The sequence below is a fragment of the Parasphingomonas zepuensis genome (genome assembly GCF_036663735.1).
Taxonomy (GTDB): Bacteria; Pseudomonadota; Alphaproteobacteria; order Sphingomonadales; family Sphingomonadaceae; genus Sphingomonas.
Map to the genome: position 1 here is coordinate 515,392 of NZ_JAXOJO010000004.1, position 55,567 is coordinate 570,958.

At 65.5% G+C, this 55,567-nt stretch carries 54 protein-coding genes (2 of these 54 running past the window's edge); 25 read left to right on the plus strand and 29 right to left on the minus strand.

The genetic code is table 11. The features are described 5' to 3' along the window. The 4 genes from U1769_RS17565 to dusB form a co-directional block, all read right to left on the minus strand. A protein-coding gene (locus tag U1769_RS17565) for a sensor histidine kinase (protein WP_332718562.1) crosses the window boundary here: on the minus strand, positions 1–878 show its 5' portion. The gene continues 1,309 nt to the left of window position 1, outside the view; only the first 878 of its 2,187 coding nucleotides appear in the window; it begins with the start codon at positions 876–878; the stop codon falls past the left edge of the window. Between the two features lie 82 nt (positions 879–960). After that, positions 961–2,415 (minus strand): nitrogen regulation protein NR(I), encoded by a 1,455-nt coding sequence (gene ntrC, locus U1769_RS17570; protein ID WP_332718564.1) that lies wholly within the window; start codon positions 2,413–2,415, stop codon positions 961–963. A gap of 40 nt (positions 2,416–2,455) precedes the next feature. After that, positions 2,456–3,514 (minus strand): two-component system sensor histidine kinase NtrB, encoded by a 1,059-nt coding sequence (locus tag U1769_RS17575; protein WP_332718567.1) that lies wholly within the window; start codon positions 3,512–3,514, stop codon positions 2,456–2,458. A 4-nt stretch (positions 3,515–3,518) separates the two neighbouring features. Then, the gene (dusB, locus tag U1769_RS17580; protein ID WP_332718570.1) at positions 3,519–4,508 is read right to left on the minus strand and encodes a tRNA dihydrouridine synthase DusB; all 990 of its coding nucleotides are present in this window, start codon (positions 4,506–4,508) and stop codon (positions 3,519–3,521) included. A gap of 113 nt (positions 4,509–4,621) precedes the next feature. On the opposite strand from dusB, the gene U1769_RS17585 reads away from it, so the two are divergent. Both U1769_RS17585 and U1769_RS17590 read left to right on the plus strand, forming a co-directional pair. Beyond that, positions 4,622–5,776, plus strand: a complete 1,155-nt coding sequence (locus U1769_RS17585; RefSeq protein ID WP_332718573.1) for a bifunctional 2-C-methyl-D-erythritol 4-phosphate cytidylyltransferase/2-C-methyl-D-erythritol 2,4-cyclodiphosphate synthase — start codon at positions 4,622–4,624, stop codon at positions 5,774–5,776. Further along, entirely contained in the window at positions 5,773–6,294 is a 522-nt protein-coding gene (locus tag U1769_RS17590) for a CinA family protein (protein WP_332718575.1), read from the plus strand. The genes U1769_RS17585 and U1769_RS17590 overlap by 4 nt, the downstream gene beginning before the upstream one ends. Here the strand turns inward: U1769_RS17590 and U1769_RS17595 are convergent. Both U1769_RS17595 and lipA read right to left on the minus strand, forming a co-directional pair. Beyond that, a complete protein-coding gene (locus U1769_RS17595) occupies positions 6,240–6,713 on the minus strand; it encodes a type II toxin-antitoxin system RatA family toxin (RefSeq protein ID WP_332718578.1) in 474 nt (157 codons plus the stop codon). The two genes, U1769_RS17590 and U1769_RS17595, sit on opposite strands and share 55 nt — an antisense overlap. After that, positions 6,713–7,645, minus strand: a complete 933-nt coding sequence (gene lipA, locus U1769_RS17600) for a lipoyl synthase (protein WP_332718580.1) — start codon at positions 7,643–7,645, stop codon at positions 6,713–6,715. Before lipA ends, U1769_RS17595 begins: the two co-directional genes overlap by 1 nt. 64 nt (positions 7,646–7,709) lie before the next feature. Here lipA and U1769_RS17605 point away from each other — a divergent pair, with 64 nt between their 5' ends. Further along, the gene (locus U1769_RS17605; protein WP_332718582.1) at positions 7,710–8,339 is read left to right on the plus strand and encodes a carbonic anhydrase; all 630 of its coding nucleotides are present in this window, start codon (positions 7,710–7,712) and stop codon (positions 8,337–8,339) included. Between the two features lie 20 nt (positions 8,340–8,359). Here U1769_RS17605 and U1769_RS17610 read toward each other — a convergent pair whose 3' ends face one another. Together U1769_RS17610 and aspS are read right to left on the minus strand one after the other, a co-directional pair. Next, positions 8,360–9,136, minus strand: a complete 777-nt coding sequence (locus U1769_RS17610) for a polyphosphate kinase 2 family protein (RefSeq protein WP_332718584.1) — start codon at positions 9,134–9,136, stop codon at positions 8,360–8,362. Between the two features lie 72 nt (positions 9,137–9,208). Further along, a complete protein-coding gene (gene aspS, locus U1769_RS17615) occupies positions 9,209–11,029 on the minus strand; it encodes an aspartate--tRNA ligase (RefSeq protein ID WP_332718761.1) in 1,821 nt (606 codons plus the stop codon). A gap of 101 nt (positions 11,030–11,130) precedes the next feature. Between aspS and rnd the strand changes: the two genes are divergently transcribed. Beyond that, the gene (gene rnd / locus U1769_RS17620; protein ID WP_332718586.1) at positions 11,131–12,306 is read left to right on the plus strand and encodes a ribonuclease D; all 1,176 of its coding nucleotides are present in this window, start codon (positions 11,131–11,133) and stop codon (positions 12,304–12,306) included. Then, positions 12,303–12,584: an I78 family peptidase inhibitor gene (locus U1769_RS17625; protein ID WP_332718588.1), complete on the plus strand. Its 282-nt coding sequence runs from the start codon at positions 12,303–12,305 to the stop codon at positions 12,582–12,584. The genes rnd and U1769_RS17625 overlap by 4 nt, the downstream gene beginning before the upstream one ends. A 22-nt stretch (positions 12,585–12,606) precedes the next feature. Here the strand turns inward: U1769_RS17625 and U1769_RS17630 are convergent, their stop codons facing one another. Genes U1769_RS17630 through U1769_RS17645 form a run of 4 tightly spaced genes read right to left on the minus strand, consistent with a single transcriptional unit; the run spans position 12,607 to position 18,177 of the window. Further along, complete coding sequence (locus U1769_RS17630) at positions 12,607–14,103, minus strand: Ppx/GppA phosphatase family protein (RefSeq protein ID WP_332718590.1); 1,497 nt, start codon at positions 14,101–14,103, stop codon at positions 12,607–12,609. 5 nt (positions 14,104–14,108) lie between these two features. After that, a complete protein-coding gene (locus U1769_RS17635; protein ID WP_332718592.1) occupies positions 14,109–16,286 on the minus strand; it encodes an RNA degradosome polyphosphate kinase in 2,178 nt (725 codons plus the stop codon). Next, positions 16,283–16,918, minus strand: coding sequence for an HdaA/DnaA family protein (locus U1769_RS17640; RefSeq protein WP_332718594.1), 636 nt, complete (start codon positions 16,916–16,918; stop codon positions 16,283–16,285). The genes U1769_RS17635 and U1769_RS17640 overlap by 4 nt, the downstream gene beginning before the upstream one ends. Next, on the minus strand, positions 16,915–18,177 hold the full coding sequence (locus U1769_RS17645; RefSeq protein ID WP_332718596.1) for a heavy-metal-associated domain-containing protein: 1,263 nt from the start codon (positions 18,175–18,177) through the stop codon (positions 16,915–16,917). Before U1769_RS17645 ends, U1769_RS17640 begins: the two co-directional genes overlap by 4 nt. A gap of 61 nt (positions 18,178–18,238) precedes the next feature. Between U1769_RS17645 and purM the strand changes: the two genes are divergently transcribed. The 4 genes from purM to U1769_RS17665 are packed head-to-tail and all read left to right on the plus strand — an operon-like array spanning position 18,239 to position 20,967. Then, positions 18,239–19,345, plus strand: a complete 1,107-nt coding sequence (gene purM / locus U1769_RS17650) for a phosphoribosylformylglycinamidine cyclo-ligase (RefSeq protein ID WP_332718598.1) — start codon at positions 18,239–18,241, stop codon at positions 19,343–19,345. Beyond that, a complete protein-coding gene (gene purN / locus U1769_RS17655) occupies positions 19,335–19,907 on the plus strand; it encodes a phosphoribosylglycinamide formyltransferase (protein WP_332718600.1) in 573 nt (190 codons plus the stop codon). The genes purM and purN overlap by 11 nt, the downstream gene beginning before the upstream one ends. A gap of 44 nt (positions 19,908–19,951) precedes the next feature. Beyond that, entirely contained in the window at positions 19,952–20,281 is a 330-nt protein-coding gene (locus tag U1769_RS17660; RefSeq protein ID WP_332718602.1) for an MmcQ/YjbR family DNA-binding protein, read from the plus strand. Beyond that, positions 20,278–20,967: a hypothetical protein gene (locus U1769_RS17665; protein WP_332718604.1), complete on the plus strand. Its 690-nt coding sequence runs from the start codon at positions 20,278–20,280 to the stop codon at positions 20,965–20,967. The genes U1769_RS17660 and U1769_RS17665 overlap by 4 nt, the downstream gene beginning before the upstream one ends. A gap of 83 nt (positions 20,968–21,050) precedes the next feature. Here U1769_RS17665 and ndk read toward each other — a convergent pair whose 3' ends face one another. From ndk to U1769_RS17680, 3 genes are all read right to left on the minus strand, one after another. Beyond that, positions 21,051–21,473 carry a nucleoside-diphosphate kinase gene (ndk, locus tag U1769_RS17670; RefSeq protein ID WP_332718605.1) on the minus strand — a complete coding sequence of 141 codons (423 nt, stop codon included), beginning with the start codon at positions 21,471–21,473 and terminating at the stop codon, positions 21,051–21,053. A 90-nt stretch (positions 21,474–21,563) separates the two neighbouring features. Then, a complete protein-coding gene (locus U1769_RS17675; protein ID WP_332718607.1) occupies positions 21,564–22,004 on the minus strand; it encodes a DNA polymerase III subunit chi in 441 nt (146 codons plus the stop codon). Positions 22,005–22,038: 34 nt separating this feature from the next. Then, positions 22,039–23,505, minus strand: a complete 1,467-nt coding sequence (locus U1769_RS17680) for a leucyl aminopeptidase (RefSeq protein WP_332718609.1) — start codon at positions 23,503–23,505, stop codon at positions 22,039–22,041. Between the two features lie 219 nt (positions 23,506–23,724). Here U1769_RS17680 and U1769_RS17685 point away from each other — a divergent pair, with 219 nt between their 5' ends. From U1769_RS17685 to rsmA, 4 genes are all read left to right on the plus strand, one after another. Continuing rightward, complete coding sequence (locus U1769_RS17685; RefSeq protein WP_332718611.1) at positions 23,725–25,962, plus strand: LPS-assembly protein LptD; 2,238 nt, start codon at positions 23,725–23,727, stop codon at positions 25,960–25,962. A 124-nt stretch (positions 25,963–26,086) separates the two neighbouring features. Further along, complete coding sequence (locus U1769_RS17690; protein WP_332718613.1) at positions 26,087–27,463, plus strand: peptidylprolyl isomerase; 1,377 nt, start codon at positions 26,087–26,089, stop codon at positions 27,461–27,463. A gap of 15 nt (positions 27,464–27,478) precedes the next feature. Beyond that, positions 27,479–28,474, plus strand: a complete 996-nt coding sequence (pdxA, locus tag U1769_RS17695) for a 4-hydroxythreonine-4-phosphate dehydrogenase PdxA (RefSeq protein ID WP_332718615.1) — start codon at positions 27,479–27,481, stop codon at positions 28,472–28,474. After that, the gene (rsmA, locus tag U1769_RS17700; RefSeq protein ID WP_332718617.1) at positions 28,471–29,289 is read left to right on the plus strand and encodes a 16S rRNA (adenine(1518)-N(6)/adenine(1519)-N(6))-dimethyltransferase RsmA; all 819 of its coding nucleotides are present in this window, start codon (positions 28,471–28,473) and stop codon (positions 29,287–29,289) included. Before pdxA ends, rsmA begins: the two co-directional genes overlap by 4 nt. 32 nt (positions 29,290–29,321) lie before the next feature. Here rsmA and U1769_RS17705 read toward each other — a convergent pair whose 3' ends face one another. The 3 genes from U1769_RS17705 to U1769_RS17715 form a co-directional block, all read right to left on the minus strand. Beyond that, positions 29,322–29,831 (minus strand): tetratricopeptide repeat protein, encoded by a 510-nt coding sequence (locus U1769_RS17705; RefSeq protein ID WP_332718619.1) that lies wholly within the window; start codon positions 29,829–29,831, stop codon positions 29,322–29,324. 121 nt (positions 29,832–29,952) lie between these two features. After that, positions 29,953–31,128 carry an RsmB/NOP family class I SAM-dependent RNA methyltransferase gene (locus tag U1769_RS17710; protein WP_332718621.1) on the minus strand — a complete coding sequence of 392 codons (1,176 nt, stop codon included), beginning with the start codon at positions 31,126–31,128 and terminating at the stop codon, positions 29,953–29,955. A 68-nt stretch (positions 31,129–31,196) separates the two neighbouring features. Then, a complete protein-coding gene (locus U1769_RS17715) occupies positions 31,197–33,788 on the minus strand; it encodes a M1 family metallopeptidase (protein WP_332718623.1) in 2,592 nt (863 codons plus the stop codon). A 121-nt stretch (positions 33,789–33,909) separates the two neighbouring features. Here U1769_RS17715 and U1769_RS17720 point away from each other — a divergent pair, with 121 nt between their 5' ends. After that, positions 33,910–34,872, plus strand: a complete 963-nt coding sequence (locus U1769_RS17720; protein WP_332718625.1) for an NAD(P)H-dependent flavin oxidoreductase — start codon at positions 33,910–33,912, stop codon at positions 34,870–34,872. Positions 34,873–34,910: 38 nt separating this feature from the next. Here U1769_RS17720 and U1769_RS17725 read toward each other — a convergent pair whose 3' ends face one another. Both U1769_RS17725 and U1769_RS17730 read right to left on the minus strand, forming a co-directional pair. Then, complete coding sequence (locus U1769_RS17725; RefSeq protein WP_332718627.1) at positions 34,911–35,375, minus strand: DUF1465 family protein; 465 nt, start codon at positions 35,373–35,375, stop codon at positions 34,911–34,913. Positions 35,376–35,456: 81 nt separating this feature from the next. Continuing rightward, entirely contained in the window at positions 35,457–35,654 is a 198-nt protein-coding gene (locus U1769_RS17730) for a YdcH family protein (RefSeq protein ID WP_332718629.1), read from the minus strand. 175 nt (positions 35,655–35,829) lie between these two features. On the opposite strand from U1769_RS17730, the gene U1769_RS17735 reads away from it, so the two are divergent. Beyond that, complete coding sequence (locus U1769_RS17735) at positions 35,830–35,985, plus strand: YdcH family protein (RefSeq protein ID WP_332718631.1); 156 nt, start codon at positions 35,830–35,832, stop codon at positions 35,983–35,985. Positions 35,986–36,114: 129 nt separating this feature from the next. Here the strand turns inward: U1769_RS17735 and dksA are convergent, their stop codons facing one another. Together dksA and U1769_RS17745 are read right to left on the minus strand one after the other, a co-directional pair. Further along, complete coding sequence (gene dksA / locus U1769_RS17740) at positions 36,115–36,579, minus strand: RNA polymerase-binding protein DksA (protein WP_332718633.1); 465 nt, start codon at positions 36,577–36,579, stop codon at positions 36,115–36,117. Positions 36,580–36,827: 248 nt separating this feature from the next. Further along, positions 36,828–37,268, minus strand: a complete 441-nt coding sequence (locus tag U1769_RS17745) for a host attachment family protein (protein WP_332718635.1) — start codon at positions 37,266–37,268, stop codon at positions 36,828–36,830. 95 nt (positions 37,269–37,363) lie between these two features. On the opposite strand from U1769_RS17745, the gene serS reads away from it, so the two are divergent. The 5 genes from serS (at position 37,364) to U1769_RS17770 (ending at position 42,269) form a co-directional block, all read left to right on the plus strand. Next, positions 37,364–38,641 carry a serine--tRNA ligase gene (gene serS, locus U1769_RS17750; RefSeq protein WP_332718638.1) on the plus strand — a complete coding sequence of 426 codons (1,278 nt, stop codon included), beginning with the start codon at positions 37,364–37,366 and terminating at the stop codon, positions 38,639–38,641. After that, positions 38,641–39,405: a 5'/3'-nucleotidase SurE gene (gene surE, locus U1769_RS17755; RefSeq protein ID WP_332718640.1), complete on the plus strand. Its 765-nt coding sequence runs from the start codon at positions 38,641–38,643 to the stop codon at positions 39,403–39,405. Before serS ends, surE begins: the two co-directional genes overlap by 1 nt. Before the next feature lie 53 nt (positions 39,406–39,458). Beyond that, the gene (gene tyrS, locus U1769_RS17760) at positions 39,459–40,688 is read left to right on the plus strand and encodes a tyrosine--tRNA ligase (protein WP_332718642.1); all 1,230 of its coding nucleotides are present in this window, start codon (positions 39,459–39,461) and stop codon (positions 40,686–40,688) included. 96 nt (positions 40,689–40,784) lie between these two features. Beyond that, positions 40,785–41,105: a PilZ domain-containing protein gene (locus U1769_RS17765; RefSeq protein WP_332718644.1), complete on the plus strand. Its 321-nt coding sequence runs from the start codon at positions 40,785–40,787 to the stop codon at positions 41,103–41,105. 45 nt (positions 41,106–41,150) lie between these two features. Then, complete coding sequence (locus U1769_RS17770) at positions 41,151–42,269, plus strand: M23 family metallopeptidase (RefSeq protein WP_332718646.1); 1,119 nt, start codon at positions 41,151–41,153, stop codon at positions 42,267–42,269. Here the strand turns inward: U1769_RS17770 and recG are convergent. Continuing rightward, positions 42,252–44,312 carry an ATP-dependent DNA helicase RecG gene (gene recG / locus U1769_RS17775; protein ID WP_332718648.1) on the minus strand — a complete coding sequence of 687 codons (2,061 nt, stop codon included), beginning with the start codon at positions 44,310–44,312 and terminating at the stop codon, positions 42,252–42,254. The two genes, U1769_RS17770 and recG, sit on opposite strands and share 18 nt — an antisense overlap. Before the next feature lie 73 nt (positions 44,313–44,385). Here recG and U1769_RS17780 point away from each other — a divergent pair, with 73 nt between their 5' ends. Together U1769_RS17780 and mfd are read left to right on the plus strand one after the other, a co-directional pair. After that, positions 44,386–44,652 (plus strand): FAD assembly factor SdhE, encoded by a 267-nt coding sequence (locus U1769_RS17780; RefSeq protein WP_332718650.1) that lies wholly within the window; start codon positions 44,386–44,388, stop codon positions 44,650–44,652. A 127-nt stretch (positions 44,653–44,779) separates the two neighbouring features. Further along, the gene (gene mfd / locus U1769_RS17785; protein ID WP_332718652.1) at positions 44,780–48,235 is read left to right on the plus strand and encodes a transcription-repair coupling factor; all 3,456 of its coding nucleotides are present in this window, start codon (positions 44,780–44,782) and stop codon (positions 48,233–48,235) included. 6 nt (positions 48,236–48,241) lie between these two features. On the opposite strand, the gene U1769_RS17790 is transcribed toward mfd, so the two are convergent. The 3 genes from U1769_RS17790 to U1769_RS17800 form a co-directional block, all read right to left on the minus strand. Next, the gene (locus tag U1769_RS17790) at positions 48,242–48,670 is read right to left on the minus strand and encodes a VOC family protein (RefSeq protein WP_332718654.1); all 429 of its coding nucleotides are present in this window, start codon (positions 48,668–48,670) and stop codon (positions 48,242–48,244) included. Between the two features lie 106 nt (positions 48,671–48,776). Further along, positions 48,777–49,112, minus strand: coding sequence for a ferredoxin FdxA (gene fdxA / locus U1769_RS17795; RefSeq protein WP_332718656.1), 336 nt, complete (start codon positions 49,110–49,112; stop codon positions 48,777–48,779). Positions 49,113–49,153: 41 nt separating this feature from the next. After that, positions 49,154–49,930: a ferredoxin--NADP reductase gene (locus tag U1769_RS17800; RefSeq protein ID WP_332718658.1), complete on the minus strand. Its 777-nt coding sequence runs from the start codon at positions 49,928–49,930 to the stop codon at positions 49,154–49,156. A 90-nt stretch (positions 49,931–50,020) separates the two neighbouring features. Between U1769_RS17800 and U1769_RS17805 the strand changes: the two genes are divergently transcribed. After that, complete coding sequence (locus U1769_RS17805) at positions 50,021–50,908, plus strand: LysR substrate-binding domain-containing protein (RefSeq protein WP_332718660.1); 888 nt, start codon at positions 50,021–50,023, stop codon at positions 50,906–50,908. Positions 50,909–51,363: 455 nt separating this feature from the next. Here U1769_RS17805 and U1769_RS17810 read toward each other — a convergent pair whose 3' ends face one another. Continuing rightward, positions 51,364–51,789, minus strand: coding sequence for a UrcA family protein (locus tag U1769_RS17810; RefSeq protein ID WP_332718662.1), 426 nt, complete (start codon positions 51,787–51,789; stop codon positions 51,364–51,366). A gap of 14 nt (positions 51,790–51,803) precedes the next feature. Here U1769_RS17810 and U1769_RS17815 point away from each other — a divergent pair, with 14 nt between their 5' ends. Beyond that, positions 51,804–52,745, plus strand: coding sequence for a LysR substrate-binding domain-containing protein (locus tag U1769_RS17815; protein ID WP_332718664.1), 942 nt, complete (start codon positions 51,804–51,806; stop codon positions 52,743–52,745). A gap of 23 nt (positions 52,746–52,768) precedes the next feature. Here U1769_RS17815 and U1769_RS17820 read toward each other — a convergent pair whose 3' ends face one another. Both U1769_RS17820 and U1769_RS17825 read right to left on the minus strand, forming a co-directional pair. Then, positions 52,769–53,203, minus strand: coding sequence for a YybH family protein (locus U1769_RS17820; RefSeq protein WP_332718666.1), 435 nt, complete (start codon positions 53,201–53,203; stop codon positions 52,769–52,771). Beyond that, entirely contained in the window at positions 53,200–55,182 is a 1,983-nt protein-coding gene (locus tag U1769_RS17825) for an EAL domain-containing protein (protein ID WP_332718668.1), read from the minus strand. Before U1769_RS17825 ends, U1769_RS17820 begins: the two co-directional genes overlap by 4 nt. Positions 55,183–55,382: 200 nt before the next feature. Between U1769_RS17825 and moaA the strand changes: the two genes are divergently transcribed. Beyond that, on the plus strand, positions 55,383–55,567 hold the 5' end (the start) of the coding sequence (moaA, locus tag U1769_RS17830) for a GTP 3',8-cyclase MoaA (protein WP_332718670.1). The gene runs 811 nt beyond the window's last position; only the first 185 of its 996 coding nucleotides appear in the window; the start codon lies at positions 55,383–55,385; its stop codon lies off the right edge, out of view.

Below are 55,567 nucleotides of genomic sequence, written 5' to 3' on the forward strand. Positions count from 1 at the left end.
GCATTGAACTGGAGCTGGAGCGAACGCGATCGGGTCTGAAGCGTGCGATAGTCGCTCAGGATCGTTTCCCCGCGCTTGAGCTGAGTCGCCAGTTCGGGGTCGAATATGCGCGCCGCGTAGAGATAGGTGTCGTCGCCATAATCGAGCTTCACGACCGCCGCGGCGCGATCCTGGCTCTGGATGATGACGCTCGGGGTGCCGCGATTGATCGACGCGACAATCTCCGGCGTGATGACCTTGTCGAGCGGGCGATCGTAGAGATTGACCATCGCCAACACGCGAGTCTGGCCATCCGATCCGACCCGGGCGATCACCGCTTCCGACAGGTTGCGGCGATAGACCTGATATCCGTAATATTGAGAAAAACGCTTGTCATCCAGAGAGTTGGCATGAAGATAATCGGCCAGGTCGCCACCCATGGTGGTGGTTTCATTGCTGACCCGATTCAGTTCGGCCTTGGAATTCTCCTGGGCGAGCGTGGTCGCGTTCTCCAGCATCCCGCGAGCCCGGTCGGAGAACCAGAATTCCACGCCATATTGGAAGAGTAACGACGCGAAAATCACCACCAGCAGGGTCGGTACCGCCGCGATGACCGAGAAAAGCGCGACGAGGCGAACGTGTAATCTGCCCTTTCCGCCGATCGGCGACCGCGCTGCGCGCCGCATCGCGATCCTGCGTCCGAGCAGGACGAGCAGCGCAACGCCCGGCAGCAGGTTGGCGACCAGCAGGAGCGCCACCAGCGACGGCGTGAGGAGCGTGGGCGATCCAGCGCCGCTGGTGATGATGAAATAGCTACCGATCGCGATGGCGATCGCGCCGGCCAGCACCAGCAATTCGACGAACGGCGTTACACTGAAGCGCCAGGTCAGCTGTTTCATTCCGGGAGCTGGAGCCACTTCGGCTGTCATCGTGTCTTCAATACAACGTTTTGTTGCAAGGAAAACACACAAATTACACGGGTCAGCCCGTCTCGGGACCGCCCGACCGTCCTCCGTCCGGTTCTATACCGAGCGTATCGAGCCGTTTGCGCAAGGTATTCCGGTTTATCCCGAGCGCGCGCGCAGCGCGCAACTGGTTCTGGCCGTGGCGCGCGAGCAACGCCTCGATCAACGGGCGCTCGACCTCGCCGATGATGCGGTCGTACAGGCTGCCATCGTCCAGCGCAGCCGGCTCCTCGCGGGCCAGCCGTTCGAGCCGGGCGCGTACCGCCGCCTCGATGCCGGGGTCGCCAGGCAACGGCGCCGGCCCGGACGATGCCGCGCCGAGCATCGCCCGCACCTCGTCCGCGCCGATCCGCTCGTCCCGGCTGAGCACCGCGATGCGGCGCATGATGTTCTCCAGTTCACGGACGTTGCCGGGCCAGTCATAGCTTTCCAGCGACGTGATCGCGGCGGCATCGAGCTGCTTGCGCGGCAGGCCACCTTCAGCGGCGCGATCGAGGAAATGGCGTGCAAGCAGGGCAATATCCTGGCGCCGCGCGCGGAGCGCGGGCAAGCTTACCGGGACCACGTTGAGCCGGTAGAACAGGTCCTCGCGGAACTGGCCGACGGCGACCAGCTGAGCAAGATCCCGGTTGGTCGCCGCCACGATGCGAACATCGGCGCGGATCGTGCGAGCGCCGCCGACGGTGGTGAACTCGCCCGATTGCAGCACGCGGAGCAACCGGGTCTGCGCCTCCATCGGCATGTCGCCGATCTCGTCCAGGAACAAGGTGCCCCGTTCCGCCTGCTCGAACCGCCCTGCCGAGCGCGCTTGCGCTCCGGTGAAAGCGCCACGCTCGTGACCGAACAGTTCCGCCTCGATCAGCTCGCGCGGAATCGCCGCCATGTTGAGCGCGACGAAGGGTGAGCGGCGGCGGGGGCCGAGATCGTGGATGGCCCGTGCGACCAGTTCCTTGCCCGTGCCCGATTCGCCCGAGATCAGCACCGTCAGGTCGTTCGACACGACGCGCGCGATGATCCGGTACACATCCTGCATCGCCGGCGAACGGCCGATCAGCGGCAGGGCCGGATCGACTTCGTCGGCGCGTTCCTCCGGCCCGCCCTTGTTGCGGGCAAGCGCGCCCTGCACTGCACGCGCCAGCACGTCGAGATCGAAGGGTTTGGGCAGATAATCATAAGCCCCGACCTCGGTCGCGCGGACCGCGGTGGTGAGCGTATTGCGGGCCGAGAAGACGATCACCGGCAAGCCGGGATGGTCGGCGGTCAGTCGCTCGACCCGATCAAGGCCGTTGCCGTCGGGCAGGACGACATCGGTGATCAATACATCCGGCAGGCCGGCCGCCAGTTGCACGTCGAGCTCGGCGAGCGTCGCCGCCGTCGTCACGCGGTGCCCCTCGCGCCGAAGCGCCTGGGCAACGACGGTGCGGATCGCCGAGTCGTCGTCAACCACCAGGATCGTGCCCTGGGCCTTCATCGGAGCATCTTCATGTCGGGCTCTTCTTCCTGGCGGGCCATCATGCCGCCCCACGGGGCAGCAGAATACGGAACACCGTCTGGGGCGGCGATCCTTCGCGGGCATATTGCACGATCCCACCCATGTCGCGCACCAGCTTGTCGACGAGCGCCAGGCCAAGCCCCTGCCCTTCGGGTTTGCCGGATACGAAGGGATCGAACAGATGATCGGCGATGTCCTCCGGCGCACCTGGGCCGTTGTCGATCACGCAAATCTCGATCGGCAGCGGCTGGCGCGGGCGACCGGGCGCCGGGCTCACCGCCATGCCGTGGCGATAGGCGGTCGCGAGCGTGATGCGGGCATCGGCCTGGTCCCGCATCGCCTCGGTGGCATTCTTTACCAGGTTGAGCACGACCTGCAGGATCGCATCGCGATCGGTCATCACCGGCGGAAGCGAAGGATCGAACCGCTCGTCGATCGTCACGTGTCGCGCGAAGCCCGCGAGCGCGACCCGGCGCGCATGATCGAGCAGCGGATAGATGTTTTCGGGGCTCAGGCTCAGCGGGCGGGTATCGGTGAAGTCCTGCATCCGATCGATCAGTGCCGCGATCCGATCCACCTCGGTCGTGATCAGCGTGGTCAGCTCATGATTGCCGTCGCCGGCGAGCAACTGCGCCGCGCCGCGGATGCCCGAGAGCGGATTCTTGATCTCATGCGCCAGCATCGCCGCAGCGCCGATCGCCGCTCGCGCTGCTGACGCGCGATCCACCGAATGGCCCATGCGGCGCGAGGTGGCGCCGTGGTGGAGCGTGATCGAGCGCCAGCCGTCATGATCGGGCACCCGGGCCTCGATATAATCCACCAGCACGCGACCGCCCCGGACGATCTCGATCTCGGCGTCGAAAGCCGAAAAACCCTGATTGTCCTTTCGGCTGGGCTCGCCCGGCGGCTGGAATACGCTTTCAAGCGGCTGGCCGCGCATCGCCCGTTCGGACAGGTTAAGCAGCGCCTCGCATTCGGCGTTGGCCGACGCGATCTTCCCTGCCGGGTCGATCACCATCACCGCGACCGGAAGAGCGGAGAAGATAGCGGCGAAGCCTGGCCCCGCCCTGTCGGTCATTGCCTCACGCCGCCGCGCGGCTGCGCCATGGCGCGTAGAATTCGGCCAGCATTGCCTGAACGATTTTGGGATCGGGAATTTGGTTCACCCGGTTGCGGAACTCGGCCGAGCCGTGCAGGCCCTTGGTGTACCAGCCGATATGCTTGCGCGCCATGTTGACGCCGACTTCATTACCGTAATGAGTCAGCATCGCATCATAATGTTCTGTAATCAGGTCATATTGCTGTTCGACCGTCGGGTCGGCTATGCGGCGGCCGGTTGCTAGCCACTCCATCACCTGTGCGAGCAGCCAGGGCCGGCCATAAGCACCGCGACCGATCATCACGCCGTCCGCGCCGGATTGCTCGAGCGCCGCTTCGGCATCTTCGATCGAGCAGATATCGCCGTTGGCAATGACCGGGATCGATACCGCGTCCTTCACCCGCCGGATGAAAGCCCAGTCAGCGGTATCGCGGTACATCTGGTTGCGGGTGCGGCCATGAACGGTGACCATCTTCGCGCCAAGATCCTGGGCGATCTTCGCGAGCTCCGGCGCGTTGAGGCTCGAATGGTCCCATCCCATGCGCATCTTGACCGTAACGGGCACGCTGACCGCGTCCACCGTCGCGCGGATGATCGCGCCGGCATTGTCCAGATCACGCATCAGCGCCGAGCCGGCGTCGCCGCTGGTCACCTTGCGGACCGGGCAGCCCATGTTGATGTCGATGATGGCGGCGCCGCGATCTTCGCTCAGCTTCGCCGCTTCGCCCATCTCATAAGGCGTGCAGCCGACGAGCTGCATCGAGACGGGCTCCTCGACAGGATCCCAGGCCGCCTTCTGCAGCGACTGGCGCGTCTCGCGGATCGCGGCCTGGCTGGCGACCATCTCGGTCACGTTGAGGCCCGAGCCGAAACGGCGCACGACGGTGCGGAACGGCATGTCGGTGACGCCCGTCATCGGCGCCAGAATCACTGGCCGCTCGATCCGGACGGATCCGATCTGGATGGGAGCCATCCGGGGAGGATTTTGGGTCTGAGTCATGTGCCTGAAAAACGGGCAGCCTATAGGCGAGGATGGTGCGGGCGGCAAGGCTGGCGGCGGGCACCGCCTTCCGCTAGGCGAACCCGATGACGCGAGGGAGCACTGCAGCGCTGATCGTAGCCGCCGGACAAGGTGTGCGTAGCGGGGGAAATGTGCCCAAGCAGTTCGCGCTGCTCGCCGGCAAGCCGATGATCGCCCACTCCTACGCCGCGCTGGCGGCCCACCAGAACATCGGGCGCGTGATCGTGGCGATCGGAGATGGCCAGGAAGCATCCCTGGCTGCGGCGCTGGGCGATGTCGCGCATGTCACCGGTGGCGCAACCCGCCGGCTATCGGTGCGCGCGGGGCTCGAGGCGCTGGCCGGCGACGCGCCGGATCATGTATTGATCCACGATGCAGCCCGCCCCTTCCTGAGCGCTGCCGTCATCAATCGGCTGGTTGCCGCGCTGGAAACGCGAGAGGGCGCCGTCCCGGCCCTGCCGGTGGCCGATACCCTGGCGCGGGGCGAGGGCACGCTTGGCGCAATCGTGCCACGCGACGGACTGCAGCGCATCCAGACGCCTCAGGCCTTTCGGTTCGCTGCCGTTTTGGCGGCGCATCGCGGGTGGCAGGGCGAGGAGCCGACCGACGACGCGCAGATGGTGCGCGCGATGGGCGGCACGGTGGCGCTGGTCGAGGGAGACACGATGCTTGAGAAGATCACCTATCCCGCCGACTTCAACGCGGCCGAGGCGCGCCATGCGACAGGCATGCGCGTGCGCAGCGCGACCGGGTTCGACGTCCACCGGCTGGTCGAGGGTGAACTATTATGGCTCGGCGGGGTGCTGATCCCGCACGACAAGGGCCTGTCGGGACATAGCGATGCCGACGTAGCGCTCCACGCAATCACCGACGCGTTGCTCGGCACCATTGCCGAAGGGGATATCGGCACCCATTTCCCGCCTAGCGACCCGCAGTGGCGCGGGGCGGATTCGGCTCAGTTCCTGGAACATGCCGCATCGCTCGTCGCGGCGCGCGGCGGCGTGATAGATTTCATCGACCTTACCCTGATCTGCGAGGCACCGAAGATCGGGCCGCACCGGATGGCGATGCGCGATCGGATCGCCACCTTGTTGCGGGTTTCGCCGGGGCAGATTAGCGTCAAGGCGACCACGACCGAACGCCTCGGCTTTGCCGGACGCGGTGAGGGAATCGCCGCCCAGGCCATCGCCACGATCAGGATTCCGGGACAAATGTCATGACTACCGACACGATCCTTCCGGCTGAACTCGTCGCCGCCGCGCGACGCGTCGTCGAGGCGAATATCGCAGCCGGGCGGCATGTGAGCGTCGCGGAAAGCTGCACCGGCGGCCTCGTTGCTGCAGCCATCACCGAAATCCCCGGCTCGTCCGAAATGTTCGAATCGGGCTTCGTTACCTATTCCAACGGCGCGAAGCTCGACATGCTGCGAGTCAGCCCGGACCTGCTTGAAACCTTTGGCGCGGTCTCGATCGCTACTGCCTGGGCCATGGCGCAATCGGCGCTCGAGTTGAGCGGAGCCGACGTCGCAGTGGCGATCACCGGCGTCGCTGGCCCAGGCGGCGGCACCGAGAAGAAGCCGGTCGGCACAGTCGTCTTCGCGCGGGCGGAAAAAGGCGGCGATCCGGGCCATGTCGTCGCCGACCGCAAGGATTTCGGCGATCTCGGCCGCGGCGGCATTCGCCTTCAGGCGGCGCTATGTGCGCTCGAACTGCTGCTGCCGGCTGCCGGCGAACCATAAAGCTTTGCCGCGCGCTCTTCGAAGGCCCCGATCATCTTGCGCAGCGCCGCGCCGAAAACCTGGCCGGCCAGCATCTCGAACACGCGGTTCTTGAAAGCGAAATCGACGCTGAAATCGATCCGGCAGCCATCGCCTTCCGGATGGAAAACCCAGTCGTTGCGCAGATATTTGAGCGGGCCGTCGAGATAATCGACATGGATGCGGTCGGGCCTGGTCTTGGCGACCTTCGACGTGAAGGTCTCGCGCAGTCCCTTGAAGCCGACGATCAGGTCGGCGACCATCTCGGTGTCGCTGTTCGACCGGATCCGTACAGCGGTCACCCATGGCAGAAACTGCCCATAGCTGCCGACATCGGCAACCAGGTCGAACATCTGTTCCCGTGTGTAGGGCAGCCGGCGCGTTTCGGAGTGGCGCGGCATCAGCCCCTCGCCAGCTTCGCCTCGCGCGCGGCCCGCATCTTCGCGAAATCATCGCCCGCGTGATAGCTCGACCGGGTCAGCGGCGAGGCGGCAACCAGCAGGAATCCCTTCGCCCGGGCGATCGCCGCATAGGCGTCGAACGCCTGGGGCGTGACGAAATCGAGCACTTTCGCATGCCTCGGCGTCGGCTGGAGATACTGGCCCATCGTGAGGAAATCGATGTCGGCGGAGCGCATGTCGTCCATCACCTGATGGACCTCGAGGCGCTCTTCCCCGAGCCCGACCATCACACCGGACTTGGTGAAGATCGACGGATCATGCCGCTTGACCGATTCGAGCAGGCGTAGCGACGCATAATAGCGCGCGCCCGGGCGGATCGTCGGGTAAAGCCGCGGCACCGTTTCGAGATTGTGGTTGTAGACGTCCGGCCCGGCCTCGACGATCGATTCAACCGCGGCCTGCGCCTTGTTGCGGAAATCGGGCGTAAGAATCTCGATCGTCGTCTTCGGCGTCGTGCGGCGGAGTGCCTGGATCACCTTGACGAACTGGCTCGCGCCGCCATCCGGGAGGTCGTCCCGATCGACCGAGGTGATGACGATATGTTCGAGCCCGAGTTCTGCGGCGGCATCGGCCGTGTGCTGCGGTTCGAACGCATCGACCGCGCGGGGCATGCCCGTCTTCACGTTGCAGAAGGCGCAGGCCCTTGTGCAGGTGTCACCCAGGATCATCACCGTCGCGTGCTTCTTGGTCCAGCACTCGCCGATGTTCGGGCAGGCAGCTTCCTCGCACACGGTGTTGAGGTTGAGCCGGCGCATCATCGCCTTGGTTTCGGCGAAACCGATACTTGTGGGAGCCTTGACCCTGATCCAGTCGGGCTTGCGCTGACGTGGAACCAGCGGGCTTTCAGCGGCGAGCGGCGTCATCTCGTTCATGCAGGCCAGATAGCGACTGGGAAGCGCCCTTGCCACCCCCCGCGCGGGGTGCAAATGGGGCGATATGACCGGTTTCTCAGACTTGCTCGATGGCTATCATCGTTTCCGCAACACCGAATGGTCGCGCCAGCGCGAACGATGGGTCGATTTGCGCCAGGGCCAGCGGCCCAGCGTCATGGTGATTGCCTGCTCGGACAGCCGAGTCGATCCAGCCCAGATCTTCGATACGTCGCCGGGCGAAATCTTCGTCGTGCGCAATATTGCCAATCTGGTGCCGCCGTTCGAGTTGGACGGCAGCCGTCACGGCGTCTCCGCGGCGCTAGAGTTCGCGGTGACTCAGCTCGAAGTGACCGAGGTGATGGTGATGGGTCACGGATCGTGCGGCGGCGTCGAGGCGGCCCTGTCGCAGCGCTTCCAAGGCCGCGCGCCCGGAGCAGGCGGGTTCATCGCCCATTGGGTCGATATGCTCGATGAAGCCCGCGAACGAATCGTGGCTGAATATGGCGTCGGGCCGGAGGCGATGCGCGCGCTCGAACTCGAAACCGTGCGCGTCAGCATCCGCAACCTGCGGACCTTCCCCTGCATACCCGAGCGCGAAGCGGCCGGCGCCTTGCGGCTGCGCGGCGCCTATTTCGCGATCGCTGATGGCATCCTGCACGTGATGGACGACAATGGCGATTTCGCCCCGGCCTGATCGACCACGCGGCAACCGGTTTATTTGATGCCCAGCGCCTTGCGCGCGGTCTTTTCCACTTCGGGATCGATCGGTGGCGGGTCCATCGGGATGTTTGCCTCGAGTCGGTCGGCGATGACGGTCAGCGCAGCAATGCGCGCCGCCTTCTTGTTGTTGCCGTCGATCGCGTGCCACGGCGCCCAGCGGGTATCGGTGCGACGGAACATCTCGGCCATCGCATCGAGATAGGCCGCGCGCTTCTCGCGATTGTGATAGTCGGCCAGGCCGGTCTTCCAGCGCTTCCACGGATGCAGCAGGCGCGCCTTCAGGCGTTCGTCCTGTTCCTTCTGCGTGACATGGACGAACAGCTTCACGATGGTCGTGCCCGAATCGGCCTGCTGCGCTTCGAACTCGTTGATCTCGTCATAGCCACGACGCCATTCGGCCTCGGTCGCGAAACCATCGACACGCTCGACCAGCACCCGGCCGTACCAGCTGCGGTCGAACACCGCGATGTTGCCGTTGCCCGGCAGCTTCTTCCAGAAGCGCCACAGGAAATGGTGCGCCAGCTCATCCGCGGTAGGCGCCTTGATCGGCCAGACCTGGAAGTTGCGCGGATCCCATTCAGCGGTGAGGCGCTGGATGATGCCCCCCTTCCCCGCCGCGTCCCAGCCTTCGAGCAGGATCAGCGCGCGGCGCCTGTGCACGATATGCGCGACCTGGATGTGCGCCAGCCGCTCCTGCAGCTTGGCGAGGTCGTCTTCATAGTCGCCCTTGTATTTGGCGCCGGATTCAAAGTCCGAAAGGTTGATAGCCATGCCGCCTCCCTAACCGTTCGTGTCGAACGAAGTCGAGAAGCGAACGGAGGGAACAACCTGTTCCCTCGCGCCCTATTCCGGCCGGACCGCCTCGATCGCCGGCTTGGCCGAAGCCACCTCGATCGTGCGGATGTTGAGTTCGCGCAGCTGCTTCGCGGTGGCGAAGTTGGGCGCGCCCATCATCAGATCCTCGGCCTTCTGGTTCATCGGGAAGAGAACCACCTCGCGGATGTTCGGCTCGCCCGCCAGCAGCATCACCATGCGGTCGATACCCGGGGCCGAGCCACCATGCGGGGGCGCACCGAACTTGAAGGCGTTGATCATGCCGGCGAAGTTCGTATCGACATCGGTCTGGCTGTAACCGGCGATCTCGAACGCCTTGTACATGATCTCCGGCCGATGGTTCCGGATCGCGCCAGATGAGAGTTCGACCCCGTTGCAAACGATATCGTACTGATAAGCAAGAATATCTAGTGGATCCATGGTTTCCAGCGCTTCCATCTCGCCCTGCGGCATCGAGAAGGGGTTGTGGCTGAAATCGACCTTCTTGGCGTCCTCGTCATATTCGAACATCGGGAAATCGACGATCCAGCAGAATTCGAAGCGGCTCTCGTCGATCAGGCCCAGTTCCTGGCCGATGCGGGCGCGGGCCGCGCCGGCGAGCTTGGCCGCGGCGAGTTCCTTGCCGGCGGCAAAGAAGATGCCGTCGTTCGGGCCGAGCCCCATCTCGGCGATCAGCTTCCGGGTCGCTTCCTCGCCGTGATTCTTGGCGATCGGCCCGCCCAGCTCGCCGTCTTTCTGCGTGATGTACCCCAGCCCTGCATGGCCCTCGGCCCGCGCCCAGTCGTTCATGTCGGTGAAGAATTTGCGGCTCTTGTCGGCGGTATTGGGCGCCGGGATCGCGCGCACCACATCGCCGCCCGCGACGATGCCGGCGAACAGGCCGAAGCCCGAGTCGACGAAATGATGCCCGACATCGGAAATCAGGATCGGGTTGCGCAGGTCGGGCTTGTCGCTGCCATATTTCAGCATCGATTCGCGGTACGGGATACGCTGGAACGGCAGCGCGGAGACCGTGCGCCCCTTGCCCTGCCAGTCGGCGAATTCCTCGAACACCCCGTGCAGCACCGGCTCGATCGCCGCGAAGACATCGTCCTGCGTGACGAAGCTCATCTCGAAATCGAGCTGGTAGAATTCGCCCGGGCTGCGATCGGCACGCGCGTCCTCGTCGCGGAAGCACGGCGCGATCTGGAAATAGCGGTCGAAACCGGCGACCATCAGCAGCTGCTTGAACATCTGGGGCGCCTGCGGAAGCGCATAGAATTTGCCGGGATGGACCCGGCTCGGGACGAGATAATCGCGCGCGCCCTCGGGGCTCGATGCAGTCAGGATCGGCGTCTGGAATTCAGTGAAGCCCTGCCCGTTCATCCGCTGGCGCAGCGAGGTGATGACCTTGGAACGCAGCATGATGTTGGCATGGAGCCGCTCGCGCCGCAGATCGAGGAAGCGATAGCGCAGGCGGATATCCTCGGGATATTCGGCCTCGCCGAACACCGGGAGGGGCAGTTCCTGCGCGGACGACTGGACCACGACCGAAGATGGCCGAAGCTCGATCTCGCCGGTCGGCAGCTTCGGGTTGATCGTCTCCGGCGAGCGCGCCGCAGCGATGCCGGTGAAGGTCAGGACGGATTCGGCCCGCGCGTTGTTGACCGTCGGATAGAGATCCGAATCCGTCTCGACCACGACCTGGGTGATTCCGTAATGATCGCGCAGATCGACGAAAAGAACGTTGGCGTGCTCGCGCTTGCGGTGAATCCAGCCGGAAACGCGGACTTCCTGCCCGACATGCTCGGGGCGAAGCGCTGCGCAGGTGTGGGTGCGATAGGCGTGCATGATCGTCTCTTCGTTCAAATCTTCGGCGGTTGCGCGAAGCGCCGCGCTTCCCCGTGATACGCCACTTTGTCAAGGCGGCGTCACATGTCTATGGCGTCCCGATGCATATCCATCCACTGATCACCGACAGCGCCACCCTCGCCAATCTCTGCGCCCGACTCAGCCAGGCTGACTTCGTGTGTGTCGATACCGAGTTCATGCGGGAGAATACCTTCTGGCCGGAACTCTGCCTGATCCAGATCGCCGATGTGAACGAGGCGGCGGCGATCGATCCGATGGCGGCCGGGCTCGACATGACCCCGTTGCTCGATCTGATGGTCGAGAATCAGGATGTGCTGAAGGTGTTCCATGCCGGCGGGCAGGATCTGGAAATCATCTACAACCTGACCGGCAAGACTCCCTTCCCGCTGTTCGACACGCAGATCGCGGCGATGGCGCTGGGGCAAGGCGAGCAGGTCGGCTATTCGAACCTGGTCGATGCCTATCTCGGTATCGTGGTCGACAAGGGCGCGCGCTTCACTGACTGGAGCCGGCGCCCGCTCGATGCACGGCAGATCGAATATGCGATCGGCGACGTCACCCATCTCGCCAGGATCTTCCCCAAGATGCTGGAGCGACTGCGCAAGACCGGGCGTGGCGCGTGGCTCGACCAGGAGATGGAGCGGATCGGCGATCCCGCCAACTACGCCAATGATCCGGAAGAGGCTTGGAAGCGCGTGCGGATTGCCGGCCGCAAGCCCGAGGTGCTCGGGCGGCTGAAAGCACTGGCGCGGTGGCGCGAGTTGGAAGCACGCAGCAAGGATCTTCCGCGCGGCCGCATCGTCAAGGATGAGACACTGGCCGATCTCGCCGGCCATGCACCAAAGCGGCAGGCAGATCTGGCCAAGGTGCGCGGATTGTCGGCGACCTGGGCCGGCAATGATATCGGTGGCCGGCTAATGGCGGCGCTCGAAGCCGCCGTGCCGATGAGCCCGGAGGAAATGCCGGCGCGCGACGATCGCAAGCCTGGCCTCGGCAAGGACGGCGCCCTGGTCGCCGATCTGCTGAAGCTGCTGCTCAAGATCCGCTCCAAGGAAATCGACGTGGCGTCGCGGCTGCTCGCGCGCAGCGAGGATCTGGAGGCGCTGGCCGCCGGGCAGCGCGAGGATCTGTCGATCCTGCAAGGCTGGCGATTCGACCAATTCGGTCGCGACGCGCTCGACCTGGTCGAGGGCCGGCTTGGGTTCACCGTGATCAACGGCCGACTGAAGATGACCCGAACCGAGGATGTAGCATGATGAAGGCGATCCTTTTGCTTGCGGGAGTGGCGGCCTGTGCGCCGGTGCCTCCCGTCCCTGAGCCGGCACAGCTCGCAGCCTGCTCGGTCGACGGTATTACCGATGCGGTGGGCAAGCCCTATTCCGCTGCATTGGGCGATCGAACGCGGGTGCGCTCCGGCGCAAAGACCGTGCGCGTCATCAGGCCGGGCATGGCGGTGACGATGGATTACCGTACCGACCGGCTGAGCATCGACCTCGACGAGAAGGATGTGATCACCCGACTCCACTGCGGATGATCGCGAACGGCGCGGCTCAATGTTACGCGGTAACGATCGGCTTCCTGCCGAGCGCAACCGCCAGCGCGCCGTGGCGCCGTTCCACGGCTTCCCCATACAGCGCGAGATCGTCCGCCGCCACATGGAGCGTGACGACCTCGCCATCGTCGGTCAGGCGCGATCGTCGGAGTGGACCGGCCAGGCCGCCGCTGAGCCGCTGGCCGAGCCGCATGGCGAGGCCCCAGGTGATCGCCTGCTTGAGATCCTCGGCAGGAGCGAGTTCTTCGAGCGGTGACGGGATCGTGGTGCCGCCGCCCAGGCTGGTGAACAATGCCTGCGCCACGACGGCGCGACCGCGCGCATCGATCGCCACCCAATTCCCGTGCAGCGCGATCTCAACGCCGCGTTCGGCGCGAAACTCTGGGTTCGCCCGCCAGCCGACATCAGCGAGCAGGCACGCGGCCAGCCGCAGTCGTGCCTGAGCCGGCGTGTCGCGCAGGAACAACGGCGCGATCCAGCGATCGAGCAAGTCACCATGTTCGGCGAAGCGGCCATGGCGCTGCCCCTCGTCGCGCGCGGCGACGATCAGGGGGTCCTCCGCCCGCACTTCCTTGTCGAGTGTGCCGTAGAGCAGCCCCTCGCGCAGGCCGAACGCCGATACGATCGTAGTGTCGGACCTCAGATGCTTGAGCAACGCCGCGAGCAGGGCAGCCGCGTCGCCCAGCGTCGCGGCGCGCCCTGACGACAGGCCGGGGATCGCACGCAGCCAGCCCTTCGGCACATGGCTGATGGTGCGGCACATGCGCGCGACAGCGGGCAGGCCCATCGCATATTCGTGAATCACCGGCAGCGGATAGCTGTTCAGGTGCATGTCCAGCCGGGCAAGCGCGCGCCAGGAACCGCCGACGAGATAGAGCGGCAGGCCCTCACCCCGGCCGATCCAGTCGGCAGCCTTGAGCGCCTTGAAGAGCTGGCGCTCGAGCGCGCCAGGTCCCTTTGCGCGGATCGCCCCGATACGCAGCACGCCGAGCGGAAAGGAAACGCGGTCGCGCACCTTGCCGCCCGAGATCCGCACGAGCTCGAGGCTGCCACCGCCAAGATCGCCGACGATCCCGTCAGCATCTGGAATAGCCGAAATGACTCCTTCGCCCGCCGCCATCGCCTCCTGCTCGCCCGAGAGCAACTCGACATCTAGCCCTAGCGCGTTCGCCGTATCGAGCAGGGCCTGGCCATTCGAGGCTTCGCGCACCGCCGCGGTCGCGACAGTGCGCAGGCGTGTTACCTCCATCTCCCGCGCGACCGCCGCGAAGCGGGCGAGTGCTTCCGCCGCCACGTCCAGTGCGGGCTTGGCGATCGCCCCGGTCTCGGCAAGGCCGCGGCCAAGGCCAGCCATCACCTTTTCGTTGAACAGGATGGCCGGAAGTCGCTCCGGCCCCTGATAGACCACGAGACGGATCGAATTGGACCCGATATCGATGATGCCGGTACGCGGCTCGGCGGCCGTATCGGCCTTCGGTTTGCGGAAAAGGAGCGTGGCCACGCCCCTTAACGCCTGCGGCTGAGCGAAAGTTTCGGCACGGAGTCGCTGGCCGACAATGCGGCGCCGCGCCCGGACAGCGACGGGTTGGTCATGAAATAACGATGCAGGTTGAACGGCCGGTCGCCCGGCTCGGCCCGCACATAGCTGCCGTCGCCGTGCAATTCCCAGCTCTGTTCGTTGTCGATCAGGTTGGCGACCATCACCTGATCCAGAATCTGGTCGTGCACCGTCGGATTCTCGATCGGGAGCATATATTCGACCCGGCGGTCGAAATTGCGCGGCATCCAGTCTGCGGAGGAAATGAATATCTTCGCGCCGTCATTGGGCAGCGCCTTGCCGTTGCCGAACGCCCAGATGCGGCTGTGCTCCAGGAAGCGGCCGATCACCGATTTGACGCGGATATTCTCGGACAGGCCCGGCACGCCAGGCTTCAGGCAGCAGATGCCCCGAATGATCAGGTCGATCCGCACGCCGGCCGCGCTGGCTTCGTAGAGCTTCTCGATCACTGCCGGATCGACCACCGAATTCATCTTTGCCCAGATCGCGCCGGGCTTGCCGGCCTTGGCAAAGGCGATCTCGGCATCGATCAAGCTCACCAGACGCGGACGCATGTCGCGCGGCGACAGGCTGACCAGCGCCATGTCCTGCGGTTCGACATAGCCGGTGACGTAATTGAACATCTGGGCGGCATCACGCCCGATACGAGGATCGGCCGTGAAGAAGCTGAGATCGGTATATATTTTTGCCGTTACCGGATGATAGTTGCCGGTGCCGAAATGGCAATAGGTGCGGAACTGTCCCGCCTCGCGGCGCACGACCATCGAGACCTTGGCGTGAGTTTTCCACTCCATGAAGCCATAGACGACCTGCACGCCAGCCCGCTCCAGCGCCGAGGCCCAGAGCAGATTCTGCTCCTCGTCGAAGCGGGCCTTCAGCTCGACCACGGCAGTGACGGATTTGCCAGCCTCGGCCGCCGCGATCAGCGCATTGATGACGGCGGGCTGCTTGCCGGCGCGGTACAGCGTCTGCTTGATCGCGACCACGTCCGGATCGGCTGCCGCCTGGCGGAGAAAGGCCAGCACCACGTCGAACGTCTCGTACGGATGGTGGACGACGATGTCCTTGGCGCGGATCGCCGCGAAGCAATCGCCGTTGAATTCGCGGATCCGCTCGGGAAAGCGCGGGCTGTAGGGCGGGAATTTCAGATCGGGCCGATCTTCGTCGACGATCGATTCGAGATCGCCCACGCCGAGAAACGCGCCGCTTTCGGTGACGAAGGCGTCTGCCCCGCCCAACTCCCCGCGCAGGGCCTTGGACAACACTTCCGGCATGCCGCTTTCCAGCTCGAGCCGAATCACCCGGCCGCGCCGGCGGCGCTTGATCGCGTTGGCGAAATAGCGGACCAGATCCTCCGCCTCTTCCTCGATCTCGATGTCGCTGTCGCGCAACACGCGGAACTCGGCGGCGCCGAGCACCTCATATCCGGGAAAGATCAGCGTCGAGAAGCGCTTCACCAGGGATTCGACGGCGACATAGCGCGCCCTGTCGCCCGGCAATCGCACGAAGCGGGCCATCGGCGCCGGCAGCATGACGAGTTCGCGGATCGGCTCGGAATCCGACAAGCGGACCAGATCGAACATCACCGCCAGGCCCTTGTTGGGCATGAACGGGAACGGATGCGCCGGATCGAGCGCCTGCGGCGTCAGGATCGGGAATATCTGCTCCCGGAAATGGTTTTCGAGCCAGGTCACCTCTTCGGCTGTGACCGTGGTGTCGATGGTCTTCGATCCGAGCACTTCGATGCCGGTATCGGCCAGCTCGTTGCGCAGGACGCGCCACACCTTGCGCTGGCTCTCCACCAGCTCGTCAGCCTCGGCCACGATCACCGCCAGCTGCTGGCGCGAGGACATGCCATCGACTGACAGCCGGTCGACATCCTGCAATTGCTGTCCCTTAAGGCCGGCGACGCGGACCATGAAGAATTCGTCGAGGTTGGAGCCCGAGATCGACAGGAATCGCACCCGCTCAAGCAAGGGATGGGCGGGATTGCACGCCTCTTCCAGCACGCGCCGGTTGAAGGCCAGCCACGATAGCTCGCGATTGAAATAACGATCGCTACCTTCGCTCGAGACGAAGGGATCGTCGTCATCGTCCAGACGCACGATATGGGCGGGCCGTGTCATAGGTTCTCGATCGGTAATTCGGGTGCGCGGCCGGCAATCAGCCCCGCTTCAGCCAATGTGGCCCGTGCGAGCGGAATCGACAAGCGCCTGTGGCGTTCGAGCACGGCCTGATCGAGCACATCGATCGTGCGCAGAAGGGCGATATGGCTGCGTTCGACCCGGAGAATCAGCCATTGGATCAGGTCCGGCCGGGCATCGAGGCCGCGGCGCAGGAACAACCGTTCGAACAAGGCCTGCATCAGCGTCTCATCGGGCGGACCGATTCGCGCGATCGGGCTTGCCGTCAGGCGAGAGCGAAGATCGGGCAGCTTGATCGACCATTCAGGCGGCGCGGCGTCGGCTACCACTACCAGCGGGTGGCGCGTCTCCTGCGCCCGGTTCCAGGCATGGAAGATCGCGCTTTCGCTCTGACGTTCGGCGTCGTCGATGATCTCGCCGCCGCTCTTCGCCGCGAAGATGCGCGCGAGCAGGCTGCGCCCAGACTTTCGCGGCCCGGTCAGCACGACCGCCATCACTGGCCAGGTGCTCCAATGTTCGAGCAGCTGGACCGCACGGGCGTTCGAATCGCTGACGAGAAACTCGTCGTCGCGCGGGTCCGGCGGCCAATCGAATGGCAGCGCGATCTGGCTCATCCGTTGGTCGCGTTTTCCGGGGGTGGCGCCGGCGTTGCACCCTGACCCTGCGAAGGGGCTCCGGCGCGGCGGATACGCAGCGTCGTGCCGCTTCCCTGCACCGTCCAGCCGCGGGCTTCGAGCAGCGGGCGGAGTGCCGCCGGATCGCCGTCGAACGCCACCCGCATCACCGAAACGCCGCCCAACGCCAGGCTGGTTGTGATGGCCGAACGCACGCCCGGCACGCCGCGCAACGCGGATTCGGTCGCGGAGACGGACGCCGCGCCGGGCGTATCGACCTGAATGCTGATCGCCGTGCCGGCGGGCACATCGGCCGTATCGACTGCCTCGACCGCACTCTCCCCGGGTTCCTCATCCACGACTTCTGTCGCGGTTGGCAACCGGTAGGAAAGGCCGGGATCGGTATGCAGCACGCCACCGCGCAACGCAGCCTGATAGGCGTCGTCGATGCGTTTCACGCCGGCATCGAGCAGCACCGGCAGCGCATCGCCGTTGCCGACGCGCAGGGTGAAGCGCGCGATGATTCGGTTATCCGGGCCGTGCCGCGCCTCGAATACCCCGATGATCGGGCCGCCCGGCCATTGCCGGGACAGGCGCACCACCGGGATCAGGATGTCGGATGCGCCATATTGATCGAGAATGGTGCGCCACCAGGCGCGGCCAGGCCGGCCGGCCTGGCCGGCGTTGAGCAACAGCGAATCGGGCCCGGAGCCAGCGGGCCGGACATAGTCGATCGCGCTGTTGCCGGTGCGATAGCGGCTCCAGGCCTCCTGCCATGCCGTCTTCTGCTCGAACGCCTGCCCAGCCCCGCCCGACCATTCGATCGGGATGGTGAGCATCGGCGCCGACCGCATCGAGCGCCCCGCCACGCCGAGCAGGGCACCGGCCCGCGCGCGGCTGAACAACACGCCGAGGCGCGCGACATAGCGGTTCGGGCCGATCTGCTCGTTCTCGACCACGATACCCGAAACCATCGAATCGAGCGTGCCGTCGGAAACGAGGCTGCCGTCTCCTCCCAGCCGCTGCGAGAGCATCTGCCAGCCCTTGCGCTGGGCGATTCGCCAGCCACCGGTACGGGCCGCTTCCGCGGTCTTCGCGGTCACGTCGACCTGGACGCCGCTGACCTCGTAGCTGCCGGAGCTGTCGCCCGGCGTGGTGGCGGCATCGCCCCCATCGTCTCCCTGCGCTGCGACGATTCCGCCGGTGACGGCGATCGCCAGGGCGAGCGGAAGCAGGCGGACAAGGCGGCGGGCAATCATTGCGCGCCCTTTTGGCGAAGCAGGCGTGGAAATCCAAGCAGGATATGGCTAGGCGGCGACGATGACCGACGATCCCCGACAAAACAGTCCCTACACTTATGCCGATGCCGGCGTTTCCATCGCGGCTGGCAATGCGCTTGTGCGTGCGATCGGGCCGCTGGCAAAATCGACGCGCCGTCCGGGAGCCGATGCGGATCTCGGCGGCTTTGGCGGTTTCTTCGATCTGAAGGCGGCCGGCTTCAAGGATCCGCTGCTGGTCGCGGCGAATGACGGTGTCGGCACCAAGCTGAAGCTTGCGATCGATCATGACCGGCACGACGGTGTCGGCGTCGATCTGGTCGCGATGTGCGTGAACGATCTGATCGTGCAAGGCGCTGAGCCGCTGTTCTTCCTGGATTATTATGCCAGCGGCAAGCTGGATGCGGCGGTTGCCGAGCGCGTCGTCGCCTCGATCGCGGATGGCTGCAAACAGGCCGGTTGCGCGCTGATCGGCGGCGAAACCGCGGAGATGCCGGGCATGTATGCCGAAGGCGACTACGACCTTGCCGGTTTCTGCGTCGGCGCGGTCGAGCGGGACCGGGTGCTGACCGGTGCCGAGATCGCGCCGGGCGATGTGATCCTCGGCCTCGCTTCGTCGGGCGTGCACTCGAACGGCTTCTCGCTGGTACGGCGGCTGGCGACGGACCGCGGCTGGAAACTCGATCGCCCGGCCCTGTTCGATCAGGACTCGATCCTGATCGATCTGTTGATGGCCCCCACGCGGATTTATGTGAAATCGTTGCTGCCGTTGCTCGCCGAGAAGCGGATCAGAGGCCTCGCACACATCACCGGCGGCGGACTGCTGGAGAATGTGCCCCGCGTGCTTCCCGAGGGCGTGCACGCGCGAATCGACGCCGATGCGTGGCCGCAGCCGCGCCTCATGGCGTTCCTGCAGGGCCAGGGCGCGATCGAACCCGAGGAAATGGCGCGGACGTTCAATTGCGGGATCGGCATGGTCGCGGTGGTGGCTGCGGCCGAGGTTGATGGGGTGAAGTCGGCGCTGGAAGCCGCTGGTGAAACAGTATTTGCAATCGGATCGATCGAGGCTGGGCCGCGGGGCTGCACGGTATTCGGGAACGACGAGGCCTGGAGTGCGCGGGCTGCCTGGTCGGCGACGCATGAGGCGTAGGGCGAAGGTCGGCATTCTGATTTCGGGCCGGGGATCGAACATGATGTCGCTGGCTGAGGCAGCGCGCGACCCCGCTTCCCCGTACGACGTCGCCATCGTGGCCTCCGACAAGCCAGACGCAGCAGGCCTCGCCTGGGCACGCGACGCCGGCCTCCACACTTTCGCCCAGTCCCCAAAGGGCATGCCCAAGGCCGAATATGAGGCGGCAATCGACTCCGCGCTTCGCGATGCCGGCGTCGAGATCATCGCTCTGGCCGGCTATATGCGCCTGCTCTCCGACGATTTCGTCGGGCGGTGGCGCGGTCGGATCATCAACATCCATCCTTCGCTGCTGCCCAAATACAAGGGTCTCGACACCCATCAGCGCGCCATCGATGCACGCGACGCGGTTGCCGGCTGCTCGGTCCATATCGTCACCGAGGAGCTGGACGGCGGCGACGTGCTGGGGCAGGCCGAAGTGCGGATCCTTCCGGATGATACCGCCGACACCCTGTCAGCGCGCGTGCTTGCCGAAGAGCATCGCCTTTATCCGAAGGTTCTGGCAGACTTCGCGACGCGATGAGTCCCGATCCAGAGCCAGTCCTCGCGAAAGTCCGCGACCTCTGCATGGCCCTGCCCTGCGCCGTCGAGAAAATCTCGCACGGTTCCCCCACCTTCTTCATCGAAAAGGGCAAGGTCTTCGCCTACTTCTCGCATAACCATCACGGCGACGATCGCACCGCGGTGCAGGTCAAGACCAGCGGGCGCGAGGAGCAGGCGATGCTTGTCGAGATGGATCCCGAGCTGTATTTCGTGCCGGCTTATACTGGGCCGAGCGGCTGGATCGGCATGCGCCTGGACCGGGGCGCAACCGACTGGGATCATATCGGCGACCGGATCGCGATAAGCTGGGAGCTGGTCGCACCCCGAAAACTGCTGGAGGCTGGCGGACGATGAGCGATGAAACACCCCTTCCTCCACCGACACCATCGCCCGATCCGCTTTCCGCGCCGCCCGACCCGGTCCTCCAGAACGCTGCACAGCAAGCCGTCGATCGGGCGGAGGCAGCGGCGACGCGGCGGCGCTGGGTCACGCTCGCCGAAGTCGTCGGCGTCGCCGGCCTGCTGATCGCCGCGCTGAGCCTGTGGATGAGCTGGTCGGATCGCCGCGCTGACGATCAGGAGAAACGGGCCGAACGGGCGAGCGAGAGCAAGGCCCGCACGCTCGTCCTGTTGACCGCGACACCCGAGCAGGGCGGCGCGCGCCTGGCGCTGAAGGACGATGCGCACCAGATCCAGAGCATCGACGTGCGCTTTCCCGCCGCGCTGGGCGTGGCCGCGCAGACGAGTGTGCTGGAGCCGCATATCGAAGCTGACTGGTTCTCCGGCCCGATCCTGAAGGCAACCGACAATGGCCCGGACGTCCGGCAGGGCCGCGTTCCCGTGCTGATCACGAGCAACTATTGGGATGCGGACAAGCAGCGCAGCGACAGCGCGATCTATGACGTGGTCTGGCAGACCAAAGGCCGGGTGCTGCAAGGACGGGTGCTGCGGCTCAAGGGCATCCTGCTGCGTGAACGGACATCGCAGGCAGCGCGTCTCGAGGCGTTATGGGCACGAGAGAAACCGGCGCCAGCCAAGTAAATTGCGCGTCACGAGGGATCGCGCCGACGTCAAAGATCAAAGAAAACGGCGGAGGCGACCAGGCGTCGCCTCCGCCATTACATTCAGCCGACGATTTCTTCCGGCTTGAAGAAATAGGCGATCTCGATCGCCGCATTCTCGTCCGAATCCGAACCATGCACCGAATTCGCTTCGATCGACTCGGCCAGTTCCTTGCGGATCGTGCCGGCATCGGCGTTCGCCGGGTTGGTTGCGCCCATGATGTCGCGGTTGCGCTGCACGGCGTTCTCGCCCTCGAGCACCTGCACGACGACCGGGCCGGAGATCATGAAGGACACCAGGTCGTTGAAGAAGGGGCGCTCGCGATGAACGCCGTAAAAGCCCTCGGCCTGGTCCTTGGTCATCTGGATGCGCTTGGAGGCGACGACGCGCAGGCCGGCGTCCTCCAGCATCTTCGTGACGGCGCCGGTGATGTTGCGGCGTGTGGCATCGGGCTTGATGATCGAAAAGGTACGGTTCGCGGCCATGACGGTCACGGGCTCCTGTGGTTAAAAGGGCTGAAAAGTCGCGGCTCCCCTAGGCGGGAGCGCCACGCGATGCAAGTCCGCACGGACCTGTCAGGCGGCCTGTTCCCAGCGCCCGGCGTCGTTCTGCTTCCAGTAACGGCGTTCGATCCCATCACGATCGGCGAGCGCTTTCCACGCGAGGCGCGCCTCGGCGATTCGATCGGAATCGAAGAAATGAAACGCCCGGTCGAACGCCAGCGCCTCATCCCGCCAGATGCCGTCGGCGAGAGCGATATTGCGGGCAGCGTTGGTCGCCTGAGCCGATCCGGCGATCAGGATTGGCTGGACAGTGTCAGCCACGCCGTCGGCCTGGGCATGGGCGAGGAAGCTTTCGGGCGCGTAGGTCCACAGCAGCCGGTCCAGCGCGTCCCGTTGTGCTTCGCTTTCGGCCACGATCAGCAACCGCCCGCCGCCATCGACGACTCGTTCGGCGATGCGCGGCAAGACGCGGTCGAGCGGCTGCGTGGTCAGATGATAGAAGTCGACCTGCATCGATATCCGCTCGCCGCTCCCCGAAATGGACCGTTCAGGCCTCGAAATTGTCCGCCACGAATCGATCGAGCAGGCGCACGCCATAGCCGGTCGCGCCCTTGTCCCAGGTCGCGCCGGGCTTGTCGGCCCAGACCATGCCGGCGATATCGAGATGCGCCCAGCGCACGCCCGCATCGACATAGCGCTGGAGGAACTGCGCCGCGGTGATCGAGCCGGCGCCGCGCGGCCCGACATTCTTCATGTCCGCGATCGGCGAATCGATCAGCTTGTTGTAGGCGTCGGAGAGCGGGAAACGCCACAGCAGGTCGCCCGAAGCCTTGCCTGCCGCGAGCAGCTGATCGGCGAGCGAATCGTCATTGGCAAAGCAGCCGCCATGTTCGTTGCCGAGCGCGATGATCATCGCCCCGGTCAGGGTCGCCAGATCGACGATGGTCTTGGGATGGTGCGTCCGCTGAACCCAGGTGAGCGCGTCGCACAGCACCAGCCGTCCCTCTGCGTCGGTGTTGAGCACTTCGATCGTCTGCCCGGACATGGAAGTGAGCACGTCGCCCGGCCGGATCGCATTGCCGTCCGGCATGTTCTCGACCAGCCCGCAAACGCCGATGACGTTTGCCTTTGCCTTGCGCAGCGCGAGCGCCTTCATCGTGCCGACCACGGCACCGGCCCCGCCCATATCCCACTTCATGTCTTCCATGCCGGCGCCCGGCTTCAGCGAGATGCCACCGGTATCGAAGGTCACGCCCTTGCCGACGAGCGCTAGCGACGGATCGCCCGCCCCTGCCCCGCTCCATTTGAGCGCGAGCAGTTGCGCATCCCGAGCCGAGCCCTGGCTGACGCCCAGCAATGCGCCCATGCCGAGCGCGCGCATCTCCGCCTCGCCGAGCACGGTCACTTCCAGGCCGAGGCCTCCCGTTTCGGCGAGCACTCTGGCGACGAAGCTTTCAGGATAAATGACGTTGGGCGGCTCCGCGACCAGCGTACGGGTCAGTTCCAGCCCCTCGGTGAGCGCCTTTTGCGGCGCCCAGGCCGCTTCACTGCCCGCCGGAGCGTTGAGCAAGGCGATCGATGTGAGCGTCGGCTTCGACTTCTCGGGCAATTTGGTCCGATACACATCGTGGCGCCAGCCGCGCTGCGCCGCGCCGCCCGCGAATCGCGCGACTGCTTTCGGCGTGGCGCTGGTGCCGGCGAAATCGGCGGCGGCAGCCTCAACCCCGGACGTGAGCAGTCGCGCGGTCAGCGCACCGCCGGCGCGCTCGTACTCGCTCTCGCTGCCGCTGCCGACACCGATCAGCAGGACGCGGCGAACGCCGTCGCCCTCCGGCACGAAAGTTTCGACCAGCGCGCCGGCCTCGCCATCGAAGCGGCTTGCGCGCGCCGCGTTCGCGGCAATCTGCAGGGCGTCCGCTTCGAGCTCGGCCGTGACCAGCCGGTCGAGACCGTCCTTCTCCACGGGAAGCGCCAGCGCGGCGGCAGGGGCGGTGGCGGAAAAGCTGATCTGCATGGGAACCTCGGCTTGAGACGGCGTGGACTTAAACGGCGGGGATTTAAACGGTGGGATCTGAATGGTGGGAATTTAGGATGCTTGGCTTGAGTCGCCACCCTCTAGGCCAGCCGCACTGCGCTGGCAAAGCACGGCCATGATTGCAGCGCGGCCCGTCCGATGCGATAGGGCGGCCTCATCGCGACCGCGTGCGGCGCGCTTGGAGGTGTTTTTTCCAACGTGAAGCGTTCCGATCTCCTCGCGACTTGTGCCCTTCCCCTCGCGCTGTGCCTTGCCACGGCCGCGGCGGCGCAGGATCTGCAAATTCCCCAGACGCCGTTGCCACCGCCCACCGAAGCGCAGGCGGGCGATGACCAGGTGCAGTTCAGCGCCGGCGAACTCGAATATGTCATCGACGATGAAACCGTCATCGCGAGCGGCGACGTCCGCATGTATCGCAGCGGCGATCGGCTGCGCGCCGACAAGGTCGTGTGGAATCGCAAGACCGGCAAGGTCGTGGCGACCGGCAACATCGTCGTCGTCAATCCGGGCGGCGACACCGCTTATGGCGATTCGATCGAACTGACCGATTCGCTAAAGGACGGCGTGGTCGACAACATGCTCGTCGTGCTCGGGCGCGGAGGCCGGCTGGCGGCACGACGCGGCACCCGCGCGCTGGACGAGACGGTCACGCTGGACGACGCGGCCTACACGCCGTGCACCGTCACCACGTCCGACGGATGCCCCAAGGAACCGTCATGGAAGATCACCGCGGTTAAGGTGACGTACCGCCCGGACAAGAACCGGATCTATTACAAGGGCGCCCAGATCAACCTGTTCGGCCTGCCCACCGTGCCGCTGCCGAATTTCTCGCACCCGGCTGGCGGTGAGAGCGACACGGGCCTGCTCAGCCCGAGCTTGCGGTACAACGGCGTCAACGGGTTCGAATTCGCGCAGCCCTATTTCTTCGATATCGCGCCCAATCGCCAGCTTACGATCACGCCGCACATCTTCAGCAGCGTCGTTCCGATGCTGCAGGCGGATTACAACGCGCTGGGCCAGAAAGGGGCGTTCCACCTCGGCGGCTATGCCACGGTCAGCCGTCGCAGTGACGATCTGCTCAACTCGGACCCGACATCAACCGAGCAGGCGTTCCGCGGCTATATCGATGGGGTCGCGCGCTATCAGCTAGATCCCAAATGGAGCATCACGGGATCGCTCCGGTTGACCACTGACCGCACCTTCCTGCGCCGTTACGACATCTCGAACGACGATCGCCTGCGCACGACTGCCAAGGTCGAGCGCATCGATACCAACAGCTATTTCGCCATCACTGGCTGGTACGTCCAGACACTGCGGGTCAATGATCGCCAGGGGCTGCAGCCGATCGCGCTGCCCGAGATCGATTATCGCAGGCGCTTCGACGACGGCCTGCTCGGCGGCAAATTCGAACTTCAGCTCAACAGCCTGGCGATCACGCGGACCGAGGGCCAGGATACCCAGCGCGCCTTTGCCAGCGCCCGCTGGGACCTGCGAAAGCTGACACCGTGGGGCCAGGAAGTGACCTTCACCGGCTATGTCCGCGGCGACGTGTACAATGCCGACGACACGCTCGCGACGACGGTCGCGAGCTATCGCGGCAAGGGTGGTTTCCAGACGCGCGCGATCGGCGCGCTCGCGGTCGACGTGAAATGGCCGTTCATCGGATCGTTCCTCAACGGCACGCAGCGTCTGACCCCGCGCTTCCAGATCGTCGCCGCACCGAAGACCGAGAATATCGACATTCCCAATGAGGATGCTCGCGCTGTCGATCTCGAGGATTCGAACCTGTTCGCGCTCAATCGCTTCCCTGGCTATGATCGGTTCGAGGATTCAGCCCGCGTCACTGTTGGGGCCGATTGGGCAGTTGCCCTGCCCGGCTTCTCGCTGGATGCCACCGTCGGCCAGAGCTATCGTCTCGGCAGCCGCCCCGCCATCTTCCCACCCGGCACTGGCCTGAGTGACCGCACCTCCGACATCGTCGGCCGGACCGAACTGCGGTTCCGCGACTTCGTATCGATCACGCATCGCTATCGGCTCGGCAAGGACGATCTGGCGGTCCGGCGCAACGAGATCGATGCGACGATCGGCTCGCGCGGCACCTATGCCCTGCTCGGCTATCTGCGGCTCAATCGAGATATCGGAGCCGGTATCGAGGATCTGCGCGACCGCGAGGAAGTGCGTGTCGCGGGCCGCGTGCAGTTTGCGCGTTTCTGGTCTGCGTTCGGCTCCGCCCTGATAGATCTGACCGACCGCAACGAGGATCCGCAGTCGATCTCTGACGGTTTCGATCCCGTCAGGCACCGCCTTGGCATCGCTTATGAGGATGATTGCCTCAGGATCGGGCTGACCTGGCGCCGAAATTACCAGGACACGGGCGATGCGCGGGGCGGCAACAGCTATCTGTTGTCACTGGCGTTCAAGAATCTAGGACGCTAGACGCGTGTCGGATATCTGGATTTAAAGTAGACCGGGCACTGGGCCGGGCCGTTATGCGCCGGTTCAGCTATGGTGGATGATAGGCCAGGTCGCGATTGCGCGGGATGGGATTTAGAAAAACGTGATGATTTCGGTGAACAAGGCGAGCAACATCGTGCGCAGGATCGGTTTGACGGGTGCAGGATTGCTGGCGCTCGTCGCTGCGACGAGCGGCCTGCCCGCCCAGACGGCCGGAGAGTCCGGCGCTCCGCAGACCGGCCTCAACATTCCTGAAAACATGGAGATTTTCGGCAAGCTCGATCCCAATGTCCGCAAGGCCACGGCGATCGTCAACGAAACCGTGATCACCGGCACTGATGTCGATCAGCGCGTCAACCTGATCATCGCGGCGAACCAGCTCAAGCTCAGCCCCGAGGATCTCGGCCGCCTGCGCCTGCAGGTGCTGCGGAGCCTGATCGACGAGACGCTTCAGATTCAGCAGGCCAAGAGCAACGAGATCCAGGTCACAAAGGACGAGATCGACCAGAGCTTCGCGCGCGTTTCGCAGCAGTTCGGCCGGTCGGAAGCCGCGATGCGGACTTATCTACGGAGCGTGGGCTCGTCCGATCGCTCGCTGCGGCGCCAGATCGAGGCCGACCTGGCGTGGAACCGCTTCCTGCGCCGGCGGGTGGAGCCGTTCGTCAATGTCGGCGAGGAGGAGGTCAAGGGCATCCTCGATCGCCTCAAGGCCGCGCAGGGCAGCAACGAATATCATCTGAAGGAAATCTATCTCTCGGCCGGGCCGGATCGCGCCCAGCAGGTTTTCGAGAACATGCGCCAGATGATACAGGATATCGAAAAGGGTGGAAAGCCCTTTGAATATTATACCCAATTTACCGATTCAACGGCACGCGCGACGCAGGGCGATCTCGACTGGGTCAGCGAAAGTCAGCTCACCTACCTGCCCGAGAGCCTGGCGGAAGCCGCCAAGAAGATGGGTGTTGGCGAGGTTGCCGGGCCGATCGAGGTGCCGGGCGGTTTCTCGATCCTCTATCTCGTCGACAAGCGGCAGGTGCTGATGGCCGATCCGCGCGATGCGCAGCTGACGCTCAAGCAGCTTACCGTGAAGTTCCCGGCCGGCATGACTCAGGCCGCGGCCGGCGTGCGCGTCGCCGCGCTGGAAAAGGCGACCCGGGAGATGCGCGGCTGCGGCAATGTGGCTAAGGTAGCGGGCGAACTCGATGCCGAGGTTGTCGACAACGCCTCGGTCAAGGCCCGTGATCTTCCGCCGCGCCTGCAGGAGATGGTGCTGAAGATGCAGATCGGCGAAGCGACGCCGTGGTTCGGTTCGCCCACCGAAGGCGTTCGCACGCTCGTCTTGTGCGGCCGCGACGATCCGCAAGTCGCCGGCCTGCCCCAGGCCGAGCAGGTCCAGAGCCGGATCGAGCAGCAGCGGGTCAACCTGCGCGCCCAGGGCGTGCTGCGCGATCTTCGGCGCGATGCGGTGATCGAATATCGTTAAGGGACGCGTCTCGCGATGATCGCGCCGCTCGCGATCTCCATGGGCGATCCGGCCGGGATCGGCCCCGAAGTCATCGCCAAGGCCTGGGCTGCGCGCGAAGCCGGGCAGCTCGCCCCCTTCTTTGCGGTCGGGGATGCCCGCGCGATCTCCGCGGTGTGGTCTGGCCCGATCGCGCGGATCTCCGATCCAGCCGAGGCCAATCCCGCGTTCGCCGGCGCGCTGCCGGTGCTCAATGTGGAGGATGGCGGAGAGATCACGCCGGGCGTGCCCGATGTGGACGGCGCACGCTGCGCGCTGCACTCGCTCGAGATCGCCGCTGGGCTGGCGCGTTCCGGCACGGCGCGCGCGCTGGTGACCGGGCCCGTTTCCAAGGCTCAGCTCTATCAGATCGGCTTCACCCATCCAGGCCAGACCGAGTTCGTCGCCGAACGCTGCGGCATCGCCGGCGAGAATGCCGTGATGATGCTGGCCGGGCCAAGCTTGCGGGTCGTGCCGATCACGACGCATGTTCCGCTGGCCACCGTTTCCGGGCTGTTGTCGGTGGACCTGATCGTCGCCAAGAGCCGCGCCACGGCGCGCGGGCTGATCCGCAATTTCGGCATATTGATCCCGCGGCTCGCCTTTGCCGGCTTCAATCCCCATGCCGGGGAAGGCGGCGCGATCGGGCGCGAGGAGATCGATTTTATCATCCCGGCGATCGAGATCCTGCGGGAGGAGGGCATCGACGCGACCGGGCCGTTCGCCGCCGACGCGATGTTCCATGAGCGCGCGCGCGCCACCTATGATGCGGCGCTTTGCTGCTATCACGATCAGGCGCTGCTGCCGCTGAAGACACTGCATTTCGACGAAGGCGTGAACATCACGCTCGGCCTGCCGATCGTGCGCACCTCGCCCGATCACGGCACTGCCTTCGGCATCGCTGGCCAGGACAAGGCCGAGCCCGGCGCGATGATCGCGGCGATCCGGCTGGCAGCCAGCGCCGCCGAACGCCGCGCCGCTGCCGGGGCGTGACAACGGCGCTACCGCCGTTACGGGACGTCATCGCGCGTCACGGGCTCAATGCGAGCAAGGCACTTGGCCAGAATTTCCTGCTCGACGCGCAGCTTTTGGCGCGGATCGCGCGCATCCCGGGCGATCTCACCGATGCCGAAGTGCTGGAAATCGGACCCGGCCCCGGCGGCCTGACGCGTGCCCTGCTTGCGGCTGGCGCGCAGGTCACGGCAATCGAGCGCGACCGGCGCTGTATCCCGGCGCTCGCTGAACTTTCCGACGCCTATCCGGGCAAGCTGCGGGTGATCGAAGGCGATGCACTCGAGATCGACGCCACCGCGCTGTTCGAGGGCAAGCCGCACATCGCCTCCAACCTTCCCTATAATATCGGCACCGCGCTGCTGGTGCGCTGGCTATCGGCCGATTGGGCGCCGTGGTGGCGCAGCCTGACCCTTATGTTCCAGAAGGAGGTCGCCGAGCGCATCGTCGCAAAGACGAACGACGATCATTATGGCCGGCTGGCGGTTCTCGCCCAGTGGCGCAGCAGCGCGAAGCTGGCGATGCCGGTGCACCGTTCCGCCTTCACGCCCGCTCCCAAGGTCATGTCTGCCGTGGTGCACATCACGCCGGACGAAGCGCCCGCTGACGTAACCTTTGCCGTGCTGGAACGGCTGACGGGAGCGGCATTCGGCCAGCGTCGCAAGATGCTGCGGCAGAGCCTGAAATCGGTGCCCGGCGCGCTGGACGCACTGGAGACGGTGGGGATCGAGCCCACGCGCCGGGCCGAGACGGTCAGCGTGGCGGAGTTCGTTGAACTGGCGAAGACACTGAGTTAACGCCTTCTCCCAGCAGGAGAAAAAAATTCAGGCTATTCCTTGCCTGCGGGCTTAACCACGGGCACCTCGATCGAAGCGGTCGCGATCGGCGGGCCCTTGGCGATCGTCGCGGCCAGCACGGTCGCATCGGCGCAGCCGGCCTTGCCGCAGATCGTGCGGATCTTGGCGAGATTGTCGCGCGCGCGCTGGACCGCGCCCTTGGCGACGAGCGCCTCGCCCTGCCCCTTCAAGGCCGACACATCGTTTGGTTCGAGCAGCAGTGCCTCGCGATAGAGCCGGATCGCCTTGCCGGGCAGGCCGCGAGCCTCAGCGACTTCGCCCAACGTCACGAAGGCCCCACGATTGCGCGGATCGACAGCAAGCGCGGATTCGAGCGCGTCCGTTGCTGCGTCGAGATTGCCCGCCGCCTGGGCGGACTTGCCCTTGGCGAGCAGCGCCATCGAACGCGGATCGATCTGATCGTCAGGGCGCTGGCCGTGAAGCGAAGTGGATACAGCAAGAAGCGTCAGCGCTGCAGCAGCGGCGACGGACGAATAACGCATGATCAGCTCCAGCTTCGGCACGATGCCCGTGGTTAAGGCCTGTTCCAGCTTCCCGCAATGGCCGTGATCACCAGTTCGGGCACTGCATCGCCGCGGCGATCGCGAGGATCCGGTCCGGGCCTCAACTTGGCCGTTCGAGCCTTGCCACGAAAAAGCCGTCCGTGGCGTCATGCGCTGGCGTCAGCCGAACGCCGGCGCCATGAGTCTGGCCGGACGGGAGCGCCAGCGGCGCTGCGCGCCACCCGGGATGGTCGGTCAGGAACGCGGCCACCTGCCCTGCCCCCTCATCGTCGAGCAGCGAGCAGACGATGTAGACGAGCGCGCCGCCGGGCTTCACCAACGCAGCGCCGATCTCGAGCACGTGGCGCTGGGTCTTGACGAGGCGGTCGATGCGGTCGGGTGTCAGGCGCCAACGTGCTTCCGGATTGCGGCGCCAGGTGCCCGTGCCGGAACAGGGCGCGTCGATCAGCACGCAGTCGGCGCGATCGGCCCAGTCGGCCAGGATCTCCGTCTCGTGGCCGGGATCGAGCAATCGTGTCTCGGCGATCGTCGCCCCGGCCCGCGCCGCGCGCGGCGTCAGGCGCGACAGTCGGGCACGGTCGGTATCGGTTGCGAGCAGCGCGCCTTCATTGCCCATCAGAGCCGCCAGCGCGAGCGTCTTGCCGCCGGCGCCGGCACACAGATCGATGATGCGCATGCCGGGCACCGCGCGGGCCGCCAGCGTGACGATCTGGCTTCCCGCGTCCTGCACCTCGATCGCGCCGTCCAGATAGGCGTCCAGCCCCTCGATATTGGTGCCGGAGGGCAGGCGAAACGCATCCTGCAAACCCGGGATCGGCACCGCCCCTTCGATCGGGGCAGGCGCCGGCTGGAGCCAGTTGACGCGAACGTCAAGTGGGGCGCGGTCGATCAGGGCGGGTAGTTCTCCCTCGGCCAGGCCTGAATCGCGCAGCCGCGCCAGGATCCATTCGGGGGCGATGCCGGGCTCGGCCGGTTTCTCGTTGGCGCCGATCGGCGCCGGCCCGTGGCCTACCCCGTCAAATAAGACAGCGATTTCAGGATCTTCGTGTGCCAACGCGAGCATCGCCGCACGGCCGCTCGCCGGTCGCTCGCCGAGCTTGCGGATCGCGGCATAGACCAGCTCGCGCACCGCCCGCCGGTCCTTGCTGCCGGCATAGCGCCGCTCGGCGAAATAGCGGGCGATCAGCGTGTCCGCCGCCGCGCCGGAATCGCGCGCGGCGGCGACGATCGCATCAAGCAGGTCGATCGCCGCCTGCACGCGGGCTGCTGGGGTCATGATATCACTCCTTCACGTCTCTATATCCGAAGAGACGATCGGCGCCCCAGCTCAAGCGAATCCCGGGATCAGTTTCCGGCACCCACCCATTTCGTCACGTCGGCCCGTACACGATCGGCACCCTGTTTGCGCACCGAAATCGCGGAAAGCGCCTTGGCGGCGCCGCCCCGCGATGCCTCGGGCAGGTTCTTTTCGGCATAGGCAGTGATCTTCGCCGGCATCGCCGGATCGTTCGACGCGGTCGCGAGACTGACGATGAAGCCTGCGCGCGTGCTCGTCTCCAACAGGCCGTTTACCAGGTCCATATTGGCGACGGCATAGTCGAATGCCATCTCCGGATGCCGTGTCGCGACCGCGCGGATCAGCGCGGCCTTTTGCGGCGCGGTGAACGCGTCCGTCTTGAGCAGTTCGAGCGCACGCTTGGCGAGCGCATCGTCACGCGCACTGCCGAGCAGCCGGACATACGTGTTCTTCGCGACCGGGTTCTTCTCGGCCGTGGCGATGGCGAACAGCGCGTCCCACTCGGCCGGCGTGGCGTTCGCCGCATAGACACCGAGGATCGGCGTGCGGATCGACGGCGGGATGGCATTGGGATCGGTCGCCAGCGCGGCCACATAGGCGCGCGCCTTGGCGGCGACCTCGGGATCGCCGCTATACCCCAGCCGACCGACCAGCGTTTCCCGCAAATTGGTGATAAGCGGAGATTCGCCTTCCTGCGTATCGAAGCCCACGCGCTTCATCACCGGCGACAGTACGGCGATGGTTCGTGCCCGCAGCGGCGCTTCCAGCGAGGTTCCCTGGAACAGGTTGGTGATCGCGCCGAGGTTGCCGGCGACGACCGACCAGTCGAGCGGACTCGCATCGACCGGTACGGCGGCCAGCAACGCGAAATAGCGGTCGAGCGGCTGGTCGCCGCTCAGCCCGAGCGCGAAATCGTCACCAAGCGTGCCGACCTGATCGGTCAGCGCCATCTTGCTGAAATCGCGGACGATCGCGGCATGGCTCGCATCGTCATACTGGACGCGCACATAGCTGCCCTTGTCGCGGTTGAGCACGAGCGTGCCGCAGCCCTGCACCGCCACGGTGGTCGGCGCGGCGCCCTGCACGATCGTGCTGGTCACCGGGCCGCCGATCGGGCCGAGCGTCAGCGGCACGCGCCAGGTCTGCGGCGTCTTCGACACCGCGTCATAACCGAAGCGCCCCTGGGTCATGGTCGCCTGGGTGACGCCGCCCGCACAGATCGCGCCGGTCAGCTTCACCAGCGGCACGCCGCCCTGCAGCGTGAAATCATGCGCGATATCGACGACCGGCTTGCCCGCCGCTGCGCCCAGTTCGGTCCACAGCTGATCGGTCACGGTGTTCCTGTATTTGTACTTCGCCATGTAGCTGCGGATGCCCTTGCGGAACACGTCCCCGCCGAGCGTCGATTCCATCATGCCGATGACGGCCTGGCCCTTCTGATAGGTGATGGTGTCGAACGCTTCGCCGAGCTCGTCAACGGTTTCGACATGGCGGATGACGGGGTGAGTCGCCGACGTCGCATCGAGGCCGAGCGCGCCTTCGCGATCGAACGCGACCGCCCCTGCCTGCGCGTCCCAGGTCGGGTTCAGGTCGCGGCTGGTCTTGTTCTCCATCCATGAGGCGAAGCCTTCGTTGAGCCAGAGATCGTCCCACCAGGACATGGTGACGAGATCGCCGAACCATTGATGCGCCATTTCGTGCGAGACGACGGTGAAGATGCGCTCGCGCCCGCTCTGGGTCGCGCGCTTGGGATCGAACAGCAGTTCCGGCTCGAAATAGAAGATCGCGCCCCAATTCTCCATCGCGCCGAAGAACTGGCTGGAGCCCGGGCCGGCGATCATGTCGAGCTTGGGCAACGGATAGGGCTGGCCGAAATATTCATTGTAATAGGTCAGCAGGCGCTTCGCCTCGGCCAGCGCATAATCGCCCTGATCGACCACCCCGCGGCGCGTGATCACGCCGATCTCCGTCTTGCCCGACATCACCGTCTTGCGCTCGACATCGCCCATGCCGAGGAACAACAGGTAGCTCGACATGATCGGGGACTGCTGGAAGCTGTATTTTCTGGTGCCGTCGGTGAGCTTGGTCACTTTCGCCGCGGGCATGTTGGAAAAGGCGGTCTGGTCGCCTGGCGCGATGGCGCTCAGGGTGAACTTCGCCTTGAAATTCGGCTCGTCCCACATCGGCGCGAACCGGCGTGCGTCGGGCGCCTCGAACTGAGTCGCGAGCATGCGCGCGGACGAGCCGTCGGGGTTGGTATAATCGATCGCGAAGAAGCCGGCCGAAGTGGTGTTGATCTTGCCGTCCCACGCAAAGCTCATGCTGTGCGTGCCGATCTTGGCTGCCGCCGGCAGTTTCACCGTCAGCTGCTGAGTCTTGTCGTCGATCGTAAAGGGCATGTCCTTCCCGTCGAAGGTCACCTTGCCCAGCTTCAGCTCCGCGGCGTTGAGCACGATGGTATCCGTCGCCTGCCTGACGTCGATCGTCACCGTCTCGGTGCCGCTGAACGTCATTGCCTTGGCGTCGGGCTTGACGGTGATGTCATAGGCGATCGGCGCCACGGTAGCGGGCAATTGCCCGACGGCGAGCGCGGGCGTGGAGACGCTGACGAGGAGCAGCGACGCGAGAGCGAATTTCATGAAAAAGGGACTCCGAAGGCAGATACACTATATCCCGGTGTATTGGCCTAATAAGGCATTGGCGGTTGAAGGCAAATCGCGCCTCGCTGGACAGCAAAATCAGTTGCGCTATGAAACGCAGATGAGCCTTCCGCCCCTGTTCGATCGCCTGCGGCTGCCCGTCATCGGGTCCCCGCTGTTCATCATCTCCGGTCCCGAACTGGTGATCGCTCAGTGCAAGGCTGGGATCGTCGGGTCCTTCCCGGCGCTCAACGCCCGGCCGCAGAGCCTGCTGGACGAATGGCTCCACCGCATCACCGAGGAATTGGCGCAGCACAATCGCGACAATCCGGACCGCCCGGCCGCGCCCTTCGCGGTCAACCAGATCGTTCATCGTTCGAACGAGCGGCTCGAGGCGGACCTCGCGACCTGCGCCAAATGGCAGGTGCCGATCGTGATTACCTCGCTCGGCGCGCGCGAGGATCTCAATCAGGCCGTGCATGGCTGGGGCGGCATCACGCTGCATGACGTGATCGACGATCGTTTCGCCCGCAAGGCGATCGAAAAGGGCGCGGATGGCCTGATCGCGGTCGCGGCCGGTGCCGGCGGCCATGCCGGGCGGCTATCGCCCTTCGCGATCATCCAGGAGATCCGCCAATGGTTCACCGGGCCGGTTGCCCTGTCGGGATCGATCGCGACCGGTGACGCGGTGCTGGCCGCTCAGGCGATCGGCGCTGACCTCGCCTATATCGGATCGCCCTTCATCGCGACCGAGGAGGCGAATGCTGAGCCTGGCTACAAGCAGAGCATCGTCGAGGGGAAGGCAGCCGATATCGTCTATTCCAACCTCTTTACCGGCGTGCACGGCAATTATCTGCGCGGATCGATCGTTGCGGCCGGCATGGATCCCGACAATCTCCCCGAAGGCGATCTGAAGACGATGGACTTCGGCACGGGCAACGGCAGCAAGGCCAAGGCGTGGAAAGACATCTGGGGATCGGGCCAGGGCATTGGCGTGATCGACCGCGTCGAATCGGTTGCGGTGCGCATCGATCGGCTCGAACGCGAGTATCGGGCCGCGCGTCAGCGCCTTTCGCTAGTCTGAGCTCTTACCGATCCGGCACTCAGCGCCAATCGGCAGATCTAGAAGGACTTCGCCAGCCGCGCCAGCATAGAGCGGGCCGGGCTGTCGGCCGTGTCGTTCGCCAGCTGTGCCTGATCGAGCAGCGCGACGCGGCGATACAGCTCTGTGCTCGCCTCAATCAGCCCTCGTGCGGCGGCGGGCATGGTCTCGATCGCGTCCGTCTCGCTCACCGGTGCCGGCCCCAGCCGACGTGACGGATCCAGCGCCTCGTGCGGCGCCATCTCGCCCGCCTCTACCGCGCGTTGGGTAAGCAACCAGGCGATGACGTGCATCAGCCGGGTCGTCACCTTCAGCGATTCGCAGGAGAAGGACACCCGTGTCAGCGGGTCGAGCGCGTCGCGCTCGGCCTTGCCGCCCTGGTCGAAATAGCTGCGCGCTTCGTCGGCCAGCACCATGGCATCGACGTACAGCGTGTCGATCAGCCGACGATGAAGGCGCGGTTCGCTGATGTTCCACCCGATCATGATCGCACTAGGTGCCAGAAAGCAGGCTTCGGCGACACAAAAATTGCACGAAGGCCGACTCGCCCGTCGTTCCGATCAGAATCAGGCGATGATGTCGGGGATCATCTGGTCCTCCAGCATCGCGATCTCGTCGCGCAGCCTGAGCTTGCGCTTCTTCAGTCGGGCGAGCTGGAGCTGATCGGTCGAGCCGGTATCGAACAGTGCGGCAATCGCTGAATCGAGATCGCGATGCTCGATGCGCAGGATTTCCAGACGCTTGGCGATTTGCGTGTCGTCCATGACTTCCCCGTTCACCCGACCCGCCTTAGCAAATTGCGCAGCCCCCGCGAGCCGCAAATTCGGGCCATCGCGCAAATTGGCTCGACATGTCGATTATCACCAGAATGGGGGAGACAATTGGTAAAACGCGTGTTCTACTCCCTACCCCGCCCAGCAATGTAGGAGGAACGCTTCCATGCAAACCGCGCATTTTTCGGCCCTTGAGGCCAAGCATGCAGTGCTCGATCGAAAGATCAGCGCCGAGTTGCACCGGCCCTTACCCGATACCGTTGCGCTAGCGGCGCTCAAGAAGCAGAAACTACGCGTAAAAGAGGAAATGTCGTCCTTGTGAGGCACCGCCTCGCGCGGGTTACACCCGCGCGGGGTCTTGCCGCAGTCAGCGCTATATCACCATCTCCGCCGATCATCTGATCTCGCCGCGACTCGGGCACCTGATCAGCCCGGGGACGAAACCAGCCAATCAATCTTCGCGAGAAACTTTTTCCTGCCGCTCGTGGCGCTCCTGCGCTTCGACCGTCATCGTCGCGATCGGACGCGCCTCAAGCCGCGCGAGCGAGATCGGTTCGCCGGTTACTTCGCAATAGCCGTACTCGCCTTCCTCGATTCGCCGCATCGCCGCATCGATCTTGGAGATCAGCTTGCGTTGCCGGTCGCGCGTGCGCAGCTCGATCGACCAGTCCGTTTCACTTGAAGCGCGATCGGTGAGATCGGCCTCTCGCAGCGAATCGACCTGCAGCTGCGACAGCGTACCCGCCGCCTCGCGCAGGATCGCTTCCTTCCAGGCCTGCAGCTTGTCGCGAAAATATGCCTGCTGGCGTGGATTCATGAACGGCTCTTCGGCGCTCGGCCGGTAGCCATCCCCCACATCGCCTACAGGCGGCTGAAACTTTTCGGATTCGTCCAATCGATTCAAGACCGTCGCCATCCCACTCTCCCGCCGGCTGCACGGCGCTCTGCGAGCACCTTTCACCGCCGATCTACCCGAGCGGGCCTATAGCCATGCCGCTCGGGCACCACAAGCAACCGCGCGCTGAAACTGCCCGGTTCCGCGCTAGCTGACTATGGATTGCGATTTGGTGAACCATCCCTGGCCGTGAAGAGGGTGCCGGTCCGCATGGATGCGAGCCGCGCAAGGCCGTTCACGACGCTAGGGAAAAGGCGGATTTTTTAGATTCAGGCGGCCGCTATTGCCGCTTCGATCTCCGCAATCGGGTGATTCGTCAGGTCCTTGTCGATTTCGCCGGTTAGCCGGGCGCTGACTTCCTTGTGATAATGTTTGCGCAATTCTCCCAGCGTGCGCGGCGGCGCGACCACGACGAGCGATTCGAAATCGTTCGACAGCGCGCGGCGCTTGAGCAGATCGGCCGCATCGGCGGCGAAGCGATCTTCGCCCAGCTGATGGAAATCCACTTCGTCCATCGTGCTCCGGCCACCGCCCACACTCGAATAGGACAGGCCCGGCGCGTCCGTTTTCTGGTCGCTGTCCTTCGGATTGGCCTGCTCCTCGGCATGCTCAACCACCAGATTGGGATGCACCGCGTCGCCTTCGTTGCGCAGGAACAGCATCTTGCGGCCATCCGCGACGAGCACAGCGGCGTTGTGGGGGATCTTCATGGTGGATCGTCCTCTCGGCAATGGTGTCGCGAAGGGTAACGCGCCGGCAGCGCGACGGGTTGCGTGCGCGCGGAGCCCTCGCCATAGCCACCGGCATGCATGATATCCGCTCCATCCGGGACAATCCGGCCGCCTTCGACACAGCGCTCGCCCGTCGGGGAGTCGCCCCGATGGCCGAGGCGCTGGTCGCGCTCGACGAACGCCGCCGCGCGCTGATCACTGACGCTCAGGCCGGACAAGCTCGCCGCAACGAAGCCTCTAAGGCCATCGGCGCGGCCAAGGCATCGAAGGACGAGGCGACCGCCGCCACCTTGATGGCCGAAGTCGCCGCGCTCAAGGAGCGCCTGCCCGCGATCGAGGCCGAGGAGAAGGTGCTCGGCGAGGAGCTGATGAACCAGCTCGCCGCGCTCCCGAACCTGCCCTACCCAGACGTGCCCGACGGCGCCGACGAAGATGACAACGCACTCGTCCACAGCCGCGGCACGCCGCGCTCCTTCGCCTTCGCGCCGAAGGAGCATGATGTATTCGGCCCGGCGCTCGGCCTCGATTTCGAAACCGGCGCCGCGATCTCCGGCGCACGCTTCACGCTCGTCCGTGGCGCCGCCGCGCGGCTGCACCGTGCACTTGGCCAGTTCATGCTCGACACGCTGGCTGGCGAGCATGGTTATGAGGAGGTCGCCCCGCCGCTGCTCGTTCGTGACGAAGCGCTGTTCGGTACCGGCCAGCTGCCGAAATTCGCCGAGGACCTGTTCCGCACCACCGACGGCCGCTGGCTGATCCCCACCGCCGAGGTCAGCCTGACCAACATCGTCCGCGAGAAGATCCTGAGCGAGGGCGAATTGCCGCTGCGCTTTACCGCGCTCACTGCCTGTTTCCGGTCCGAAGCCGGCGCGGCCGGTCGCGATACCCGCGGCTTCATCCGCCAGCATCAGTTCGAAAAGGTCGAGATGGTCTCGATCGTCGCGCCCGATCAGTCCGAGGCCGAACATGAGCGGATGACGGCCTGCGCCGAGGGCATTCTCGACGCGCTCGGCCTGCCCTTCCGCCGCATGAAGCTGTGCAGCGGCGATATGGGCTTCACCGCGGCGCGCACCTATGATCTCGAAGTGTGGCTGCCCGGGCAGGATCGCTACCGTGAGATCTCCAGTTGCTCGACCTGCACCGATTTCCAGGCGCGCCGCATGAACGCGCGCTACCGGCCCGAGGGCGAGAAGAACACGCGGTTCGTGCACACGCTCAACGGCTCCGGCCTCGCGGTCGGCCGCACGCTGGTCGCCGTGCTGGAGAATTACCAGCAGGAGGATGGATCGGTCGCGATCCCGGATGCGCTCCAGCCCTACCTGCGCGGCCTGAACCGACTGGAACCGATCTGATGCGCATCCTCATCACCAATGACGATGGCTATCACGCGCCTGGCCTGAAGGTGCTGGAGACCATCGCCGCGGCGTTTTCCGACGATATCTGGGTCGTCGCGCCGGCCGAGGAACAGTCCGGCGCCGGCCATTCCCTCACTCTCTCGCGCCCGATCCGCGTCCGCCGCTTCTCCGATCGCCGCTTCGCGGTCGCGGGCACGCCGACCGACGCGGTGATGATGGCGCTGGCCCGGATCATGAAGGATTCGCCGCCCGACCTGATCCTGTCGGGCGTCAACCGCGGCGCCAATCTGGCTGAGGACGTCACCTATTCCGGCACCGTCTCGGCCGCGATGGAGGGCGCGCTGGCGGGCGTGCGCTCGATCGCGCTGAGCCAGGTCTATTCGCGCGAGGGCATGGGCGACACCGTGCCGTTCGAGGCCGCCGCTGCCTGGGGCGAGCGCGCGCTGCGCCCGCTGATCGATGCGCCGCTCGCGCCGCGCACGCTGGTCAACGTCAACTTCCCGGCCGGCCCGGCCGATGCGGTAAAAGGCATCCGCGTCGCCAATCAGGGCCTGCGCGATTATGGGCGGCTGAAGATCGTCACCAACCTCGATCCGCGCGGCTATGAATATCACTGGTTCGCGCTCGGGCCGACGATCGAGACGCCCGCCCATTCGACCGATCTCGAAGCGGTCGCGGACGGCTATGTCGCGGTTACGCCGCTCCATCTCGATCTGACGCATCGTGAGTCGCTCGACATGCTCAACGCCGCCTATGCCTGATCTCGCCGTCGTGCTGGCGGCGACGCGGCACCGATGCTAAGCGCCGCCGCATCATGACCGACTATGCTTCCGATCTCCTCCGCCTGCTCTCGACGCGCGGCTATATCCATCAGCTCACCGACGCCGCCGGCCTCGATGCGCTGGCGAACAGGCAGGTCGTGCCGGGCTATATCGGCTTCGATCCGACCGCGCCATCGCTGCATGTCGGCAGCCTCGTGCAGATCATGCTCCTGCGTCGCCTTCAGCAGGCCGGGCACAAGCCGATCGTCCTGATGGGCGGCGGCACCGGCAAGATCGGCGATCCCAGCTTCAAGGACGAAGCGCGCAAGCTGCTCACCGAAGACGGCATCGCGACCAATGTCGCGTCGATCCGCCGCATCTTCGAACGCTTCCTGACCTTCGGGGACGGCCCGTCCGACGCGATCATGCTCGACAATGCCGAGTGGCTCGACGCGCTCGAATATATCCCTTTCCTGCGCGACATCGGCCAGCATTTCTCGGTCAACCGCATGCTGAGCTTCGATTCGGTCAAGCTGCGGCTCGATCGCGAGCAATCGCTGAGCTTCCTCGAATTCAACTACATGATCCTCCAGGCCTATGATTTCCTGGAGCTGTCGCGCCGCGCCGGCTGCCGGCTGCAGATGGGCGGATCGGATCAATGGGGCAATATCGTCAACGGCATCGAGCTGTCGCGCCGGGTCGATTCGACTGAGGTGTACGGCATCACCACGCCGCTGATCACCACGGCCGATGGCGGCAAGATGGGCAAGACCATGTCGGGCGCGGTGTGGTTACATGAGGATCAGCTGCCGCATTATGATTACTGGCAGTTCTGGCGGAACACGGACGATCGTGACGTCGGGCGGTTCCTCCGGCTGTTCACCGATCTGCCGCTCGACGAGATCGTCCGGCTCGAAGCGCTGCAGGGCGCCGAGATCAACGAGGCCAAGAAGGTGCTAGCCGACGCCGCGACCGCAATGTGCCGCGGTGCCGAAGCGGCCACCGAAGCGGCCGAGACCGCGCGCCGCACCTTCGAGGAAGGCGCGGCCGGGGATTCCCTGCCGACCTTCGCAGTCGCGGGTGGTGAGATCGGCATCGTCGATGCGCTGGTTGCCCTCGGCCTGTGCGCCTCGAAAGGTGAGGCCCGGCGCCTGATCAAGGGCGGCGGCGCCCGGGTCGGGACTGACAAGGTAACGGATGAGGCCCTGACGATTCCCGTCGGCGCGACTCCGATCCGTATCGCCGCGGGCAAGAAGCATCACGGAATCCTCGTTGCCGGCTAAAGCCGTAAATTCACGTTCCGCAGCGGCCGTTAAACATATTCGTTGCGACTGAATTCACGCCTTTGCGCCACACTGGCCGCTCCCAGGGAGTGAATCATGTCAGCATTCGGTAGTGCGATGCCTGTCGACCAGCGCTCCGCGCCGCGCGACGAAGTGCATTTTCGCACGCGCGCGATCGGCCCGGATGGTCGCACCGTCAATCTGCTGATCGTCAACATCTCCGCGCTCGGGCTCATGGCACGGTGCGATGTGCCCTATCAGGTCGGCGACCGCCTGACGGTGACCCTGCCGATCGTCGGGACCGTGGGTGCCGAGATCCGCTGGTTGCTTGGGGGACGGATCGGCTGCGAACTCGACGAGACGATCGACCTGGCAAATTATTACGATCTGCTCGCGGTGATGCTGCGCGGGCGCTGAACCGCGGCGGTTGAGCGCCGGCTCAAGGCGTGCGAGCCTCGCCCGATGAAGCGCTCGATCCTTTGCCTGCTATTGGCCCTGACGGCACCAGCCGCGGCGCAACTGCGGGAATCGTTCGATCTGACCGTACCGCAGCTTCCCATGAGGGTGCCGGTCGAGGGCAGGCACCAGATCAGCTATGAGCTTCATCTCACCAATTTCAGCACTGAAGCGCTGACGGTCCGGCAGATCAGCATCGCCGATCCCAGGGATGGCATGATCGTCGCCAGCTTCGCCGGTGACGCGCTCGATCGACGGCTGGCGCTGGTGTCGGGCGGCAAAGGCCCGATCCCGCCGGGACAGCGCGCCATTCTCTATGTCGAGATCGACGGGCCGACACCGGGCGCCCTCGTCCACCACATCGACTATCGCGCCCGCGACAGCGACGCGGTGCTCCATCTGGCTGGAGCGCGCCTGACCGTCCCGGCGACCCGGCCCGTTGTCCTGGGGCCGCCACTGGCCGGCGGGCCGTGGGCAGCGGTCCATAATCCTTCCTGGCCGCGCGGGCATCGGCGCGTCACTTACACCATCGATGGGCGCGTCCGCATTCCCGGCCGTTACGCGATCGATTTCGTCAAGCTGGACCCTGAGGGCCGCATCACCACTGGGGATCCGGACAGCACCCGCGATGCGCTGGGCTATGGCGCGACCGTGCTCGCAGTCGCGGACGGCACCATCGTCGGGCTGCGCGACGATGTACCCGAGAGTGCGTTGATCTCGCGTAATCCGGATCACCCGCTCGGCGAGGGCGCCGGCAATTATATCGCCCTGCGCCTCCCCGGCGGACAGGTCGCCTTTTACGAACATCTCCAGCCGGGCAGCATCAAGGCCCGCTTGGGCCAACGGGTGCATCGCGGCGAGCCGATCGGCGCGCTCGGCTTCACCGGCGACACCACCGGGCCGCATCTCCATTTCCACCTCGCCGACGGCAATTCGCTGCTCGGTGCCGAGGGCATTCCGTTCGCGTTCGATCGCTTTACCCTGCTCGGGCAGTTCGAGGACATCGCCCAGCTCGGCAAGACCCCATGGCAAGCCTCGAAACTGGCGCCCGACCGTCAGCGGGAATGGCCCGGCTTCAATCGCGTCGTGACGTTCGCTTCGGCGCCCTCAGCCCGATCGCAGTAAAGCAACGCCAGCGTCGCGTTCGAACAGGTACAGGGCCGTCCGCGCCGCCTGGCCGCGTACCCCTTCAAGTCCGCCGTCGCGATCGATCAGCAGGCGCGCGTCGTCGGTCGCGGCGGGCAGCAACGCCATCAGCGTCTCCGCCGTCGCCAGCCTGAACCCGGCCTCGCCCGATTGCTTCGTCCCGAGCAGTTCGCCCGCGCCGCGCAGCCGCAAATCCTCCTCGGCGATGCGGAACCCGTCATTGGTCTCGCGCATCAGCGCCAGCCGCGCCCGTGAGGTCTCGCCGAGCTGACTGCCGCGGATCAGCAGGCAGATCGATCGTCCGGTCCCGCGGCCGACCCGTCCGCGCAACTGGTGCAGCTGCGCGAGCCCGAACCGGTCGGCATGCTCGATCACGATCAGCGTGGCGTTGGGCACGTCGACACCGACCTCGATCACGGTCGTCGCGACCAGCACGCCGGTCCGCGCAGCGGCGAAGTCAGCCATCACGGCGTCCTTTTCCGGCCCCTTCATCCGGCCATGCACCAGCCCGACCCGATCGCCGAACCGCGCCCGCAGCGTCTCCGCCCGCGCTTCAGCGGCGGCGAGGTCGCTCTTTTCGCTCTCCTCGACCAGCGGGCACACCCAATAAGCCTGTCCGCCGTCGGACAGATGCCGCGCCAGCGCATCGACCACCTCGGGCAGCCGGTCCTCCGAAATCACCCGCGTCTCGATCGGCTGGCGGCCCGGCGGCATCTCGTCCAGCTGGCTCACATCCATCTCGCCATAATTGGCGAGCGTCAGGGTGCGCGGGATCGGCGTCGCGGTCATCGCCAGCAGATGCGGCGGCTTGTCCGCCTTGGCCTGCAGCATCATGCGCTGCGCGACGCCGAAGCGGTGCTGTTCGTCCACCACCACCAGTGCGAGATCCTTGTAGTTGACCGCCTCCTGGAAGATCGCGTGAGTTCCAATCAGGATGTGGATCGCGCCGGAGGCGAGCCCCATCAGCGTCGCCTCGCGCACCCGGCCCTTGTCGCGGCCGGTCAGCACGGCGATCTCGATCGGCAGCCCGCCGAGCTGCCGCCGCAGCGTGTCATAATGCTGCCGCGCAAGGATCTCGGTCGGCGCCAGCAAGGCGCCCTGCGCGCCTGCCTCGACGGCGATCAGCAACGCCATCGCCGCGACGAGCGTCTTGCCGGAGCCCACATCCCCCTGCAGCAGCCGTAGCATCGGCTGCGCCTGTGCCAGGTCGCCCTCGATCTCGCGCACTGTCCGTGTCTGCGCGCCGGTCAGGCTGTAGGGCAGCTTCAGCGCATCGCGCAGCCGCCCGTCCCCGGCCAGCGCCCTGCCCCGCCGCGCCCTGGATGATTGCCGCACCAGCATCAGCGCAAGCTGATTGGCGAACAGCTCGTCATAAGCGAGCCGCTCCTTGGCCTTGGCGTCGGACGGATCGGCATGAACGCGTGCCAGCGCCTCGCGCCAGGAGGGCCAGCCATGCTTGGCGAGCAATCCCGGCTCGATCCATTCCGGCAGGTCGGGCGCCCGCTCCACTGCCTGTGCGGTGAGCTGGCCCATCCGCCGCGAGGTGATGCCCTCCGACAGCGGATAGATCGCCTCGCGCTCGCCCACCTCCGGCGCTTCGTCGAGCGGGAGCACATAGTCCGGGTGGACCATCTGCAATTCCTGCCCGTACATCTCCAGCCGGCCCGACACGCGGCGCGGCTCGCCGGTCGGCAGCAATTTCTTCGCCCAGCCGGGATGGCCTCCGAAATAGACCAGGCTGACATGATTGCCCTTGGCATCGACCGCGCGCACCCGCGCCGGACCGCGGCCATTGCCCGAACGATGCTCGACCGCGGTCAGCGTGATCGCGATCGTCCGCCCGGCATCGGCCATATCGAGCTCGTCGCGCGGCACCCGGTCGATCCAGCCGGTCGGCAGATGGAACGCCATATCGAGCACGCGGTGCAGGCCGAGCTTGTCCAGGGGCTTCGCCAGCCCCGGGCCGACGCCCTTCAGCGCCGTTATCTCGGCGAACAATGGATTGAGGATATCGGGCCGCATGACTATCTGGGCCCTACCTAGTCCCAGCCGACGGTTGCTCCAAGCGCCGCCGGCCAATCGCCGTTGGAAAAAGATGGACCGCGACATTCGCCTGAAACGCCTGCGCTTTCGCGCCTGGCATCGCGGCACCAAGGAAGCCGATCTGTTGATCGGGGGCTTCTTCGACGCGGCCGGCGAGAGCTGGAGCAGCGCAGAGATGGACCTGTTCGAGGAGCTGCTCGAGGAACAGGATGTCGACATCATGGCCTGGGCGATCGGCACCGACATATGCCCGGCGCGTTTCGAGGGCTCGATCCTCGAAGCAATGCGGGTGCTGAACTACGTACCGATTTCTCGCTGAATTAGTTTCTTCGTCACCCCGGACTTGTTCCGGGGTCCACTGATCCGCAGGAACAGAAGCCTTTTGCTTCGAGACCAGGGTGGATGCCGGAACAAGTCCGGCATGACGGCAAGCATGTTGAGAACCAATGCCCGACCTGAACAAGATCCTCTCGGCCAAGACGCCCCTCACCCTCGCCGGCGTGCCGACCGGGTTCGAGCCATGGCTGCTCGCCGATCTCGCCCGCGCGGCGAAAACCCGTGCCGTGTTCATCGCGCCGGACGAGGCGGCGATGCGCGCGATCGCCGCGACCGCCGCCGTCTTTGCGCCCGAGCTGGAGGTCCTGACCTTTCCCGCCTGGGATTGCCTCCCCTATGACCGCGCCTCGCCGACGCTGAACGTCATGGCCGAGCGGATGGCAACGCTCCACCGCCTGCAGCAGCCGGTCAAAGGCCCGCAGCTGCTGATCACCACCGCCAACGCCGCCGCGCAGCGCACCCTCACGCCCTTCCGCATCCGCCAGCTCGTCGCCACGCTTGCCCCGAAGGAGCGCATCGGCCGTGACCGCGTCGCCGCGCAGCTTCAGGCCAATGGCTATGTCCGGGTCGAGACGGTGGCCGATTCGGGCGAGTTCGCCGTGCGCGGCGGCCTGGTCGATCTGTTCCCGTCGGGCGCGGAACAGGCGTTGCGCCTGGATTTCTTCGGCGACGAGATCGAATCGGTCCGCACCTTCGATCCGGCCGATCAGCGCACCACTGGCCGCATCGACGGCTTCACCCTGCTCCCGGCCTCGGAAACCCTGCTCGACGAGGACAGCATCAAGCGCTTCCGCAGCCGGTACCGCGAGCGTTTCGGCGCCACCGCGACCGGTGATCCGCTTTACCAGGCAATCAGCGACGGCCGTCGCCTCGCCGGCATGGAGCATTGGCTGCCGCTGTTCGAGGAGAAGATGGCGACCCTGTTCGATCATCTCGGTGACGGCGCAGTAGTGGTGCGCGATGCGGGCGTGCTCGGTGCGGCGGAGCAGCGTTTCGAGGCGATCACGGATTATCACGCCAACCGTGTGAAAGCCCAGTCGAGCGATCCCGGCAGCTATCGGCCACTTCCGCCAGATGCGCTGTATCTTACGGCGAAGGACTTCGCCGAGCGGTTGCAGGAAACCCCGGCCCATCTCACCACCCAGTTCCACGAGCCGGAAAGCGCCACCGTCCTCGACTTCAACGTCGATGGCCCGCGCGATTTCGGTGCGGAGCGATCGAGCGGCGCGAATGTCTATGAGGCCGTCGTCCATCACATCGCGACGCTCCGCCGCGATGGCCGCAAGCCGATCCTGGCGAGCTACTCGATCGGCGCGCGCGAGCGATTGTCTTCGCTGCTTGCGGACCATGGCCTGAAGGCCGGGAACAAGGTCGATACATGGCAGGAAGCGCTGGGGGCTGCGGACAAGGGAATTGCCCTCATCGTCCTGCCGCTCGATCACGGCTTCACCACGCCTGACGTCGCCCTGCTTACCGAGCAGGACATGCTCGGCGACCGGCTCGTGCGCCGTCAGAAGCGCAAGAAGTCGGCCGACGCCTTCCTCGCCGAACTGGCGATGCTCACCCCGGGCGACCTGGTGGTCCATGTCGATCACGGCATCGGCCGCTATGAAGGGCTGACCTCGATCCCGGTCGGCCAGAGCCCGCACGACTGCGTCGCGCTGACCTATGCCGGTGGCGACAAGCTCTTCGTCCCGGTCGAAAATCTCGAAGTCCTGTCGCGTTACGGCTCGGACAGCGAGGGCGCGAGCCTCGACAGGCTCGGCGGCGAAGCGTGGCAGCGCCGCAAGAGCCGCATGAAGGAGCGGATCCGCGAGATCGCCGGCGAGCTCATCGCGACCGCCGCCGAACGCGCGCTCCGCCCGGCCGATGTGATCGAGCCCGATCAGGGCGGCTATGCCAGCTTCGTCGATCGTTTCCCCTATGAGGAAACCGAAGACCAGGACCGCGCGATCAACGACGTGCTCGGCGATCTCGCCACCGGCACGCCGATGGACCGGCTGGTCGTCGGCGATGTCGGCTTCGGCAAGACCGAGGTCGCGCTGCGCGCTGCCTTCGCCGCCGCCATGTCGGGCCTGCAGGTTGCGGTGGTGTGCCCGACCACCCTGCTCGCCCGCCAGCATTTCCAGAACTTCACTGCGCGCTTCGAGGGCTTTCCGCTGAATGTCGGCCGCCTCTCCCGCCTCGTGCCTGCCGCCGAAGCAAAGGCGACACGCGAGGGTCTGGAGAACGGCACGATCGACGTGATCATCGGCACGCATGCGATCCTCGCGAAATCGGTCGCGTTCAAGCGCCTCGGCCTCGTGATCGTCGACGAGGAGCAGCGCTTCGGCGTCACGCACAAGGAGCGGCTGAAGGCACTCAAGACTGACGTCCATGTCCTCACCCTCACCGCCACGCCGATCCCGCGCACGCTGCAGATGGCGATGTCGGGCCTGCGCGAGCTGTCGGTGATCCAGACCCCGCCGGTCGATCGCCTCGCGGTTCGCACCTATATCATGCCGTGGGATCCGGTCGTGCTGCGCGAGGCGCTGCTGCGCGAACATTATCGCGGCGGCCAGAGCTTCTTCGTCACCCCGCGCGTCGCCGATGTGCCGGATATCGAGGCCTTCATGCGCGAGCATGTGCCCGAAGTCCGCGCCGTCACCGCACATGGCCAGATGTCCCCGACCGAGGTCGAGGAGCGGATGTCGGCCTTCTACGACAAGAAGTTCGAGGTGCTGATCTCGACCACGATCGTCGAATCCGGCCTCGATATTCCGAGCGCCAACACCATGATCATCCACCGCGCCGATCGCTTCGGCCTCGCCCAGCTCTACCAGCTGCGCGGCCGCGTCGGCCGGGCGAAGACCCGAGCCTATGCCTATCTCACCACGCCGGCCGACCGCATCGTCACCGAGACGGCGGAAAAGCGCTTGAAGGTCCTGAGCGATCTCGACAGCCTCGGCGCCGGCTTCCAGCTCGCCAGCCACGATCTCGACATCCGCGGCGCCGGCAACCTGCTTGGCGACGAGCAGTCGGGGCACATCAAGGAAGTCGGCTACGAACTCTATCAGTCGATGCTGGAGGAGGCGATCATGGAAGCTCGGGCCGGCGGCGCACTTGCCCGGCCGCGCGACTTCTCGCCGCAGATCACGGTCGATGCGCCGATCCTCATTCCCGAGGAATATGTGCCGGATCTCGATCTGCGCATGGGCCTGTACCGGCGCCTCAACGACCTGGACGAATCCAACGCCGTCGAGGCCTTCGCGGCCGAACTGATCGACCGGTTCGGCCCCCTGCCCGATCCGACCGAGAACCTCATTCGACTCATGGAGATCAAGCTCAACGCGAAGAAGGCCTGTGTGTCGAAGATCGACATCGGCCCGCGCGGCGCCCTCGTCAGCTTCCACGACGACAAGCCGCCCAATGTGGACGGCCTGCTCGCCTGGATCGCGCGGCTCGATGGGGTCGCGAAGCTGCGGCCGGACAGCAAGCTGGTGGTGACGCGCGTCTGGGCCGATCCCAAGGCGCGGCTCAACGGCGCGCTGCAATTGTCGAAGGGGCTGGCCAAGGCAGCGGGGTAGGAAAAACTAAAAGGTGATCCTCACCGAATCGGCGCTCCGCTGAGCCTCGCCGTGGAATACCGCCTCGATATTGTTCCCGTCGGGATCGAGCAGGAACGCGGCAAAATAGCCGGGATGATACGGTCTTTCACCCGGCGCCCCATTGTCCCGGCCGCCAGCTCCAAGTCCGGCCTGATGGAAAGCCTCGACCATCGCGCGGTCCCGCGCCTGAAATGCCACATGGTGCCGCCCGGTCAGCTGCCCCTCGGCCGCCTGGCTGTCGGCGGTCGAGACGAACAGTTCGTCCGCCCAGAAATAATCGTCCGCCACACCGCCGATCGGGATGTCCAGCACCTCGAACACCGCCTCGTAGAAGCGGCGGCTGGCGGGCAGGTCGGCGACCACCAGCTGGATATGATCGATCAGCCGGCCGCGATGCAGTTGCTGCGTTTCCATGGATGCACTCCTCGTTCGCACCGGGGCGCCAACGTCGATCCGAGGCTTGGCGTTCCGGCCTGCGCCGAATCCGCGTCGCCATGCGCTTCGTGCAATCACCCGGGGGTCACGCGCCCGCGCCCGGCTCCGGCGAGAAATACCGGTATTTGCCTGCCTCGCCTCGATAGAGGTCGGCATCCGACGGCGGCTCGCCCCGCTGCGTGATATTCGGCCATTGCGCGGAGAATGCAGCGTTCAGCTCAAGCCATTCGGCCGCCCCATCCTCGGTGTCGGATCTGATGGCGTCGGCCGGGCATTCGGCGACGCAGAGGGCGCAATCGATGCACTCGTTCGGGTTGATCACCAGCATGCTGGCGCCCTCGTAAAAGCATTCGACTGGGCAGATATCCACACAATCCATGTACTTGCACTTGATGCACGCATCGGTGACGACATGAGTCATGAGGTGGTCTCCCTCGCAGCGGGCCTTTCGCGGCGGTCAGCTCATCGTTCGGCGAAGGCGCGTTCGATCACATAGTCGCCCGGCTCGCCGATGCCCGGCGATGCTTCGAACCCGCGCTCGTCGAGCAGGGTCGACATGTCGCTCAGCATCGCGGCGCTGCCGCAGATCATCGCCCGGTCGAGCGCCGGGTCGAGATCCGGCAGACCGAGATCGGCCGTCATCTGGCCCGATGCCATCAGGCTGGTCAGCCGGCCCATCGTGCGGAACGGCTCCCGCGTCACGGCAGGATAATAAAGCAGCTTCGCGGCAATCTCCTCGCCGAGATAGGGGTCGCGCGGCAGATCCTTGCTGATGAAATCGGCATAAGCGAGTTCCTGCGTGGTCCGGACGCCATGCGCGATCACGACCCGTTCGAACTTCTCATAGGTTTCCGGATCCTGGATGATGCTCAGGAACGGCGCCAGCCCGGTGCCGGTCGCTAGCAGATAGAGCGTCCTGCCCGGCCGGAGATCGCGCATGACCAGCGTCCCCACCGGCTTGTTGCTGACGATCAGGTCCTGGCCCGGCGCGATGTTCTGGAGCTGCGACGTCAGCGGCCCACCCGGGACCTTGATGCTGAGGAATTCCAGTTCGTCGCCGTGATTGGGGCTCGCGATACTATAGGCGCGCAACAGCGGCTTCCCGCCGAGATCGATGCCGAGCATGACGAAATGGCCATTCTCGAACCGGAACGCGGGGTCGCGTGTCGTCCTGAAGCTGAACAGCCGATCGCTCCAGTGATTGACGCTCAAAATGCGTTCCGTGCGCAGGCTTGCCATGTCGATGCTCCAGGTGAGCCATCGCCCTAAGCCACGCCGTGAAATTTAAAAAACTGGTAATAAAGGTAAAGATCATCGATAAAACAGGTTATGCGCTTCAGCCTTCGACACCTCCAGATTTTCACTGCCGTCGCACGCGAGGGCAACATCTCGGCCGCGGCGGTCGAGCTCGCCATGTCGCAGTCGGCGGCAAGTGCCGCCCTGCTCGAACTGGAGCGGCGCTACGATCGCCCCTTGTTCGATCGTGCCGGCAAGCGCCTGAGAATAAACGAGACGGGCCGTTCGCTTCTGCCCGCGGCACGCGATCTCCTGGATCGCGCCGAGGAAATCGATGCGCTGCTGGCGGGCCGGAGGGGGCCGGGATCGTTCAGGCTGGGCGCCACCCAGACCATCGGCAATCACGTGGCGCCGCTGCTGATCGAATCCTATTCCCGGCAATATCCCGGGGCGCATCTGACGCTCGACATCAACAACACCGCCGAAATCGCGAACCGCATCGCCGATTTCTCGCTGGACGTCGCGCTGGTCGAGGGGGAATGCGCTCATCCCGATCTGCTCGTGACGGACTGGCTCGACGATGCACTGGTGCTGATCTGCAACCCGGCGCATCCGCTGGCCGGGTGCGATCCCTGCCCGATCGACGCGTTGCTGGCTCAGCGCTGGGTCGTTCGGGAACGGGGATCAGGCACGCGCCAGACGCTCGATCACGCCATGCGGCCCTATTGGAGCAGATGGCGGATCGGCATGGAGTTGCAGCAGATCGAGGCCATTCTCGAAACGGCCGCCGTCAGTTCGATGATTGGTTGCGTATCCCATCTGGCTGCGCGCGGCGCGCTTGCGCAAGGCCGCGTCGTCCAGCTGCGGGTGCCCGATCTGGATTTGAGCAGGCGGTTCTACATGGTGCTGCATCGGGAAAAATATATCACCGCCGGCATTCGCGCCTTTCTGGACATCTGCGCCGGCACGCCAGCGCTGTAGGGCCGCACCACATGCCTTGATTCAACATCGCCGCCGATGATGGCAGCAATGGCGTGCGGTGCTCTCGCGGGCATCGTCCGCTCTTTCTCACGCTGATTATTACAGGAACTTGATGGCTGTTTCCGGCCCGTGGCTGGCTGTTACCTGGCTGTTAATCGATAACAGCCAGCATGAGCTCAGGAGATTGAAATCGTGCCGTAAATCCTGGTTCGATTTCCAACATAACAGCCAGAAAAAATTTCCGCCGAAAAACAGCCGGAAACAGCCGACATATCGCATATCTCGCTGGATCGAATCTATGCCGGTCGGCTGTCTCGTCATATCTCGATTCGTCGAGTATCGCTGATCCGCCCAGTTCGGACAGCTGACAATCTATCAGCCTTACTTGCAAATCCGGTCGATGGCCCAGCGTCGGAAACGCTGGACCGCCGTCTGTATGATGAGGGTCGGCGGCGTCATCGACCCGCCTGCACCGCCGCCAGTTCGACTTGCGGCCGTGCCGCATAGGCGAGCGCCGCTGCGCGCTGACTGGCGACCTCGGCCTGCTTTGCCGACCGGCACCGCGCAACTTCCGGGCGACGCGGCACGGTGGAGCCCGCGAAATCGGGGCAGACGGCTTCGATCGCGCGCCTGATCCTGCGATCCAGCACCTTCAAACCCGCGGGGCTCTGGAGGTTGAGGTCGCGATAGGCCACGCGAATATCGGCGTGCCGCTGCTGCTGGGCGACGGCTGCGTCGGGAAGAATGGCGGACAGGAGAACCGCCGGGATCAATAGCTTCAACATGGGGAACATCCTTCGCTCGTCATGATCGACAGGCGCTTTTTGCCGCGACATGGCCCGCGGCACCAACAAAGCGATGGACCGAACCTGCAAGTTCAACTTATATATCGATCATGCTTCCGATCCCGCCTCTGTCCGCCGTTCGTGCTTTCGAAGCCGCATCGCGCCACGAGAATTTCAGCCGCGCGGCGGAGGAGCTGGCGATGACCCAGGCAGGCGTGAGCTATCAGATGAAACTGCTCGAGGAGCGGCTGGGGGCGCCGCTGTTCGTCCGAAAGGGCCGCGGCATGGTCCTGACCGAGCTTGGCCGCCGCATCGCGCCGCGAGTCACCGACGCGTTCACTGCACTCGGCGAGGCTTTCGCGATCGCGCGGAGCGAAAGCGAATCGGTTCTGGCGATTACGGCACCGCGGACCCTGGCCACCAACTGGCTCGCGTCCCGGCTCGGCGAATTCCACATCGTTCATCCCGATCTGGCGGTGCGCCTCGACGTGACGGACAGGATGGTCGATCTCGGTTCGAGCGAATTCGACATCGGCATTCGCGGCATGCCGGCTCCGTCGCCCGGGCTGGTGTCGCACTTCCTGATGCGCATGCCGGTAACGCCGCTGGCCAGTCCGGCCTTCCTGGCCCGCCATCCCCTGAAGACCCCCGCCGATCTACGATCGACGGACCGCCTGTCGCCCGACGACGACTGGTGGGCCCTCTGGTTCGATTCACTGGCCGTGGGAAACCTGGAGGGTGTGGCCCGCACCGGGATTCGCTTCGAATCGCAGGTGCTCGACGGGCATGCGGCCATTGCGGGCCACGGCATTGCCATCCTCAGTCCGCCAATGTTCCAGTCAGCAATCGAGGCGGGCCTGCTGGTCCAGCCGTTCCCGCATGTGGCGACCTATGGCAACGCCTTCTGGCTGGTCTATCCGGAGCACAAGCGCAACATGGCCAAGGTTCGCGCTTTTCGCGACTGGCTGCTCGATGCCGTCAAACGCGCCGCCGGGGACGATCCATACGGGATATTGGCGCCGTTGCCCGGCACGCAAGGCGTGAATCCGTAAACGTCCCGGTCGCTCCGAATGGCTCAGCTGCTGTGGTCCGCGACGATCTTCCAGCCCCCGCCCGGGCGCTTCTCGAACAACAAGGTGGTGGGTCCGGTCTGATCGGCCTTGCCGTCGAACGCCAGTCGGTACCGCGCGATCAGCAAGGCGTGAGTCCGGTCGGTCGGCCGAAAGGCGATCTCCTCGAAGCTCAGCGTCCCGCGTTTCGCGGCTGCCTCGGCGGCGAAGCGCGGCGCGTAGCGGGCGGCAATCGCGGCCCGGCCCCGGATCACCCCATCCTTGACCACGAAGGTGGCGTCCTCCGCATAGACCGCCATGAAGCGATCCAGTTCGCCCGCACTCCATCCCGCCGCGCTGTCGCGCATCACGCGCATGATCGCGCTGCGCGCCTCGTCGCGGGATGCGGCGGCTGCTGGCGCAACCAGCGCCATGGTGACCACACCGGCAATCAGTCTCATGCCATCGCCTCCACGAGCTTCGCGAGCGCCGCTCCCGAAATCGGTTCCGAACACAGATAGCCCTGATAGATTTGGCAGCCTTCTCTGGCCAGCAGGTCGAGCTGTTCCTTCGTTTCCACGCCTTCGGCGATCACGATGAGGCCAAGCGAGCGCGCCATGTCGATGACGCCGCGCACCACCACCCGGTCGCGCACCGTTCCGGTGATGTCCTGCGCGAGCCTTTTGTCGATCTTCAGATAATCGAGCGGGAGCGATTTGAGATAGGCAAGGCTCGAATAGCCGGTCCCGAAATCGTCGACCGCGACACGCACCCCCACCCGGCGCAGCGAAGCGAGCAGCGCCGCCGCAGTGGCGAGATTCTCGATCAGCCCGTTCTCGACGATCTCCACGGTCAGGCGGTTCCGCGGGAAGCCGCTTGCATCGACCCGTTCGAGGAACAGCTCGGCAAAACCCGATCGTCCGATATCGCCGGCCGTCACGTTGAGCGACAGCCTCAAACCGCACAGCGAGGGGGGCCAGGCCGCAGCGCGCTCGAGCACGATCCGCTGGATATGGTCCGACAGCGCGATCTCGATATCGGCGCGCGCCGCTGCGGCAAACAACGTTTCCGCGCCGATCGTGCCGAGATCCTTGTGATCCCAGCGGGCGAGCGCTTCGACACCGACGATCACGCCGGTCGCAACGGATACCTGTGGCTGGAAGAGGATGTCGATCTCGCCGCGCTCCATGGCATGGCGCAGTTCGACCGCGAGCGCGTTGATCGATTCCCCGCTCCCCTCTCCGGCCGCGACGCGCACGGTGGCGCTGTCGGATGCGCGCGCATCGGCCAATGCCTCGCTGGCACGGCGAAGCAGGGTGGAGACGGTATCGCCCGGCTCCCGCCCGGCGATGCCGATTCGACAGCCCAACACCGCGGTCGTCTCCCCGGTGACGAAGGGCCGCGCCAGGTCCATCGCGATCCGTTCGGCGACAAGGTCCACCCGGGCTCCCCCATCCTCGATCGCGACCAGGAATTCGGATCCGCCAAGCCGGGCAACGATCGCGGTGCCGGCGGCCTCCTCGATCCGCTTGAACGCGGCGCGGAGCAGTGCATCCCCTGCCGCGCGGCCATAAGCGGCATTGACCATGTCGAACCGGTTGAGGGCGACCAGCATCGCCGAAAGCGGCCGTTCTTCCGGGTCGGCCAGCCGACGGTCGATCCAGCGTCGCGCGCTGCCGGCATCGCGCATTCCGATCAGCGCGTCGCGCAGCACGGCCGCTGGCTCGGGCGCGGCGCCCAATGGTTCGACCAGCGAATCGATATGGCCCGCAGTCGCGTCATAGTGCAGATGCTGCACCATCCGGCCGAGCCCCGGCAGATCATGCGCAAAGGCAGCGGCCCGGCGCGCCCGCGACAAGCGCCGGATTGCTGCCATCGCGGTGCGGCGCTCGGTCGGGTCGATCAGCTGCCACAAGGCCACCGGGCGCGGATGCTCGTCAATGTCCAGCAGCCGGGCCAGCGCAGGCGTCAGCAACAGGGCCCGCGTCGCCACCTCGAGCCGCCAGCCGAGCGGCTCGGCCGGTCCGGACGCTCGCCAGTCGCCCGCCATTCGCTCTGCATGGCGCGCTGCATAGCGCAACGCCTGGAGGAACTCGCTGTCGCCGAACGGGCTCGCCAGAAAATGGGTGGCTCCCGCATCGTAGAAATCGCCGATCGCAATAGTATCGCCGCGCGAGACCAGCACCAGCAATGCACCGCCATTGGCCGCGATCGCGCCCCCGATCGCCGACGCGGCTTCCCTGCCCTCTTTCAGCGCCCCGCGCGCGTCGATTACCGCCACCGCTGCCCCGCTGCTCAGGAAGCGCCGTTCCGCCCCTGCCGCCCGCCGCGCCGCCACGACCTTCCAACCAGCACCTACGGCCAGGTCGGCGAGATCGTCGCGCTGCCGGAAGGACAGTAGGAACAAAGGCGATGGGCCATGACTGTCGGCTGTTGCCACGATGTGCCCTCACGCTCCTCGTCCGAATTGCCGAGCCGAAAGCGACTGGAGGTCTACGACTGTTTCCCCCTTTCCGCGTTTTGATGGCGAAGAACAAGGCTCCGACGGGCCCTCTTCCCACAATCGGACAAAAGGCAGCTATACCCGACGAAATTCCGAGCGGGGTTGTTAGCGACCGCATGAAAGCTTAGCTCCACAACATGGTCCCCGCTCCCGCCCTGATCGACCGCCACGGACGCACGATCAGTTATCTTCGGATATCGGTGACGGATCGCTGCGACCTGCGCTGCCGCTATTGCATGGCCGAGCAGATGACCTTCCTGCCCCGCGCTGCCCTGCTCAGCCTCGAAGAGATCGCGCTCATCGCCGAGCGTTTCGTCGCTCG

What these genes read in the sequence shown, in the direction of transcription:
- ntrC (WP_332718564.1), bottom strand. Translation starts at nt 2,415, where the DNA reads ATGAAGGCCCAGGGCACGATCCTGGTGGTTGACGACGACTCGGCGATC.
- U1769_RS17575 (WP_332718567.1), bottom strand. Translation starts at nt 3,514, where the DNA reads ATGACCGACAGGGCGGGGCCAGGCTTCGCCGCTATCTTCTCCGCTCTT.
- dusB (WP_332718570.1), bottom strand. Translation starts at nt 4,508, where the DNA reads ATGGCTCCCATCCAGATCGGATCCGTCCGGATCGAGCGGCCAGTGATT.
- U1769_RS17585 (WP_332718573.1), top strand. Translation starts at nt 4,622, where the DNA reads ATGACGCGAGGGAGCACTGCAGCGCTGATCGTAGCCGCCGGACAAGGT.
- U1769_RS17590 (WP_332718575.1), top strand. Translation starts at nt 5,773, where the DNA reads ATGACTACCGACACGATCCTTCCGGCTGAACTCGTCGCCGCCGCGCGA.
- U1769_RS17595 (WP_332718578.1), bottom strand. Translation starts at nt 6,713, where the DNA reads ATGCCGCGCCACTCCGAAACGCGCCGGCTGCCCTACACACGGGAACAG.
- lipA (WP_332718580.1), bottom strand. Translation starts at nt 7,645, where the DNA reads ATGAACGAGATGACGCCGCTCGCCGCTGAAAGCCCGCTGGTTCCACGT.
- U1769_RS17605 (WP_332718582.1), top strand. Translation starts at nt 7,710, where the DNA reads ATGACCGGTTTCTCAGACTTGCTCGATGGCTATCATCGTTTCCGCAAC.
- U1769_RS17610 (WP_332718584.1), bottom strand. Translation starts at nt 9,136, where the DNA reads ATGGCTATCAACCTTTCGGACTTTGAATCCGGCGCCAAATACAAGGGC.
- aspS (WP_332718761.1), bottom strand. Translation starts at nt 11,029, where the DNA reads ATGCACGCCTATCGCACCCACACCTGCGCAGCGCTTCGCCCCGAGCAT.
- rnd (WP_332718586.1), top strand. Translation starts at nt 11,131, where the DNA reads ATGCATATCCATCCACTGATCACCGACAGCGCCACCCTCGCCAATCTC.
- U1769_RS17625 (WP_332718588.1), top strand. Translation starts at nt 12,303, where the DNA reads ATGATGAAGGCGATCCTTTTGCTTGCGGGAGTGGCGGCCTGTGCGCCG.
- U1769_RS17635 (WP_332718592.1), bottom strand. Translation starts at nt 16,286, where the DNA reads ATGACACGGCCCGCCCATATCGTGCGTCTGGACGATGACGACGATCCC.
- U1769_RS17640 (WP_332718594.1), bottom strand. Translation starts at nt 16,918, where the DNA reads ATGAGCCAGATCGCGCTGCCATTCGATTGGCCGCCGGACCCGCGCGAC.
- U1769_RS17645 (WP_332718596.1), bottom strand. Translation starts at nt 18,177, where the DNA reads ATGATTGCCCGCCGCCTTGTCCGCCTGCTTCCGCTCGCCCTGGCGATC.
- purM (WP_332718598.1), top strand. Translation starts at nt 18,239, where the DNA reads ATGACCGACGATCCCCGACAAAACAGTCCCTACACTTATGCCGATGCC.
- purN (WP_332718600.1), top strand. Translation starts at nt 19,335, where the DNA reads ATGAGGCGTAGGGCGAAGGTCGGCATTCTGATTTCGGGCCGGGGATCG.
- U1769_RS17660 (WP_332718602.1), top strand. Translation starts at nt 19,952, where the DNA reads ATGGCCCTGCCCTGCGCCGTCGAGAAAATCTCGCACGGTTCCCCCACC.
- U1769_RS17665 (WP_332718604.1), top strand. Translation starts at nt 20,278, where the DNA reads ATGAGCGATGAAACACCCCTTCCTCCACCGACACCATCGCCCGATCCG.
- ndk (WP_332718605.1), bottom strand. Translation starts at nt 21,473, where the DNA reads ATGGCCGCGAACCGTACCTTTTCGATCATCAAGCCCGATGCCACACGC.
- U1769_RS17675 (WP_332718607.1), bottom strand. Translation starts at nt 22,004, where the DNA reads ATGCAGGTCGACTTCTATCATCTGACCACGCAGCCGCTCGACCGCGTC.
- U1769_RS17680 (WP_332718609.1), bottom strand. Translation starts at nt 23,505, where the DNA reads ATGCAGATCAGCTTTTCCGCCACCGCCCCTGCCGCCGCGCTGGCGCTT.
- U1769_RS17690 (WP_332718613.1), top strand. Translation starts at nt 26,087, where the DNA reads ATGATTTCGGTGAACAAGGCGAGCAACATCGTGCGCAGGATCGGTTTG.
- pdxA (WP_332718615.1), top strand. Translation starts at nt 27,479, where the DNA reads ATGATCGCGCCGCTCGCGATCTCCATGGGCGATCCGGCCGGGATCGGC.
- U1769_RS17705 (WP_332718619.1), bottom strand. Translation starts at nt 29,831, where the DNA reads ATGCGTTATTCGTCCGTCGCCGCTGCTGCAGCGCTGACGCTTCTTGCT.
- U1769_RS17710 (WP_332718621.1), bottom strand. Translation starts at nt 31,128, where the DNA reads ATGACCCCAGCAGCCCGCGTGCAGGCGGCGATCGACCTGCTTGATGCG.
- U1769_RS17715 (WP_332718623.1), bottom strand. Translation starts at nt 33,788, where the DNA reads ATGAAATTCGCTCTCGCGTCGCTGCTCCTCGTCAGCGTCTCCACGCCC.
- U1769_RS17720 (WP_332718625.1), top strand. Translation starts at nt 33,910, where the DNA reads ATGAGCCTTCCGCCCCTGTTCGATCGCCTGCGGCTGCCCGTCATCGGG.
- U1769_RS17725 (WP_332718627.1), bottom strand. Translation starts at nt 35,375, where the DNA reads ATGATCGGGTGGAACATCAGCGAACCGCGCCTTCATCGTCGGCTGATC.
- U1769_RS17730 (WP_332718629.1), bottom strand. Translation starts at nt 35,654, where the DNA reads ATGGACGACACGCAAATCGCCAAGCGTCTGGAAATCCTGCGCATCGAG.
- U1769_RS17735 (WP_332718631.1), top strand. Translation starts at nt 35,830, where the DNA reads ATGCAAACCGCGCATTTTTCGGCCCTTGAGGCCAAGCATGCAGTGCTC.
- dksA (WP_332718633.1), bottom strand. Translation starts at nt 36,579, where the DNA reads ATGGCGACGGTCTTGAATCGATTGGACGAATCCGAAAAGTTTCAGCCG.
- U1769_RS17745 (WP_332718635.1), bottom strand. Translation starts at nt 37,268, where the DNA reads ATGAAGATCCCCCACAACGCCGCTGTGCTCGTCGCGGATGGCCGCAAG.
- serS (WP_332718638.1), top strand. Translation starts at nt 37,364, where the DNA reads ATGCATGATATCCGCTCCATCCGGGACAATCCGGCCGCCTTCGACACA.
- surE (WP_332718640.1), top strand. Translation starts at nt 38,641, where the DNA reads ATGCGCATCCTCATCACCAATGACGATGGCTATCACGCGCCTGGCCTG.
- tyrS (WP_332718642.1), top strand. Translation starts at nt 39,459, where the DNA reads ATGACCGACTATGCTTCCGATCTCCTCCGCCTGCTCTCGACGCGCGGC.
- U1769_RS17765 (WP_332718644.1), top strand. Translation starts at nt 40,785, where the DNA reads ATGTCAGCATTCGGTAGTGCGATGCCTGTCGACCAGCGCTCCGCGCCG.
- U1769_RS17770 (WP_332718646.1), top strand. Translation starts at nt 41,151, where the DNA reads ATGAAGCGCTCGATCCTTTGCCTGCTATTGGCCCTGACGGCACCAGCC.
- recG (WP_332718648.1), bottom strand. Translation starts at nt 44,312, where the DNA reads ATGCGGCCCGATATCCTCAATCCATTGTTCGCCGAGATAACGGCGCTG.
- U1769_RS17780 (WP_332718650.1), top strand. Translation starts at nt 44,386, where the DNA reads ATGGACCGCGACATTCGCCTGAAACGCCTGCGCTTTCGCGCCTGGCAT.
- mfd (WP_332718652.1), top strand. Translation starts at nt 44,780, where the DNA reads ATGCCCGACCTGAACAAGATCCTCTCGGCCAAGACGCCCCTCACCCTC.
- U1769_RS17790 (WP_332718654.1), bottom strand. Translation starts at nt 48,670, where the DNA reads ATGGAAACGCAGCAACTGCATCGCGGCCGGCTGATCGATCATATCCAG.
- fdxA (WP_332718656.1), bottom strand. Translation starts at nt 49,112, where the DNA reads ATGACTCATGTCGTCACCGATGCGTGCATCAAGTGCAAGTACATGGAT.
- U1769_RS17800 (WP_332718658.1), bottom strand. Translation starts at nt 49,930, where the DNA reads ATGGCAAGCCTGCGCACGGAACGCATTTTGAGCGTCAATCACTGGAGC.
- U1769_RS17805 (WP_332718660.1), top strand. Translation starts at nt 50,021, where the DNA reads ATGCGCTTCAGCCTTCGACACCTCCAGATTTTCACTGCCGTCGCACGC.
- U1769_RS17815 (WP_332718664.1), top strand. Translation starts at nt 51,804, where the DNA reads ATGCTTCCGATCCCGCCTCTGTCCGCCGTTCGTGCTTTCGAAGCCGCA.
- U1769_RS17820 (WP_332718666.1), bottom strand. Translation starts at nt 53,203, where the DNA reads ATGAGACTGATTGCCGGTGTGGTCACCATGGCGCTGGTTGCGCCAGCA.